The sequence below is a fragment of the Olivibacter sitiensis DSM 17696 genome, assembly GCF_000427965.1.
Lineage (GTDB): Bacteria > Bacteroidota > Bacteroidia > Sphingobacteriales > Sphingobacteriaceae > Olivibacter > Olivibacter sitiensis.
In genome coordinates this window covers 1-50,695 of the sequence record NZ_ATZA01000043.1, presented here as the reverse complement: position 1 = coordinate 50,695, position 50,695 = coordinate 1, and the positions used below count along the sequence as shown (strand labels likewise).

The 50,695-nt window shown below is 46.7% G+C and carries 54 protein-coding genes; 24 read left to right on the top strand and 30 right to left on the bottom strand.

Annotated elements, in window-relative coordinates; all coding sequences use genetic code 11:
* The first annotated feature begins 473 nt into the window (after nucleotides 1-473).
* On the top strand, nucleotides 474-2,060 hold the full coding sequence (nadB, locus tag A37S_RS0118205; protein WP_028298230.1) for an L-aspartate oxidase: 1,587 nt from the start codon (nucleotides 474-476) through the stop codon (nucleotides 2,058-2,060).
* Between the two features lie 118 nt (nucleotides 2,061-2,178).
* A complete protein-coding gene (locus A37S_RS0118200) occupies nucleotides 2,179-2,694 on the top strand; it encodes a gamma carbonic anhydrase family protein (protein WP_028298229.1) in 516 nt (171 codons plus the stop codon).
* 4 nt (nucleotides 2,695-2,698) lie between these two features.
* On the opposite strand, the gene A37S_RS0118195 is transcribed toward A37S_RS0118200, so the two are convergent.
* The 6 genes from A37S_RS0118195 to apaG all read right to left on the bottom strand — a co-directional run bounded on the left by A37S_RS0118195 (nucleotide 2,699) and on the right by apaG (nucleotide 10,249).
* Nucleotides 2,699-4,384, bottom strand: a complete 1,686-nt coding sequence (locus A37S_RS0118195) for an Ig-like domain-containing domain (protein WP_051293280.1) — start codon at nucleotides 4,382-4,384, stop codon at nucleotides 2,699-2,701.
* Nucleotides 4,385-4,464: 80 nt separating this feature from the next.
* A complete protein-coding gene (gene mnmG / locus A37S_RS0118190) occupies nucleotides 4,465-6,324 on the bottom strand; it encodes a tRNA uridine-5-carboxymethylaminomethyl(34) synthesis enzyme MnmG (protein WP_028298227.1) in 1,860 nt (619 codons plus the stop codon).
* A 172-nt stretch (nucleotides 6,325-6,496) separates the two neighbouring features.
* Nucleotides 6,497-6,871: a GNAT family N-acetyltransferase gene (locus tag A37S_RS25220; RefSeq protein ID WP_245586420.1), complete on the bottom strand. Its 375-nt coding sequence runs from the start codon at nucleotides 6,869-6,871 to the stop codon at nucleotides 6,497-6,499.
* A 188-nt stretch (nucleotides 6,872-7,059) separates the two neighbouring features.
* Entirely contained in the window at nucleotides 7,060-8,925 is a 1,866-nt protein-coding gene (locus A37S_RS0118180) for an ABC-F family ATP-binding cassette domain-containing protein (protein ID WP_028298226.1), read from the bottom strand.
* Nucleotides 8,922-9,572: an NAD(P)H-binding protein gene (locus tag A37S_RS0118175; protein WP_036603074.1), complete on the bottom strand. Its 651-nt coding sequence runs from the start codon at nucleotides 9,570-9,572 to the stop codon at nucleotides 8,922-8,924. Before A37S_RS0118175 ends, A37S_RS0118180 begins: the two co-directional genes overlap by 4 nt.
* A 290-nt stretch (nucleotides 9,573-9,862) precedes the next feature.
* A complete protein-coding gene (gene apaG / locus A37S_RS0118170; protein ID WP_028298224.1) occupies nucleotides 9,863-10,249 on the bottom strand; it encodes a Co2+/Mg2+ efflux protein ApaG in 387 nt (128 codons plus the stop codon).
* A gap of 33 nt (nucleotides 10,250-10,282) precedes the next feature.
* Here apaG and A37S_RS0118165 point away from each other — a divergent pair, with 33 nt between their 5' ends.
* Nucleotides 10,283-11,056 (top strand): serine hydrolase, encoded by a 774-nt coding sequence (locus A37S_RS0118165; RefSeq protein ID WP_028298223.1) that lies wholly within the window; start codon nucleotides 10,283-10,285, stop codon nucleotides 11,054-11,056.
* A gap of 172 nt (nucleotides 11,057-11,228) precedes the next feature.
* Here the strand turns inward: A37S_RS0118165 and A37S_RS0118160 are convergent, their stop codons facing one another.
* Complete coding sequence (locus A37S_RS0118160) at nucleotides 11,229-13,343, bottom strand: type IA DNA topoisomerase (protein ID WP_028298222.1); 2,115 nt, start codon at nucleotides 13,341-13,343, stop codon at nucleotides 11,229-11,231.
* Nucleotides 13,344-13,551: 208 nt separating this feature from the next.
* On the opposite strand from A37S_RS0118160, the gene A37S_RS25215 reads away from it, so the two are divergent.
* A complete protein-coding gene (locus A37S_RS25215) occupies nucleotides 13,552-13,971 on the top strand; it encodes a DUF2141 domain-containing protein (RefSeq protein ID WP_051293279.1) in 420 nt (139 codons plus the stop codon).
* Here A37S_RS25215 and A37S_RS0118150 read toward each other — a convergent pair.
* Genes A37S_RS0118150 through A37S_RS25210 form a run of 4 tightly spaced genes read right to left on the bottom strand, consistent with a single transcriptional unit; the run spans nucleotide 13,945 to nucleotide 17,973 of the window.
* The gene (locus A37S_RS0118150; RefSeq protein ID WP_028298221.1) at nucleotides 13,945-15,156 is read right to left on the bottom strand and encodes a lycopene cyclase family protein; all 1,212 of its coding nucleotides are present in this window, start codon (nucleotides 15,154-15,156) and stop codon (nucleotides 13,945-13,947) included. The genes A37S_RS25215 and A37S_RS0118150 overlap by 27 nt on opposite strands.
* Complete coding sequence (locus tag A37S_RS0118145) at nucleotides 15,122-15,610, bottom strand: sterol desaturase family protein (RefSeq protein WP_028298220.1); 489 nt, start codon at nucleotides 15,608-15,610, stop codon at nucleotides 15,122-15,124. The genes A37S_RS0118150 and A37S_RS0118145 overlap by 35 nt, the downstream gene beginning before the upstream one ends.
* A gap of 13 nt (nucleotides 15,611-15,623) precedes the next feature.
* Entirely contained in the window at nucleotides 15,624-16,469 is an 846-nt protein-coding gene (locus A37S_RS0118140) for a phytoene/squalene synthase family protein (RefSeq protein ID WP_028298219.1), read from the bottom strand.
* The gene (locus A37S_RS25210) at nucleotides 16,432-17,973 is read right to left on the bottom strand and encodes a phytoene desaturase family protein (protein WP_051293278.1); all 1,542 of its coding nucleotides are present in this window, start codon (nucleotides 17,971-17,973) and stop codon (nucleotides 16,432-16,434) included. The genes A37S_RS0118140 and A37S_RS25210 overlap by 38 nt, the downstream gene beginning before the upstream one ends.
* Nucleotides 17,974-18,107: 134 nt before the next feature.
* On the opposite strand from A37S_RS25210, the gene A37S_RS0118130 reads away from it, so the two are divergent.
* The 4 genes from A37S_RS0118130 (at nucleotide 18,108) to A37S_RS0118110 (ending at nucleotide 24,453) form a co-directional block, all read left to right on the top strand.
* Nucleotides 18,108-18,782, top strand: coding sequence for a helix-turn-helix domain-containing protein (locus A37S_RS0118130; protein ID WP_157278823.1), 675 nt, complete (start codon nucleotides 18,108-18,110; stop codon nucleotides 18,780-18,782).
* Nucleotides 18,760-20,073, top strand: coding sequence for a cryptochrome/photolyase family protein (locus tag A37S_RS25205; protein WP_342663610.1), 1,314 nt, complete (start codon nucleotides 18,760-18,762; stop codon nucleotides 20,071-20,073). The genes A37S_RS0118130 and A37S_RS25205 overlap by 23 nt, the downstream gene beginning before the upstream one ends.
* A 470-nt stretch (nucleotides 20,074-20,543) precedes the next feature.
* Entirely contained in the window at nucleotides 20,544-23,048 is a 2,505-nt protein-coding gene (locus A37S_RS0118115) for a TonB-dependent receptor (RefSeq protein ID WP_028298217.1), read from the top strand.
* Between the two features lie 1,036 nt (nucleotides 23,049-24,084).
* Entirely contained in the window at nucleotides 24,085-24,453 is a 369-nt protein-coding gene (locus A37S_RS0118110) for a hypothetical protein (protein ID WP_157278821.1), read from the top strand.
* Nucleotides 24,454-24,689: 236 nt separating this feature from the next.
* On the opposite strand, the gene A37S_RS0118105 is transcribed toward A37S_RS0118110, so the two are convergent.
* Nucleotides 24,690-25,295, bottom strand: a complete 606-nt coding sequence (locus tag A37S_RS0118105; RefSeq protein ID WP_028298215.1) for a zeta toxin family protein — start codon at nucleotides 25,293-25,295, stop codon at nucleotides 24,690-24,692.
* A gap of 2 nt (nucleotides 25,296-25,297) precedes the next feature.
* Nucleotides 25,298-25,540 (bottom strand): hypothetical protein, encoded by a 243-nt coding sequence (locus tag A37S_RS0118100; protein ID WP_028298214.1) that lies wholly within the window; start codon nucleotides 25,538-25,540, stop codon nucleotides 25,298-25,300.
* A 288-nt stretch (nucleotides 25,541-25,828) separates the two neighbouring features.
* Here A37S_RS0118100 and A37S_RS0118090 point away from each other — a divergent pair, with 288 nt between their 5' ends.
* The 3 genes from A37S_RS0118090 (at nucleotide 25,829) to A37S_RS25200 (ending at nucleotide 28,709) form a co-directional block, all read left to right on the top strand.
* Nucleotides 25,829-27,985: a S9 family peptidase gene (locus A37S_RS0118090; protein WP_028298212.1), complete on the top strand. Its 2,157-nt coding sequence runs from the start codon at nucleotides 25,829-25,831 to the stop codon at nucleotides 27,983-27,985.
* 160 nt (nucleotides 27,986-28,145) lie between these two features.
* Nucleotides 28,146-28,364, top strand: a complete 219-nt coding sequence (locus tag A37S_RS0118085; protein WP_028298211.1) for a hypothetical protein — start codon at nucleotides 28,146-28,148, stop codon at nucleotides 28,362-28,364.
* A 3-nt stretch (nucleotides 28,365-28,367) separates the two neighbouring features.
* Nucleotides 28,368-28,709: a putative toxin-antitoxin system toxin component, PIN family gene (locus A37S_RS25200; RefSeq protein WP_051293277.1), complete on the top strand. Its 342-nt coding sequence runs from the start codon at nucleotides 28,368-28,370 to the stop codon at nucleotides 28,707-28,709.
* Between the two features lie 187 nt (nucleotides 28,710-28,896).
* Here the strand turns inward: A37S_RS25200 and A37S_RS0118075 are convergent, their stop codons facing one another.
* The 4 genes from A37S_RS0118075 to A37S_RS25195 form a co-directional block, all read right to left on the bottom strand.
* The gene (locus tag A37S_RS0118075; protein WP_157278819.1) at nucleotides 28,897-29,166 is read right to left on the bottom strand and encodes a DUF6266 family protein; all 270 of its coding nucleotides are present in this window, start codon (nucleotides 29,164-29,166) and stop codon (nucleotides 28,897-28,899) included.
* A 248-nt stretch (nucleotides 29,167-29,414) separates the two neighbouring features.
* Complete coding sequence (locus A37S_RS27225) at nucleotides 29,415-29,567, bottom strand: MerR family transcriptional regulator (RefSeq protein ID WP_157278817.1); 153 nt, start codon at nucleotides 29,565-29,567, stop codon at nucleotides 29,415-29,417.
* On the bottom strand, nucleotides 29,560-29,721 hold the full coding sequence (locus A37S_RS27560) for a hypothetical protein (RefSeq protein WP_169719529.1): 162 nt from the start codon (nucleotides 29,719-29,721) through the stop codon (nucleotides 29,560-29,562). The genes A37S_RS27225 and A37S_RS27560 overlap by 8 nt, the downstream gene beginning before the upstream one ends.
* Nucleotides 29,722-29,803: 82 nt before the next feature.
* A complete protein-coding gene (locus tag A37S_RS25195) occupies nucleotides 29,804-30,082 on the bottom strand; it encodes a helix-turn-helix domain-containing protein (RefSeq protein ID WP_051293276.1) in 279 nt (92 codons plus the stop codon).
* Between the two features lie 140 nt (nucleotides 30,083-30,222).
* Between A37S_RS25195 and A37S_RS0118060 the strand changes: the two genes are divergently transcribed.
* A complete protein-coding gene (locus A37S_RS0118060) occupies nucleotides 30,223-30,459 on the top strand; it encodes a hypothetical protein (RefSeq protein WP_028298209.1) in 237 nt (78 codons plus the stop codon).
* On the opposite strand, the gene A37S_RS0118055 is transcribed toward A37S_RS0118060, so the two are convergent.
* The 5 genes from A37S_RS0118055 to A37S_RS27220 are packed head-to-tail and all read right to left on the bottom strand — an operon-like array spanning nucleotide 30,432 to nucleotide 34,173.
* Nucleotides 30,432-31,019, bottom strand: a complete 588-nt coding sequence (locus A37S_RS0118055; RefSeq protein ID WP_028298208.1) for a hypothetical protein — start codon at nucleotides 31,017-31,019, stop codon at nucleotides 30,432-30,434. The two genes, A37S_RS0118060 and A37S_RS0118055, sit on opposite strands and share 28 nt — an antisense overlap.
* A complete protein-coding gene (locus A37S_RS0118050) occupies nucleotides 31,000-31,794 on the bottom strand; it encodes a LytR/AlgR family response regulator transcription factor (RefSeq protein ID WP_028298207.1) in 795 nt (264 codons plus the stop codon). The genes A37S_RS0118055 and A37S_RS0118050 overlap by 20 nt, the downstream gene beginning before the upstream one ends.
* A 40-nt stretch (nucleotides 31,795-31,834) precedes the next feature.
* Nucleotides 31,835-32,884 carry a sensor histidine kinase gene (locus A37S_RS0118045; RefSeq protein WP_028298206.1) on the bottom strand — a complete coding sequence of 350 codons (1,050 nt, stop codon included), beginning with the start codon at nucleotides 32,882-32,884 and terminating at the stop codon, nucleotides 31,835-31,837.
* Between the two features lie 54 nt (nucleotides 32,885-32,938).
* A complete protein-coding gene (locus tag A37S_RS0118040) occupies nucleotides 32,939-33,976 on the bottom strand; it encodes a hypothetical protein (protein ID WP_028298205.1) in 1,038 nt (345 codons plus the stop codon).
* Nucleotides 33,977-34,008: 32 nt separating this feature from the next.
* Nucleotides 34,009-34,173 carry a hypothetical protein gene (locus tag A37S_RS27220; RefSeq protein ID WP_157278815.1) on the bottom strand — a complete coding sequence of 55 codons (165 nt, stop codon included), beginning with the start codon at nucleotides 34,171-34,173 and terminating at the stop codon, nucleotides 34,009-34,011.
* A 163-nt stretch (nucleotides 34,174-34,336) separates the two neighbouring features.
* On the opposite strand from A37S_RS27220, the gene A37S_RS27555 reads away from it, so the two are divergent.
* From A37S_RS27555 to A37S_RS0118010, 5 genes are all read left to right on the top strand, one after another.
* Nucleotides 34,337-34,633, top strand: a complete 297-nt coding sequence (locus A37S_RS27555; RefSeq protein WP_169719528.1) for a hypothetical protein — start codon at nucleotides 34,337-34,339, stop codon at nucleotides 34,631-34,633.
* Complete coding sequence (locus A37S_RS27550; RefSeq protein WP_169719527.1) at nucleotides 34,599-35,090, top strand: Crp/Fnr family transcriptional regulator; 492 nt, start codon at nucleotides 34,599-34,601, stop codon at nucleotides 35,088-35,090. Before A37S_RS27555 ends, A37S_RS27550 begins: the two co-directional genes overlap by 35 nt.
* Before the next feature lie 82 nt (nucleotides 35,091-35,172).
* The gene (locus A37S_RS0118020) at nucleotides 35,173-36,114 is read left to right on the top strand and encodes a hypothetical protein (protein ID WP_157278811.1); all 942 of its coding nucleotides are present in this window, start codon (nucleotides 35,173-35,175) and stop codon (nucleotides 36,112-36,114) included.
* Nucleotides 36,115-36,182: 68 nt separating this feature from the next.
* The gene (locus A37S_RS27215; RefSeq protein ID WP_157278809.1) at nucleotides 36,183-36,389 is read left to right on the top strand and encodes a hypothetical protein; all 207 of its coding nucleotides are present in this window, start codon (nucleotides 36,183-36,185) and stop codon (nucleotides 36,387-36,389) included.
* A gap of 77 nt (nucleotides 36,390-36,466) precedes the next feature.
* Entirely contained in the window at nucleotides 36,467-36,802 is a 336-nt protein-coding gene (locus A37S_RS0118010; RefSeq protein ID WP_028298200.1) for a hypothetical protein, read from the top strand.
* Nucleotides 36,803-36,870: 68 nt separating this feature from the next.
* Here the strand turns inward: A37S_RS0118010 and A37S_RS0118005 are convergent, their stop codons facing one another.
* From A37S_RS0118005 to A37S_RS27210, 4 genes are all read right to left on the bottom strand, one after another.
* Nucleotides 36,871-38,244 (bottom strand): RagB/SusD family nutrient uptake outer membrane protein, encoded by a 1,374-nt coding sequence (locus A37S_RS0118005; RefSeq protein ID WP_028298199.1) that lies wholly within the window; start codon nucleotides 38,242-38,244, stop codon nucleotides 36,871-36,873.
* Between the two features lie 14 nt (nucleotides 38,245-38,258).
* Nucleotides 38,259-41,459 carry a SusC/RagA family TonB-linked outer membrane protein gene (locus A37S_RS25190; protein WP_051293275.1) on the bottom strand — a complete coding sequence of 1,067 codons (3,201 nt, stop codon included), beginning with the start codon at nucleotides 41,457-41,459 and terminating at the stop codon, nucleotides 38,259-38,261.
* Nucleotides 41,460-41,494: 35 nt separating this feature from the next.
* Nucleotides 41,495-42,862: a TlpA family protein disulfide reductase gene (locus tag A37S_RS26410; protein ID WP_051293274.1), complete on the bottom strand. Its 1,368-nt coding sequence runs from the start codon at nucleotides 42,860-42,862 to the stop codon at nucleotides 41,495-41,497.
* 168 nt (nucleotides 42,863-43,030) lie between these two features.
* Complete coding sequence (locus A37S_RS27210) at nucleotides 43,031-43,171, bottom strand: hypothetical protein (RefSeq protein WP_157278807.1); 141 nt, start codon at nucleotides 43,169-43,171, stop codon at nucleotides 43,031-43,033.
* 331 nt (nucleotides 43,172-43,502) lie between these two features.
* Here A37S_RS27210 and A37S_RS0117990 point away from each other — a divergent pair, with 331 nt between their 5' ends.
* Nucleotides 43,503-44,054 carry a hypothetical protein gene (locus A37S_RS0117990; protein ID WP_028298198.1) on the top strand — a complete coding sequence of 184 codons (552 nt, stop codon included), beginning with the start codon at nucleotides 43,503-43,505 and terminating at the stop codon, nucleotides 44,052-44,054.
* Between the two features lie 4 nt (nucleotides 44,055-44,058).
* Here A37S_RS0117990 and A37S_RS27545 read toward each other — a convergent pair whose 3' ends face one another.
* Entirely contained in the window at nucleotides 44,059-44,706 is a 648-nt protein-coding gene (locus tag A37S_RS27545) for a hypothetical protein (RefSeq protein ID WP_028298197.1), read from the bottom strand.
* Nucleotides 44,707-45,301: 595 nt separating this feature from the next.
* Between A37S_RS27545 and A37S_RS0117980 the strand changes: the two genes are divergently transcribed.
* A complete protein-coding gene (locus A37S_RS0117980) occupies nucleotides 45,302-45,517 on the top strand; it encodes a helix-turn-helix domain-containing protein (protein WP_028298196.1) in 216 nt (71 codons plus the stop codon).
* A 19-nt stretch (nucleotides 45,518-45,536) separates the two neighbouring features.
* Entirely contained in the window at nucleotides 45,537-46,148 is a 612-nt protein-coding gene (locus A37S_RS0117975; protein WP_028298195.1) for a transposase, read from the top strand.
* A gap of 370 nt (nucleotides 46,149-46,518) precedes the next feature.
* Here A37S_RS0117975 and A37S_RS0117960 read toward each other — a convergent pair whose 3' ends face one another.
* Nucleotides 46,519-47,412 (bottom strand): Rpn family recombination-promoting nuclease/putative transposase, encoded by an 894-nt coding sequence (locus tag A37S_RS0117960; protein ID WP_028298194.1) that lies wholly within the window; start codon nucleotides 47,410-47,412, stop codon nucleotides 46,519-46,521.
* Nucleotides 47,413-47,491: 79 nt separating this feature from the next.
* Here A37S_RS0117960 and A37S_RS0117955 point away from each other — a divergent pair, with 79 nt between their 5' ends.
* The 3 genes from A37S_RS0117955 to A37S_RS25180 are packed head-to-tail and all read left to right on the top strand — an operon-like array spanning nucleotide 47,492 to nucleotide 48,337.
* Entirely contained in the window at nucleotides 47,492-47,752 is a 261-nt protein-coding gene (locus A37S_RS0117955; protein ID WP_157278805.1) for a DUF6934 family protein, read from the top strand.
* Between the two features lie 29 nt (nucleotides 47,753-47,781).
* Nucleotides 47,782-47,952, top strand: a complete 171-nt coding sequence (locus tag A37S_RS27205) for a hypothetical protein (RefSeq protein WP_157278803.1) — start codon at nucleotides 47,782-47,784, stop codon at nucleotides 47,950-47,952.
* A 52-nt stretch (nucleotides 47,953-48,004) separates the two neighbouring features.
* Nucleotides 48,005-48,337 carry a hypothetical protein gene (locus A37S_RS25180; RefSeq protein ID WP_036603069.1) on the top strand — a complete coding sequence of 111 codons (333 nt, stop codon included), beginning with the start codon at nucleotides 48,005-48,007 and terminating at the stop codon, nucleotides 48,335-48,337.
* A gap of 71 nt (nucleotides 48,338-48,408) precedes the next feature.
* Here A37S_RS25180 and A37S_RS0117940 read toward each other — a convergent pair whose 3' ends face one another.
* The gene (locus A37S_RS0117940; protein ID WP_036603066.1) at nucleotides 48,409-49,338 is read right to left on the bottom strand and encodes an RpnC/YadD family protein; all 930 of its coding nucleotides are present in this window, start codon (nucleotides 49,336-49,338) and stop codon (nucleotides 48,409-48,411) included.
* Between the two features lie 494 nt (nucleotides 49,339-49,832).
* On the opposite strand from A37S_RS0117940, the gene A37S_RS0117930 reads away from it, so the two are divergent.
* Nucleotides 49,833-50,366, top strand: a complete 534-nt coding sequence (locus tag A37S_RS0117930) for a helix-turn-helix domain-containing protein (protein WP_028298190.1) — start codon at nucleotides 49,833-49,835, stop codon at nucleotides 50,364-50,366.
* Between the two features lie 110 nt (nucleotides 50,367-50,476).
* Here A37S_RS0117930 and A37S_RS25175 read toward each other — a convergent pair.
* Nucleotides 50,477-50,695 (bottom strand): transposase (locus A37S_RS25175; protein ID WP_036603064.1); only part of this gene is annotated, 219 nt, incomplete at its 5' end.

Here is a 50,695-nt window from a genome sequence, read left to right as displayed (position 1 = left end):
CAAAAAGGCGTTTTCCACCATTGCTGCACTGATAAGAATCCATTTAATCAGTAATCTTGAGATATATTGGATGGTGCAGAACAGCAGGAGAACTTACAGCAAACAGAAAAAACGAAATAAACCACCTTGTATACAGGTAGAACTGTTCTAAAAAACAGGGGGGGTGGCTTTTTTATCTAATGAAAATATTTACTGATAATCAGTAAGTTAAGTGAGTTTATTGCCTGTTTTTAAGTTTATCCGTTTGGTAGTGTTTTTAAATATATTAATGTTAAGTATTTGTTATGAGAGAAAGGTTGATAAGGTATTTCAAATCGGTTCATAATGAGTTATGAATTGGTTGTAAAATTGGTTTTTGCACCTTTTTGACTTATTTATGCTTTTTATTCCACCTTTATTCTCAAAAAAATCCACATATTTAGCACGGTTTTCCACCACTTTCGTGGTTAGTTTTACATAATTTATTTTTCAATATGCATCATGTGGATTTCTTGGTGGTAGGTTCGGGTATTGCGGGACTTAGTTTTGCGCTAAAAGCTGCTAAACACGGTAAAGTTCTGATAGTTACCAAAGCCAATGAAGATGAGTCCAATACCAAATATGCGCAGGGAGGCGTTGCTGCAGTTGTGGATAAGTCAGACAGCTTTGAACAGCATATAGCTGATACTCTGATAGCTGGCGACGGGCTATGCGATGAAAACATTGTGGAAATCGTAGTGAAGGAAGGTCCCGATCGGATAAGGGAAATCATCGGATATGGAACCCACTTTGACGTGGATAAAAGTGGGGGCTATGATCTGGCCAAGGAAGGTGGGCATTCTGCGCATCGTATCTTGCACTATAAAGATGTGACGGGGTATGAGATAGAACGCTCGCTTTTGGAGCGTATCCACCATGAACCTAATATTACTATATTGACGCATTATTTTGCGGTAGATCTCATTACCCAACATCATTTGGGTGTGTATGTGGATAAGCATAGTAGTAATATAGAATGTTATGGTATTTATGCCTTTAATACCAATACAAATAAAATTGAGAAATTTTTGAGTAAGGTAACGGTAATGGCCTCTGGTGGCGCAGGACATATTTATTCTTCTACGACCAATCCCACTATCGCTACTGGTGATGGCATAGCCATGGTGTATCGCGCTAAGGGTAAGGTGAGGAATATGGAATTTATACAATTTCATCCTACCTCTTTGCACAATCCAGGTGAGTATCCTTCCTTCCTCATATCAGAGGCTTTGCGTGGTTTCGGTGCCGTGTTGCGTAGGCGCAATGGAGAAGAGTTTATGTATGAGTATGACGAGCGGGGATCGCTTGCTCCACGAGATATTGTGGCCAGGGCCATTGATAATGAAATGAAGAAATCGGGTGATGACTTTGTTTATTTAGATATTACTCACAGGAAAAAAGATGAATTGCTTTCACATTTTCCGAATATATATGCAAAGTGTCTATCTATAGGCATAGATCTTACGCATGATTATATACCAGTAACTCCTGCCGCGCATTACCTTTGTGGCGGTATACTTGTAGACGATATGGGTCGAAGTAGCATCAATAGGCTATATGCCTGTGGCGAATGTTCTTCTACTGGATTGCACGGTGCCAATCGTTTGGCTTCCAATTCTTTATTGGAAGCACTGGTATTTGCGCATCGTATTTATGAAGATGCAGTAAGGGTTTTTGACTCGCTGATGGTTCCTGATGACATTCCAGATTGGGACGATACGAACACGGCTTTGCTCAACGAGGATATTTTGGTAACGCACAACTTAAGGGAGACGCAGAAAATCATGTCCGATTATGTGGGCATAGTACGTTCAGACTTCCGGTTGGATAGGGCTTTTAGACGCTTGGGTCTCTTGCATGAAGAGACAGAGGCATTCTATAAGAACACCAAATTGTCTGTTCCCTTATGCGAGTTACGTAATGTGATACAGGTGGCTTATATAGTCATCAAATCTGCAATGCATAGACAAGAGAGTAGAGGCTTGCATTATACAACGGATTATCCCTATCATTACGATAATAAGGTGGACACTATTTTCTAAAGAGTTATGAGCTGTCTATTTTAATTTATAAAATGGGAACTGACTATGTCATAGGATGATTTGAAACTTACTACTTAGAACCAAGAACTTGGAGAATATTAATGGATAGTAATATAATATGGCGCTGATTAAAAAAGTAAGAGGCTTTTATCCCCAATGGGGAGACGGGGTTTTCATAGCCGAAAATGCTACACTTGTGGGGGATGTGGAGATAGGAAATAATTGTTCCATTTGGTTCAATGCAGTGGTACGTGGAGATGTCAATTCCATCAGGATAGGCGATTTCAGTAATATACAGGACAATGTGTGCATACATGCCACTTATGAAAAAACTTCTACTCATATAGGTAGTTATGTGAATGTGGGACACAACGCTATCGTACATGGATGTATGGTGCACGATCATGTACTGATCGGTATGGGAGCCATTGTGATGGATAGAGCGGCCGTACAGCCTTATGTTATTGTAGGTGCTGGTTCCGTGGTGCTGGAAGGAACAATCTGCGAATCGGGCTATCTATATGCGGGTATACCGGCTCGCAAGATCAAACCTATTACGGATGAACAACGCAAAATGCTAGACCAGCTGCCGCATAATTATGTCATGTATGCTAGCTGGTTTGAAGATAAGTAAATAGCTAATTATCTAGCGACAATGTCTTTGGAATGGCTACGGCTTCTTCTTGTTCCCAGTTTGGCCTGATGGTGATGGTTTTGTCCATGAACCATACTTTTTCCGGCTGCACCTTATCATATACGTCTCCGGGATCCCATTGGCCATTACGGTTCCTGTCCTGTACTATTCGCACGATATATTTTCCACCTGGGTATTGCCGGTAATTTATTTTTCTATTTGCGGTAAGGGTATCGCTTGCTATGATGCGTTCTTTCTTGTCGTTCATGAGTTGCACCAGGTATTGGGTACTGCTACTGTCGGGAACGGTGATATTGAGAATGATGTCGCCAAAGTTTTCCGTTTCATCCAGTGTAAAATCGGCTTTTGTTTCTTTGTTCTTTTCATCGAAGAAACCTTGGATGGCTCCTTCCTTTATTTCCAGCACATAGTTTCTCTTAGCTCTCCAGCGGTAAGTGAGTTTTATTTTTCGGTTGTTCGTACCGTCTTTCGTTATCTGAAAATTGGGTCTGGCAATGGAATCTTCTGTGAGGACGATGGCATTGTTGTCTACGGTATTTATTGGAGCGGAAGCTTCTATGGTAATTTGGTTTATACGATCTACCTTTCTTGAATTGAGGTTATTGGTAAGGATCAGGTCCCTTTCATATTTATCGTTTTTGCTTCTCCTGATAATATTGGTATCCAGTGCTTTACCATTTTCTTCGATGACTACTTTGAGGCTGTCGAAATCCATGCGGGACAACCACATACTGGCAGTGTCGCGCTGTCTGTTGAAATTGACTATTTTGTCTTCGTTCAGCTCTTCTGGTACGAGGATGCGAATAGTTGGATTCTGAAGGCTTTTGTTCAGGGCATATAGTATTTTTCCATTTTTCTCTATTTTTCTATCCATCACCCTGAGTTTTTTGGGGATGCCCTTTGATATAAAGAGTGCTATACCCGAAGTGTCTTTGTTGAGATAAATGGTGGTATCTAAAAAACCTATTTCTTCATTAGGACCATTATATATCCTGTCGCTGTTCTCTTCTTTGAGCGCGTAGATGTTGTATTCCTGTTCTTTTAGGTTCTTGAGCTGAAATCTACCTACTGTATCTGTTAAGGTAAATATGTTTGCTTTCTTTTTGCCAAATATGGAGTCTTGCGATTTTGGGATGAGCATCACGGTGACTTCTTTCAATTTTTCCAAGGTATTGGCGTCGGTTACCGTGCCCGATATGTTGAGCGAATCTATTTCGTTTCCAGTGGCAAATACATAACTATAGTTAAGTATGGGATTGCTTTCGTTATAATCCACGAGTCCTTTTCCAAAATTGATGGTATAGGTCGTATTTTCCTCGATGCTATCGGGCAGGGTGATGTGAAGATTTCTTTTCCTCACCTTGAAGATGGGACGTTTGTCCATATCGGGGCTGATACTGATTTCCTTGTAATCATTTTGCAATTTCACAAATTCATCGAAGGTAATCACTATTTCCTTTTCCTTGAAATTGCGAGTGAGATTTTTTGGTCTTTCGTTTACCACGCTTGGTGGAATACTATCTTTTGGCCCGCCGGTAGGCTGTTGTATGCTGGCACAGCGGGTATCTAGGAAAATAGAGAATATAACAGCACCTAAAAACAGCCATTTTAGATTTAAGGCTGTTTTTAGGCTATTTGAGCTATTTTTTTGTTTTTTGGAACTGGGCATCAAAAAATATTTTTTATGCGTTTGTAGCTTATGAAAATAGGTGTCTTTTTTAATTAATTAAAATACTGATTATCAATATTTTAACCTAAATGTACCATTAATACGCTTATGTCTGCAGGAGAAACGCCCGAAATGCGTGACGCTTGTCCCAAAGTGCGCGGTTTCACCTTATTTAGTTTTTCCCTGGCCTCTTTGGACAGAGACACGAGCGTATTATAGTCAAAGGTGGTATTGATTTCCTTATTTTCCATTTTCTGCATTTTGTCCACTATCTCCAGTTCCTTTTCAAAGTAGCTTTCGTACTTCACCTTGATTTCTGCTTGCACTACTGTTTCCTCATCATAATGGGCGAGCAAGTCGTTCAGCGACCTACTCGCTTTTGCCATGTCGTTTATACTGATTTGCGGTCTGCTAAGAACGCTTACCATTTTCACGCTTTGTGACAAAGGGCTGGAGTCTAGTGATTGCAGTATGGGATTCATTTCTTCGCTCTTGATAGAAACGGTTTTCAGGAACTGGATAATGGTATCGGTATCTGCTATCTTTTGTTTTACTTTGGTCAATCGTTCCTCCCCTACCAAACCAAGTTCATAGGCCATGGGCGTAAGCCGTTCGTCTGCATTATCTTGGCGCAGTAGCAAGCGGTGCTCTGCCCGCGAGGTGAACATGCGGTAAGGCTCTTCCGTTCCCTTGGTTACCAGATCGTCTACCAATACGCCTATGTAGGACTCGGATCGTTTCAGTACCAGTTCATGCAGGTCGTTTATGCGCTGATGCGCATTTATTCCAGCAAGGAAACCTTGGCTGGCGGCCTCTTCATAACCGGTGGTACCGTTGATCTGCCCGGCAAAGAATAGGTGTTTTACGAGCTTGGTTTCCAGCGTAAGATCGAGTTGCATCGGTGGAAAATAATCATATTCTATGGCATATCCCGGTCTGAACATCTTGGCTTTTTCAAAGCCCGGTATGCGATGCAGTGCCTTGAGCTGCACATCTTCTGGTAGTGAGGTGGAAAAGCCATTCACATATATCTCGCAAGTGTGAAAACCTTCCGGTTCTACGAATATCTGGTGCCTATCTCTTTCAGCGAAACGGTTTATCTTATCTTCTATGGAAGGGCAGTAACGTGGGCCCAGGCCTTTGATACGTCCGGTGAACATGGGTGATTTTTCAAAGCCTTCGCGCAAGGCATCGTGTACTTCGGTGTTGGTATAGGTAATCCAACAGCATCGTTGCTCTGTAGGTTGTTGTACGTCTGTGTAGGAAAATTTTCCTCTTTTTTGATCTCCCCACTGCTCTTCCATGACAGAATAATCAAGACTTCTTCCATCTACACGTGGGGGGGTACCCGTCTTCATGCGGCCCGATTCAAAGCCCAATGACACCAATTGCTCGGTGAGGCCAGTGGCTGCTTTTTCGCCAGTGCGGCCGCCACCGAAGCGTTTCTCTCCCACATGGATGGTACCATTGAGAAAAGTGCCATTGGTGAGTACCACCGCATCTGCTTTGATGTTCAATCCCAAGGAAGTGACTACTCCCGCTGCTTTTCCGTTTTCCACTATAATTTCTTTCACCGTATCTTGCCAGAAATCGATGTTCGGCATACTTTCCAGTTGCAGCCGCCATTCTTCTGCAAAGCGCATGCGGTCGTTTTGAGTGCGGGGGCTCCACATGGCAGGGCCTTTTGAAAGATTGAGCATTCTAAACTGTATAGTGGTCTTATCGGCAATGATTCCCGTGTAACCGCCCATGGCATCTATTTCGCGCACGATTTGCCCCTTTGCTACACCACCCACTGCCGGATTGCAACTCATTTGGGCAATGGTACCCATGTTCATGGTAATCAATAACACCTTTGAACCTAGATTGGCTGCTGCTGCTGCTGCCTCACATCCGGCATGACCGGCCCCTACTACTATAACGTTATATTTTTCAAACATATCTTGTATGTTCCACGTGAAACGTGTTGTTTTATATTATTTATTTTGATTTGTTAGTACACTATTGATCATTAAGAATTATTACGTTTAGGATCATTTTATGAATGATGTTCCACGTGAAACTTTATCTCGATATCTTCTTTCCACACATCTCTTGATATGGAATATAGCGTTAGATCGATGAATTTATTGTTACTAGTTCGGCTCTTCTTAATATTCCTTCTAGCTTGAAATTTAATCTCCTAGGTATAGCCTCGCTCTTTAGATTGTTTACTGCTACTTTGACCTCTATTCTCTCTAGGTCTAACTGCTGAAAACCAAAAGCGATAATTAATTTACAAGATTTAGTAACGATTCCCTTTCCCTCCGCATCCTTTGCAAGCCAATATCCTATGGAGGCGCTTTTATTCTTGGAATTTAAATGGTGGAGTCCTATTCTGCCAACTGTAATTTCGTTTAAAATGATGACAAAGCTTATTTCCTTTTCTTGTTGATAAAGTAATTTACTTATTCGAACATAATCCCGAAAATCGTCAATAGACTGCATATCCTCTACCTAAGGCAGAAATTCGGCAAGATGAGCTCTATTGTTATTAACTGCCTTATATAAGGCCTTGGTATGTACCGATGATGTTAATTCCAATCTTATATTTTCGTCTACTTTTATGATCATTTACTTGTCGAAAATTCTAATACGGATGGCGAACAACAATAGATGTTTCACGTGGAACAAAATTAGCTATTTGAAAGTTCTTCTAGTTCCAACCACCTTTCGGTTTTTATATCCAACTTTGATTTCAATTCTTCTATTTTTAGTGCCAGTTCAATTATCTTATCCGGATCCGTATGTTCTATGATGTTGCCTTCGGTTTCCTTGATGTTATTTTCCAAATCGGCTATTTCTATAGGTAAATTATCTAATTCCTGTTTTTCCTTAAAACTGATTTTCTTTTTATTCTCTATCGGCGTTTGTTTTACCTCAACCTTTCCTTTTGCACCGATTTTTGCTTCCTTTGCCCTTTCTTGTTCTTCATTCTTGTAATCGGCGTAATTGCCATTGTATATACGGATACTTCCATTACCTTCCATGATAAAAAGTTGTTCCGTTAGCTTGTCCAATAGGTACCTATCGTGCGATACCAATAACAAAACACCATTAAACTTGTCCAAAAATGTTTCCAATACATTCAAAGTATCGATGTCCAAATCGTTCGTTGGCTCATCCAGAATGAGGAAATTGGGGTTTTTCATCAATATGCGCATGAGCTGCAATCTTTTTCGCTCTCCTCCGCTCAACTTGTGTACTAAACCATACTGTTTTTCAGGTGGGAAGAGAAAATGCGTGAGCAATTGTGAAGCGGTAATGGTCTCCCCTCCCGCCATCTGTATGTATTCTGCCACGTTTTTTACGATGTCTATCACCCTATCGTTTGGATTTATCTCCAACCCACCTTGCTTGTAATAACCATATACAGTAGTCTCGCCTACGGTTATGGTGCCTTCATCTGGCGGTATCTCTTGGGTAATCAGATTGAGAAAGGTAGATTTTCCCGTTCCGTTCCTACCTGCTAGGCCAATCCTATCCCCTTTTTTGAATACATAGCTAAAATCTTCGATGATGGGCTTATTTCCGAAAGATTTGGATACATGATCTATTTCAAGGATTTTATTGCCTTGCCTCGACACTTTCATGCTCAACTCCACCTGCTCTTTGCTTCCCGTATTTTTGGTTTTGTCCTCTAGGTCATAGAATGCATCTATTCTCGCTTTTGATTTGGTTCCCCTTGCTTGTGGTTGCCTTCTCATCCATTCCAGTTCCTTGCGCAACAGGTTTTTGTTCTTTTCCAATGCCAGCGCGTCGGCCCCTTCCCTTTCGGCCTTCTTTTCCAAGTAGTAGCTGTAATTGCCGCTGTAATTGAAAAGCTTTCCCTTGTCGAGTTCTTTAATGCCATTGCACACATTGTCAAGAAAATAGCGGTCGTGTGTCACCAGCAATACAGTTTTCTGGCCTGTGGTAAGCAGTTTCTCCAACCATTCTATGGTTTCTATGTCCAAGTGGTTGGTGGGTTCGTCCAGAATATAGATATCTGGATCGTCTATCAGTAGTTTTGCCAGAGACAGCCGTTTCTTTTGGCCGCCGGAAAGGCTTCCTATCTTCTGATTGAGATCGAATATGCCCAGTCTGGAAAGAATGGTCTTTATTTGATCTTCATACTCCCAGGCATCGTTATTGCTGATCTTCTCTATCAGGTCCTGTAAAAGATCCTCATCGGGATGTTCCTCCGTGAGCAGCTTCTCATAAGACCGGATAAGTTGCTGCTGCTCATTGTCTATGGAGTATATAAAATCTTCTATGTTGCTATCGGCATCAAAAACGGGATCTTGTTCCAGATAACCTACCTTTAGGTCCCTTTCCTGCACCACTATGCCTTCCGTAGGCAAAAACTTTCCTGCAAGTATTTTCAGGAGGGTAGATTTTCCAGTACCGTTTATACCTACCAAGGCTATTCGCTCTCCCCTTTGTATGCCAAAGAAGAGGTTTTTGAAAAGCCAACGGTCGTTGAACGAATGGCCAAGATTCTCTGTCGATAATATGCTCACGCTAATTCTTTTATTTGATCTGATAAATAGATATGGTTTCCGTCTATCTTTTGGACGGATTTGTTATACATGGCTTTGGCAATGATTTCGGCCTCGATGCTCTGGTATTTTTTCAGCGGTCCCACGAGTACGGGATTGATAAAATCCATTACCGTAGAGGATACATCTTCTAGCGATCGTTTTTCGTTTCTGTCTCCCGTAATGAGCGATGGTCGGTAGATGTGGATTCCGTTGAAAGGAAGGCCCAATATATCGCGTTCCAGTTCGCCTTTCATCCTGCTGTAGAAAATTCGCGAATGGGCATCTGCTCCCATGGCAGATACCAAGTGAAAATATTGTGCCCCGTTTTCCAAGGCGATGGCAGCCAGCTGCAGGGGATAGTCATGGTCTATCCTATAGTATTCCTCCAGATCGGGTGTCTTACTCTTGGTAGTGCCTATACAGGAAAAAACCACATCGCCTACGAGCGCGTCCGCTACTTCCTTCAGTGTATCGACCGTGGCATGCACCTGTTGCAACTTTTCGTGCTTTGTATCGAGGTCTTTTCTCACTATGGCTATGACTTTATCGTAACTGTCGCTGGCTAGCAGCAAAGGTAAAAGATGACTGCCTACCAATCCGCTTGCTCCTAAAATGATTGCTTTCATGTTCAAGTAGTTATAGAATTTTGGATAAATAAAGGTATTGCAGCATTCTTTGTGCCAAAGGCCACCCAGTAAAAATTAAAAAGTCCAAAACAAAAATAATTGGCTATTGGCAAAGCACTAATAGTTCAATTATTTAATTTGCAAAGGTACACAATTATCTAGTATCGAAGTATAGGTATGGAGGATCGAGAGTGTCAGTAGTCTGTCTTAAGTTTTCAGTTATAAATATACCGAATATGAAATTTATAAAGAATTTTAAACTTATAACCTGATACTTATAACTTACTGATTTAGTTAAGTTTATGGTCTGCCATTAGGCTGAATTTTGGTATCTCTACGGTAATGATGACACCGTCTATTTCGCGCAGCATTTCATAGTAACCCTGCATGCTGCCCATATCGGTCTTGAGGTTGCAGCCCGATACGTAGGAATACGTATCCCCTGGTGCAATGATGGGCTGCACACCTACCACTCCATCGCCTTCCACCTCGCGATGGGTACTGTTCGAATCAAAAATGAACCAATGCCTCCTCAACAACTGCACGCTATAATCATTATTGTTTTCTATGGTAATCTTGTAGGCAAACATGAAATGATCGTTGTCCGGTTGCGAATATTCGGGTTGGTATATCGCTTCTACGGCTATCTTAACGCCTTCTGTTATCTTGGAGACCATGGTAGAATGTGTTTATTACTGTGCAAGATAAGGATGATTGGCAAAAAAAAGAAATTTTTTGGATTCTGTCAGGATACAATACCGCTCGATAAGACAAACGAATTCTTGTCCGGACTGAAAAAGCAAGTAGGCAACATTACCCAGGAGGAGTTTGTGGCCTTCCAACAGGGGACGTACGCTTCGTACAAAACGACGTTTGAAAGGGCGGTACTTATCCTAAACCTTTCGCTCGATGACCAAAATCAAATCAACGGACTTTTTCTCAAACCATTTGAAGAAAAGCGTAATGCAGCGGGAAATACCGTAAACGCATTGGGAAATATACCACAAGAGCAGGCGCAACTTATTTTTGACCGCACAGGCACCTTTTCCGACAAAACGCAGCTTTCCATAGCGGTCATTGAAAATGGAGCCGTAAAGTACTATGGCATCATCAAGGAAAACGATAGCCTCAAGACCATCGACAATAAGGACAGCGTTTTTGAGATCGGCTCCATTACCAAGGTGTTTACCGCTACGCTGCTGGCCGATGCCGTGCTCGAGCAAAAAATAAAACTGGATGACAACATCAATACCTTTTATGATTTCCCTTTTAAAGATGATATAGCTATCTCCTTCGTAGGCTTGGCCAACCACGCCTCTGGCCTTCCCAGATTGCCCTCGAACCTGGGCCTAGGTTGGCATATCCTTAAGGCAGAATGGGGAAAGGACATTTATTGGCACAACGGAGGCACGGGCGGATACTCCTCTTCCATGGCGATGGATACTATAAACAGCACCGGAATCGTCATTCTTTCCAATGTATAGGCATTCCACCCTGATATGGCCAATATCGACAAGCTTTGTTTTGACCTGATGAAAAGCATTGACTAAAAAGCAATAAGCAGATAAAGGAGAAATTCTTGTGCTATCCAATCCTGCTGCAGAGGCATACTCTGGGCTTTGTTTCTGCCATCAGCGAAGGTGGGAAACTTGTCCGTTAAGGCGCTATATCAATGTCGAACCGCTCATTGATGATCAGTTTGCCTGCGGTGATATGCTCCTTGCCAGGCACCTGTAGTCCCTTTAGCTTAGTGGTCTTGCCCTTGGTCAGTAGATCCGCCACTTGTTTTTCCGTCAGCTTTTTGCCAAACAGTTCAAACGGCACTTTGAAGCCGCATACCTTGAAGTTGGCACATCCATATGCGGCATTCCCTTTTTTCATGAGCTGCTTCTTGCATTTGGGACAAGGTAGTTCTTCTATGCTGATGGATTGCTTGGGTGTCGTTGGGGTGTTAGTCTTCTCTGCTTTTGGAGAAGACGATTCCTCCACAACGGCAATCACCTTGTAATTGGCGGTTTTCACTTCGTGGGTAAGGTCAACCACCATTTGTATCAGTTCCTGTTTGAAGGTATCCAAGGCATATTCGCCCTTTTCGATGAGCCGCAGTTTGCGTTCCCATATGCCCGTCAGCTCGGGGCTTTTCAATAGTTGCGTTTGTATGGTATCTATCAGGTCGATACCGGTTTGGGTGGCGTGGATGTTCTTCTTACGCTTTTCAATGTACTTTCGGCGAAACAGCGTCTCAATGATATTTGCCCTGGTGGAAGGCCTGCCTATGCCATTATCTTTCAACAACTCCCGCATCTCTTCATCATCTACCTGCTTTCCGGCTGTTTCCATGGCCCTTAGCAAGCTTGCTTCGGTATAAGGCTTGGGCGGGGTCGTTTTGCCGTGGTGTATTCGGGGCGTATGGGGGCCATTTTCCCCTACCGTGAAATGGGGCAAGATCTTTTCCTCTTCCTCTCCCTCCTTCCTGGCCACCGCGTCCTGGGCATATACTTCTTTCCACCCGGGCTCTAGGATCTGCTTGCCCGTGGCTTTGAAGCCTACTTGTCCCACCTTACCCAGCACGGTGGTGTTGGCTATTTTACACTCGGGGTAGAAAACGGCAATGAACCGCCTTGCTACAAGGTCATAGATGCGTTTCTCCTGCAGGGAAATGCCTCCGGGATACATGCCTGTGGGGATGATGGCGTGGTGGTCTGTCACTTTTTTGTCGTCAAAGACCGCCTTCAGCTTGGGAATGGGCTTTGCCAATACTGGAGCGATGAGCTCTTTATAAGGCTCCATATCCCGAAGGATATCGGCCACCTTGGGATGGAGGTCTTCCGAGAGGTAGGTGGTGTCTACCCTTGGGTAGGTTACCAATTTTTTCTCATAGAGATTTTGGATATATTTTAGGGTATCATCGGCAGAGAAAGCATATTTTTTATTGGCCTCTACCTGCAGGGCCGTAAGATCGAATAGGCGGGGATTACCTTCTTTGCCTTCCTTGCGCTCGAAAGCGGTAATCTCAAAGGGGTGCTCCTGCAAATAGGCCAGGCCCTTCTCTGCCCTTTCCAGTACCTTGATTCGATCTATAGTGGAAGTAAATTCCGTTTCGCGGTAAAGGGTTTTCAGCTCCCAGTATTCCTCGACCACAAAGGCGTTGATTTCTTTCTGCCTTTGTACGATCATGGCCAGGGTGGGCGTCTGTACCCTTCCGATGGACAGGACGGTCTTTCCCTGGGCAAATTTTTTGGTAAACAAGCGTGTCGCGTTCATCCCCAGCAGCCAGTCGCCGATGGCTCGGGCACTGCCAGCGGCATAGAGATTGTCATATTGATGGGCCTCTTTCAGTTTCTGGAACCCTTCCCTGATGGCCTGTTCGGTGAGGGAGGAGATCCAAAGCCTTTTTACGGGCACCGTGCATTTTGCCTTCAGCAATACCCAGCGTTGTATCAACTCCCCTTCCTGGCCGGCGTCCCCACAGTTGATGACCTCTTCGGACTGCTGCACCAGCTCTTCGATGACTTTGAACTGCCTCAGCACACCAGCATTGTCTATCAGTTTGATTCCGAAGCTAGGCGGGATCATGGGCAGGTTTTCCAACCGCCAGTATTTCCATTGCTCGGAATAGTCATGCGGTTCTTTCAAGGTGCAGAAATGCCCGAAGGTCCAGGTAACCTGATAGCCGTTGCCCTCGTAATAGCCGTTTTTGCGTTGTTTTGCTCCGATAATATCGGCGATGTCTTTGGCAACACTTGGCTTTTCGGCAATGCAAACTTTCATGAACAATCAATAGATAGTAGGACGGCAAAGGTCGGATAAATTGAGCGTTTTGGGTATAGAACCCGTTTATTTTATTGAGAAAAATGGGTCTGCTTTGATGAGAATTCTATAGTTTTGGCTGATGACAGCTTTGGATGTGTTCTTATCTCAAGGATAAAAAAGCCTCATAGACAGAGAAAACCCGCCATTGAGAACAAATTCTTTTCTGATGAAATACGTATTGATAATACTGGCCTCTATCCCTTTTTGCAACTGCGTGGTACAAGCCCAGGTGAAGGTGTCGGTGAGTAATATAGACCAGCGGAAAGGGAATATATACCTGGCGTTGTACGATAGTGAGCAGGACTATATGAAGCCCGAAAAAGCCTTTCGGAAAAAAATAGTGGCGGTATCTGGGCTTTCGGAAACGACGATAGCCGTAGAAAGTATACCTAGTGGTCGATATGCCATACTTTTATTCCTAGACGAAAATGGCAATGGTGTGCTGGATAAGAACATGTGGGGTATACCGAAGGAAAAATATGGCTTTTCGGGCGATAAGCGACCTTTGATGCGGGCTCCCAGCTTTGAGGAGGCATCGGTATACGTAGAGGAAGTGGCCTCACCGATCCACATTTCGCTTAGATAGCTTGCAAGGGCTTTTTAGGAGTTCCTGGATGGCCTGTTTAGAAAACAACCCGATGGGCAGGCTCTTGAAAATGGATAACTCGGTGCCTATGGTCGACTGGTTGTCGAGGAAACGCAGTACATCTTGCACTTTGTTGTTTTGGAACAAACGGAAGAGCAGCCCCGCACCTTTCTCGGGGTACTTTTCCATGATGGCTAGCATGATGCGATCGTAAAAGTCGAATCTTGTGGGTACCTCCTCCTTGTAGGCTCTGGGCATTTTGCCTGCATTGATATCTTGGATTATTTTTTCCGTATGTCGGCAAACAAATGAAAAGGTATAGCCCGTGGAGGGCTTGCTACAGCCACCTGCGGTACCAATGGGGACAATGCCCCGATGTGGCTGGGTAAATTGATAGTCCGTCATAGGGATGATGCCTTTTTCCCTTGCAATTGCGGTCATTTCCGCCTCGGGAAACTTTTCCTGGATATAGCGCTCCAGCGCCTGTTCCAATTGGTGCTCGGGAAGGATGCTTGGCGTAAAGAGCGTATATTCCACCAAGGCGGTGTGGGCAGAAGTAGGCAATAAATAGCAGAAGGCTACCGCTTGCGACTGCGGCACGGTAAAATCCATCAAAAGGGCGGTACTCGGGTCAAAAATGGCTTGTTTCGCTTGCACGAAATGACCTACGAATTGTTGATATAGCGTATGCCCCGCACGGTGCTGTAGTGCTTGTGGCTCGAAGCGGCTATCGAAAACGCTATGGGCACGGAAGGTGCTGTCTGCCGTTTTGATCACTTGCTCATTGCCAATGGTGGTGATGCTGCATACGCTTGCCTCTTCGGCATGCACATGGCCATGCTTCCGAATGATGGACCAGGCGTATTCGCGAAACCTATTGGACGAGATCAGGTTATAGCTGTAGGGCAGCAAGTTCTTTTTCAGTGTTTTGTCTCCAAGGGCAAAAGCCACGTTGGTCCAGCTTTTCTCCGCCAAATGATCCCATTTTGAAGTGCCGGCTTGCCAGAAACACCAAGTGCGCGGGGCATATCCATCAAAGGAACTATCTAGCAAGAGGATCTTTTTTTGGGCAGTAGGCTTGTTCTCCAGTAGGGCGACAGCCAGCATCAATCCGGCAAGGCCGGTACCGATTATGGCAAAATCAAAAGGCTCATTTGCCTGTATTTTTTTGTTGCAGCTGTTCATCTCTTTCAATTTTGTCGCGGTATTTCTTTTCGACAAATAAGAAGCCAAAAGATTCACCGTTTTCCTTTCCCAAATGCTTGTGATGCATCTTGTGCGCCCAGCGCAGCTGCTTTACATACCTGCTTCGCGTACGCGTAAACCACCTGACGCGTTGGTGCACGATGATGTCGTGTACGAAGAAGTAGGCAATGCCGTACAATAGGATGCCTAGCCCGATGCAATAGAGCCAAGGATTGGACCAGAGCTTGCCGAGTAGGAAGCTGCCTATACTGGGAATGGAGAATATGATGGCAAACCAATCGTTCTTTTCCAGTTTGCCCTCGTGTGGCTGGTGGTGGTCGCGGTGCAAAAACCATAGCAATCCGTGCATGATGTAGCGATGTGTAGCCCAGGCCACCCATTCCATGGCAAAGAACACAGCTATTACAACCAAGACATAAGCGATATATGTCATAATGTAAACCAATTTAGGTAAAATGAAGTTTGCGCATGATGGTGAGTCGCAACACCAGCAGCAGCTTTTGCATATTGGGTACGCGCACCCTCCTTTTCATCACCACCTCGGGCGGCAAGCTTCTTATCTTTTGAAAGAGGCAGAGGTAATAGCGGTAGGCCACATAGACGCCAAAGCGCGCCTTGGGTGGCAGGCCCTCGATACCCCTTAAGGCCGCCTTGAAATCCCGTAAGATATCGTCTTCGATGGATTTTTTGTCCGCAGCACTAAAGCGGTTAAAATCTACGTTTGGGAAATACTGCCTGTCTAGGCTTTCCATATCGTCCCGAATGTCGCGCAAAAAGTTCACTTTCTGAAAAGCCGACCCCAAGGCCGTAGCCGCAGGTGCCAGCTGTTTGACCAAAGCCTCGTTGCCCTCGCAAAATACCTGTAGGCACATCAGGCCTACTACCTCTGCCGAGCCATAGATGTAGTCTTTCAGCTCCTGTTCATTTTTCCATTCCTTTTTTTCCAGATCGGTAAACATGCTTCTGAAAAAAGCACTGATCAAGGCTTTTTGGATGCGGTATTGACATACCACCAGTTGGAAGCTTTGGAGAATGGGATTCAGGCTGATGCCCTGTGCGATGGCCGTGAACGTATCCTCTTCAAATTTTTCCAGCAGCGCTCGCTTGTCGAAGTCGTGAAAAGTGTCCACAATCTCGTCTGCCAGTCGCACAAAACCATAGATGCCCATTATGGGATCGCGCAGATCGGGATGCAGCAATTGGATGGCAGACGAAAAGGAAGTGCTGTATTTTCTCGTGACGCTATGGCTGCAGCTAAAGCTCGCTTGGCTGAACAGAAAAAGGGTATTCATGTTTTTCTTTGGTTGAATGAGTGGAAAAATCGAGTTTCTGTTGTGCATATTTGAGCACTTGTTCGGCTACCATCTTGCCAGACAGGAATGCAGGCGGTAGCCCAGGCCCCGGAACGGTCAGCTGCCCACAGAAAAATAGGTTTTCCACCTTGCGGCTATGCATCCTAGGTTTGCCAAAGGCTGTTTGCATGAGCGTATTGGCCAGCCCGTAGGCATTGCCTTTGAAAGCATGATAATCTTGCTGAAAATCACTGATGGCATAATCTTTTTGGAAAACGATGTGGTTTTTGATGTCTGTTTTCGTTCGCTCTTCCAGCCTCTTCAATACCATGTCTAGGTACTCTCGCCTCATGGCAGCAGTGTCTCCGTCCAATCCCGCGGCAACTGGTATCAGCACAAAGAGATTCTCACAGCCTTCGGGAGCCACGCTGGGATCGGTAACCGATGGGGCACAGACATAAAAGAGCGGATTTTTCGGCCACTCAGGATCTTGATATAGGGCCTTGCCGTGCCCTTCAAAGGAAGTGTCGAAAAAGAGCGAATGGTGCTGCAAGGGCAAGCGTTTATCAATACCTAAGAAATACAGTAAGCAAGATGGAGCCATCTCCCTGCTTTCCCAATAGCGATTGTCGTATTGGCGGTAATCTTCTGGCAATAGCGATTCGATGCCATGGTAGTCGCCCGCACCGATAACGATATCCGTTGCCAGCCTTTCGTTGTTGAATCGTACTGCCCTGGCCTTTTTGTCTTCCATATCAATGCCCGCTACGTCTGCACCGAAACGGAACTTGACTCCCAGGGCCTTCGCCAGCTTATAGACCGCCTTTACGATTTCGTGCATGCCCCCCAGTGGATACCAGGTTCCTAGCCTCGTATCGGCATAGTTCATCAGGCTGTACATGGCTGGTATACGGTGGGGCATTGCGCCCAGGAAAATGACGGGAAACTGCATGATCTTTCTTATGAGGGGATGGCTGAAATACCGGTTCACATGTTGCTCCATGTTGCGGAAGGGCTGCAGCTTGTGCAATAGCGAAAGGATGTCGCCAGACATAAACTCCGACAGATGCAAGGCGGGCTTACTGGCAAATCGATGCATGCCTACGGCGTATTTTGCAGCGGCATCGTGCATATAGGCCTGCAACCTTTCACGGCTTCCGGTCTCCAATGTTTCAAATAAACGCCCCAGTTCTTCCATACTGGACGGAATGTCCCATTCTTCGTTTTCGAAAAACACCGTGTAAGACGGGCTTAGCCTGACTAGCTTGTAATAGTCGGAAGTCTTTTTGCCAAAATCGGCAAAGAAGCTTTCGAAAACATCGGGCATCCAGTACCAACTCGGACCCATATCGAACACAAAGCCTTTTTCGCTAAATTGCCTTGCTCTGCCCCCAGGAGTCGCATTTTTTTCCACTACACTTACCTCAAACCCACATTTTCGTAAATAGCAGGAGGCAACCAATCCAGCTAATCCAGCGCCAATTATGGTAACATGTGAATGCATATTAATATGTTTTTGTACAAATATAGATTATTTTAGTATGTTTCAATAACAATATTGGTATTTTTTAATACTAATTATTTGGTAACTTTGCATATTCCCATTTTAAATACGTGTATATGTACGGCTATGCATTTTTGAAAAGCTTGATTTTGGAGTTGGAATCTTTTGAGTCCGAGTACGGCGGGGGGGCAGTTGACATGCCTTCTTTCTCGCGTTGGCTTATGGAGCGTCATGCACAAAACGCCAGTACCACAGCGCAATTGGCAGACAGGCTGCAATGGAATGGCAAGAACCGTGGGGGGCAGCCCCACTATACCGCATCCTCTTTACTGACCCATCTGGGACGCTATAAGATGAACTATGTGCGCATGGCGCTTGAAGGAACGCCCTTCGATACCTATGATGAATTTGCCTTTGTACTCAGCCTGGTTTTTGCGGGCTCCTATACCCAATCCCAATTGATAGAAAAACATGTGCAACTGAAACCGACGGGCATGGAGATCATCCGCCGTTTGTTGCGCAAGAACCTGATCGTTCAGGAGGTTTCGCAAGATGACAAGCGCAGCAAGAAGCTTTCCGTGACCGATATGGGCAGGGCAGCTTTTTACAAGACCCTCTCTCGCATCAATGCGGTAAACGATATGGTGATGTCGCCCTTGAACCGACAAGAGCAGCTCCAGCTTTTGGAGCTGCTGCAAAAGCTGGACAAGCCCCATCGCGAGGTCTTTGAGCACGAGAAGAAGTTGGGCTTGCCGGAGTTGATGGCAAAATTCAATATCCGTGTACATGAGCGCGACGAAGATCACTAACATGACCATGCCGCTGACTATCTTTTGGTTTCGCCGGGATCTCCGGTTCAGCGACAATGCTGGACTGTACCATGCCCTGCGTGCTGGACTGCCCGTACTGCCTGTTTTTGTTTTCGATACTTACATCCTAGATGAGCTGCACGACAAAAGCGATGCCCGTGTGTCCTTTATCTACAAGGCATTGGCTAGGCTGCAGGCGGAGCTTCGGTCTTTCGGCAGCAGCCTTCTGGTAAAGAGGGGAAAGCCCGAAGAGGTCTTTGAAACCTTGATGCAGGCATACGAGGTCAAGCATATCTTCACCAATCGCGACTATGAGCCCTATGCCTTGAAAAGGGACGAGAAAATTGCCCATATGGCCCGTCGGCAAGGCATCGGCTTTCATGCTTTCAAGGATCAAGTGATCTTTGATGGGGAGGAGGTGCATAAGGATGATGGCAGTTGCTACACCGTGTTCACCCCCTATTACCGTAAATGGATGGCCAGTTTAAGTCCTTTTTACCTGCAGGCCTATCCAAACGAGCGCTATGCCAAGCAGTTGTTGCAATGGGAAGCGACCCTACCCGCTCTGAACGATATTGGCTTCCGAGAGACCACCCTTGCCCTGCCTCCCTATGCCATTCCCGCAAAAACCGTTCGGGAATATGAAAAAAACCGTGATTTCCCTTTTTTGGAACAGGGTACCTCGCGACTGGGCGTCCACTTGCGCTTTGGCACCATTAGCATCCGACGCCTGGCAAGCTATGCACAGCAGCACAGTGCGGTGTACCTCAAAGAGCTGGTATGGCGCGAATTTTATCAGATGATCTTGCAATGCTTCGCTCAGGTAGGGGAAAACAGGTCATTCAAGGAGGAGTACGATGCCATAGCTTGGCGCAACAAGGAATCGGAGTTTGCATGTTGGAAGGCGGGTAAAACGGGCTTCCCCCTGGTAGATGCCGGCATGCGCGAATTGGCCGAGACGGGCTTTATGCACAATCGTGTGCGGATGATCACGGCTTCCTTCTTGACCAAGAACCTTTTGATAGACTGGCGATGGGGCGAGGGCTGGTTTGCCGAGAAGCTGCTGGACTATGATTTTGCCTCCAATAATGGAGGTTGGCAATGGGCCGCGGGTTGCGGTTGTGATGCCGCGCCCTATTTCCGTATTTTCAATCCGCTGGCACAGGCAAAGAAGTTCGATCCCGACGAAATATATATCCGCAAGTGGGTTGCCCGAGTACGGCACTTCGGCATATCTAGGACCCATAGTGGACCTCAAGGAATCGCGCGAGCGTTGCCTTGCGGTTTATAGAAGGGCTTTGGTAAGGTAACTGTTTGCACCCAATGGGAAGGGGTGTACAACATATTCCCATTTTTTTTATTTCTCGCAAAGCCGCGGAGGCGCAGAGAAAGGTACTTTGCGTCTCTGCGTCTTTGCGTGCCATTTTTTAAGATGCAAAGGCTTACCATTCGCGAGCAAGAGTGAATTATTGCCCACCCAACGGGAAAGAACCATTAGGTTAATAGGCAAATTGTTGTTACATTTGCCGCACATCGCAATAGGGGTGCCTTGTTTGTCCAGCAATGGATCGACACAAATCAAGGCTGAGATTATACCCATCGAGAGCGGATGATTTCGCTTTCGAACACCTGATCCGGGTAATGCCGGCGTAGGGAGGGAGTGCCGCACTAGCGGACAAAAAAATACAGTAAACAGTAAGTTAATTTGGCTTTTGCTACCCCTGCAATCGTCTTTGTTTAACGTGTAAAAACAAAGGTATTGTGAACAGGAAAATCGTTTTGAGCATTTGGGTATTGTTTTGCCCATTTGTCCTATGGGCGCAACATGCGCTCACCGTGAAAGTGGTGGATGAAGAAACCAAGGTAGCCCTCTCCGGGGCCTCCGTATACCTGGGCGCTGCCGCGTCGGGCGTGCAGGCAGATAGGCAAGGGCAAGCCACCTTTCGGCAATTGAAGGGAGGAAGCTATTTGCTCAGGGTAAGCTATGTGGGCTATCAGGCCGTGCAGCAAGAGTTGACCATCGACGCCAACAAGGAGGTATTGATTGCGCTGAAGCGCAGGCCCTTTCTGGCCGATGAGGTGGTCGTAAGCGCCACCCGGGCCAATCAAAACTCGGCCACTACGTTTAAGAACCTCAATAAAGAGGACCTGGCCAAGAACAACCTGGGGCAAGACCTGCCCTACCTCCTAGACCAGACCCCCGCCGTGGTGACCTACTCGGATGCAGGGGCAGGAGTAGGCTATACGGGCATCCGCATACGTGGTAGCGATCCCACGCGGGTCAACGTTACCATCAACGGCATTCCCTACAATGACTCGGAGAGCATGGGAACCTTTTGGGTGAATATGCCCGACTTTGCTTCCTCGGTAGACAATATACAGATACAGCGCGGTGTGGGCACCTCTACCAATGGAGCAGGAGCCTTTGGCGCCAGTATCAATGTGCAGACCAATAGCCGCATCGATACGGCTTATGCCGAGCTGGACAATACCTTTGGCTCTTTCAACACCTGGAAGAATACCGTGCGCATCGGTACGGGGCTCATCAACGATAAATTTACCTTCGATGGTCGTCTCTCCCGCATCAGCTCGGATGGCTTTATAGATCGGGGAGCATCCGACCTCAAGTCCTTTTACCTCAGTGGTGCATGGTATGGCAAGAACAGCTTGCTGCGTGCCAACGTCTTCTCGGGCAAGGAAAAAACCTACCAGGCATGGAACGGCATTCCAGAGGAAAAGCTCTTTGGCACGGCCCAAGATGTGGAAGGTTATATCGCGGACAACTGGCTCGAAGGGCGCGATGCCGACAATATACGTAACGCCAATCCGCGTACCTACAACTCTTTCCTGTACAAGGACCAGAACGACAACTACCAACAAGACCATTATCAATTGCTATTCTCCAATAACAGCGTAGACAGGTTGGTGCTGAATGCGGCCTTGCACTATACGCGCGGGCGTGGCTATTATGAGGAGTACAGACCAGGGGAATCCTATGGATCTTATGATTTAGACAATGTGGTACTGCCCGACACCACCTTTACGAGGACGGACCTGGTGCGGCAGCGCTGGCTGGACAATCATTTCTATGGCCTCACCTATTCGGCCGAGTACCGCGCTACCGATGCGCTGAACCTCACCTTGGGCGGGGCCTACAACGAATACCTGGGCGATCACTACGGCGATATCGTTTGGTCGCGCAATCCGCTTTTTGCCCAAGGCGAACACTACGATTTTGATGCCGACGGCTCCTTCGACACCAAGCACCGCTATTATTTCAACGATGCCAAGAAAACGGATTTCAATGTCTTTGGAAAAGGGGAATGGCGGATGGGCGCGGCATCTTTCTTTGCCGACCTGCAGTATCGCCGGGTGGGCTATTCCTTTTTGGGCTATGATCGCAACCTGAACAATGTGCAGCAGGATGCCAACATGAGCTTCTTCAATCCCAAATTTGGCGTGAGCTATCAATTGGAAAATGCCGGGCAACTCTATGCTTCCTATGCCATAGGCAATAAGGAGCCCGTGCGCAATGACTTCGAGAACTCTACACCCGATAGCAGGCCCAAGGCAGAGCACCTGCAAAATATAGAGCTGGGCTACCGCCTGGGCAGAAGGCAATTCAATGCCGGCATCAATGCTTATGGCATGTTCTACCGCGACCAGCTCATACTCACCGGGCAGGTAAACGATGTGGGCGCACAAACGCGCATGAACGTGCCCGATAGCTACCGCGTGGGACTGGAGGCCGATGCCAAATGGCAGCCGATAGCCCAATTCTCCTGGGCGGTGACGGGTGCCTGGAGCCGCAACAAGGTGAAAGACTTCTATGAGTACATTACCGTCTATGACGAGAATTGGGATCCAGTGGGGCAGGTGGAGAACCACTTTGAAAACACCAACATTGCGCTCTCGCCTAGTTTTGTCGGGAGCAGTGAGCTGGCCTATAGGCCTTTTGGAAAGGCCGAGGTGGCCTTTATCTCCAAATACGTATCGCGCCAGTACCTGGACAATACATCCGACAAGGACAGGAGCTTGGACGCTTTCTTCGTGAACAACCTGCGCTTGGGCTATGCCTTTTCGGTCAGAGGAGTGAAAAACATTGGCATCAATTTGCTGATCAACAACCTCTTCAACGAGAAGTATGAGCCCAATGGCTATACTTACAGTTCCGTATTTGAGGGCGACCCCACGGTGTACACGTCCAACTTCTACTATCCGCAGGCCGGGACCAACTTCTTGCTGGGGCTGAACCTCAAGTTTTAGTAGTACGCTTACTGTCCCCCTCTGGAGAGCCTGTCCCGTCAAAACGGGAGGGGCGCGGTGGATCGAGCGTTGGCAGGGGGAGGCAGTAATCATAAATATCAAGTAAGAATTGCCAGTAGATAGGTAGCACGCCATGCTGTCCCCCTCTTCAAGGGGGGTGCGATGGAATAAGAGCATTGGGAGGGGGAGGCAGTAAACGCAACAAGGATTATTTATTAGTTTTTTTATGCTTCAATTCCTCCCCCTACCCCCTCCAGAGGGGATAGAGACCTGCAAAGGTAGTGCGCCATACTGTCCCCCTCTTCGAGGGGGGCGCGGTGGAATAAGAGCAAAGGCAGGGGGAGGCAGTAAACGCAACAAGGATTATTGATTATTTTTTTTATGCTTCAATTCCTCCCCCTACCCCCTCCAGAGGGGGATAGCGACCTGCAAAGGTAGCACGCCATGCTGTCCCCCTCTTCAAGGGGGGTGCGATGGAATAAGAGCATTGGGAGGGGGAGGCAGTAAACGCAACAAGGATTATTGATTATTTTTTTTATGCTTCAATTCCTCCCCCTACCCCCTCCAGAGGGGGATAGCGACCTGCAAAGGTAGTACGCCATACCTATCCCCCTCTTCGAGGGGGGCGTGTTGGGACTGAGCGCTGGGAGGGGAGGTCGTAACAAGTCTCCATCCGATTCCGCAGACTAGGGATAGTCTATATAGCACGCCATACCGTCTCAATACTGGCTCAAGTTTGAGCGAGGGGAACTGCGAAGGCCTAACTTGGGCCTAAAGATAAGAAGAAGCTTGAAGCTTCCCAGATAAGGCAAGCAGCAAGCTTGCCAATATTTAGTGGCACAAGCTAGCCTATCTGCACGTGGCCTTCCCCTAAGCTTGCGCCAGTTCCAGGTGAGGGGGAGGTCCTATATACAAAAACTATTGCCCTTCACTCATCTAAACTTGCCTTTCACTCATTCTTTCAAAAGCGGTAGCAATACAAGCGTATCTTTAGTCCATTAACGTTCTAATGGTAGTAATCTCAAATTATAACAGCATGAAAAATTCATTGATTAGCAAAAGCCTGGTCGTATTGGTATGGATGACGGTAAGCTTTGCCGCATGTAAAAAATCATCCGAGGAAGAAACGGGCACGATCTCCTTGGTTGGCACCAGTTGGACGCGTACCATCAACACTACAGACTATGAAAGGTACCGCTTTGTGGACAATAACAATGTAGTAATAGAGATGGTGTTGAGTAACATTCCGATAGATTTTGAGGCAACTTATCGGGTAGAGGGTGCTACCGTGTACATATCCGGTACGATAGCGGGCATACCCAGCAATTTGACAGGTACCATCTCTGGAAACCGGTTGACTCTTTCTGACGGTGGACAGGCCACGGGCGTTTTTATTAAGGATTAAAAGGCGTGAGCGCACCGAGTTGTTCTGGATACTGGCTCAAGTTTGAGCGAGGGGAACTGCGAAGGCCTAACTTGGGCCTAAAGATAAGAAGAAGCTTGAAGCTTCCCAGATAGGCAAGCTGCAAGCTTGCCAATATTTAGTGGTACAAGCTAGCCTATCCGCGCGTGGCGTTCCTCTAAGCTTGCGCCAGTTCCGTGGATACATGACATCGAAAACTTACCATGCCCGGAAATACGCTAACTATCTCGCTTTAGAAGAGAGGCCTTAAGCTCCTGTTGTAATATCTTGCCCCATTTTGTAGCCGGTCTTTCCAATACTATCTTTTTGTTCAGTAAACGAAGAAGGGGATTGACGGCATCTTGAATTGACTCTAGAACCAACACAAAATCAAACTGATCAATGATGGAGAAAAGAGTTTTTTTACTATACTCAAAGTTATATGCAATACTAAAGCTATCTACGGCATGTCCCTGCTCCTTTATGCGTTGGGTTACACGTTTTTGAGATTCTTCTATACTGCCAAGAGCAATAAAGATGAGGGAAGTGACGTACTCATGTTCCTTGAATTTGTTTACCGTTTCAAGAATTTTATTGTCTCTTAAATTGCTTTCGATAGTAAAATCTAAGCGCTCTCCCAAAGCTTTGTTTATGAAATTATCTAAGGTATAATCCAAAGCATGATACAGATTTTCATCAGGAAGATCGGGCATTTGCTCTTCCAATTTCTTGAATTCTTTATCTGGATCAAAGATAATGGCGTTAGGACGGGAAAGATAATTAGATAAGCTGCTTTTCCCTGCCCCATTTGGACCTGCGACAAGCGTAAAGTTCTTCGGTTTCAAAATTAGTCAGCAGTGTTAGACCTTCTGGTCTTTATTTCTTCAAAAGCGGGTCGCAACCTTATGTCTAGCTCTTGCTTCGATAGGGTAGCCAAAGGGCCATTATGTTCACTTTGTCCGGACGGTGTTAGCTGATGAGAGACGGGCACAGAATCTTCAATAATATAATCGATGCCAAAGCGATCCAAGATTTCCTCAAGTATCTTTACGTCCTTTTGATTCGATATAGTGGCTGTTATTGTAGTCATATTTTCAGTTTGTTAACCAGCACATTACAAACTTAGGTAAATTGCTTTTTATATGCAAATTACTGGATACTGGCCCAAGTTTGAGCGAGGGGAACGGCAATGGCCTAACTTGGGCCTAAAGATAAGAAGAAGCTTGAAGCTTCCCAGACAAGGCAAGCTTCAAGCTTGCCAATATTTAGTGGCACAAGCTAGCCTATCCGCAGGTGGCCTTCCCCTAAGCTTGCGCCAGTCTACCTCATGGCAATTATATCCATTTAAATTGCTATTTTTGGGTTTCAGTTTTTTAGCATGAACAAAACAGCCCCAATCATGATCATACTCCCTTTGCTGGCAGGCTGCGGCCAGGATTCCAAAAAAGAGACCAAGCCCTATGTTTGGCCCCAGGTGGAAGCGCCAAAGGCAGAACAGCTATCCCATGAGCGTACCATACACGGCGATACGGTGGCAGACCCCTACTATTGGATGATAGACTATTTCAAGAAAGGACCCAATAGCGACCGGGTAGTGGCCTACCTGAATGCCGAAAATGCCTACCTGGATACCATGATGGCCGCTACAAAGCCTTTTCAGGAAAGCTTGTTTTCCGAGCTCAAGGCGAGGATCAAGGAGCAGGACGAGTCCGTGCCCTATTTCAAGAATGGCTATTACTATTATTCGCGTACGGAAGATGGCAAGCAGTACTACAAGTTCTGCAGGAAGAAAGGCAGCCTCGAAGCGGCTGAGGAAATCCTGCTGGACGTAGATCAGTTGGCGGAAGGCCACCCCTACTATGCGGCTACGGGCTTCAGCATCAGTCCGGACAACAAATGGATGAGCTACGGCGTAGATACCGTGTCGCGCAGGCAATACACCATCCATATAAAAAACCTGGAGACGGGCGAGCTGCTTAGCGAAACCATTCCCGGCACCACGGGCGGCGTAGCCTGGGCCAATGACAACAAGACCTTTTTCTATACCAAGAACAACGCAGAGACCCTGCTTACCGAAAAGATCATGAAGCACCAACTGGGCGATGGCAGTGGCAGCGACAGGGAGGTCTATGTAGAAAAGGACAACACCAATTACATTGGCGTGGGACGTTCCAAGTCGGGCAGGTTTATCTTCATCTATTCGGGAGCTACGACCTCTTCCGAGGCCCGATTCCTGGACGCCGATCGTCCCGATGGCGAATTTGTGGTGTTTCAACCACGGATGAAGGATGTGCTGTACGATGTAACGGCCCTGGACGATAAGTTTTTGATCGTCACCAACAAGGATGCACTCAATTTCAAATTGATGGAGTGCCCTCTGGACAAAACGGAGCTGGCACACTGGAAGGAAGTGATCCCCCATAGGCAAGACGTGCTTCTGGAGGGCGTGGAGGAATTTAGGGATTTCTTAGTGGTGTCCGAACGTAAGAATGGCCTCACCCAGCTCAACGTGCGAAACCTCCAATCGGGCGAGGCGCATTACCTCGAGTTTGGCGAGCCTGCCTACGATGCCTATGCCAGCGCCAATCCGGAGTATGATACCAAAACCCTGCGTTACAACTACACTTCGCTTACCACGCCGTCTTCTACCTACGACTATGATATGTCTACCCATAAAAAGGAGCTGAAGAAGCAACAGGAGGTATTGGGCGGTTACGAGCCTACGGACTATGTGACCGAACGGCTGTATGCTACGGCCACGGACGGCACCAAGGTGCCCATATCTTTGGTCTATAAGAAGAAGGGGTTCAAGAAGGACGGCTCAGCGCCGCTGTTGCTATACGGCTATGGTTCTTATGGCGCGTCTATGGATGCCGCTTTCAGCAGCACGCGCCTCAGCTTGCTCAACAGGGGCTTTGTGTATGCTATAGCCCACATACGTGGCGGGCAGGAGATGGGCAGGCAATGGTACGAGGATGGCAAGCTGATGAAGAAAAAGAACACCTTTCAGGACTTTATCGACTGCGGCAAGTACCTTATAGCGGAAAAATATGCGGCCCAAGGGCACCTATACGCCCAGGGCGGCAGTGCGGGCGGCCTCTTGATGGGCGCCGTGGTCAATATGGAGCCGAGCCTCTGGCATGGTGTGATCGCGCAGGTACCCTTTGTGGACGTGGTCAATACCATGCTGGACGAAAGCATCCCACTCACTACCAATGAATACGATGAATGGGGCAATCCCAACGACAAGGCTGCCTATGAGTACATGAAGAGCTATTCGCCTTATGAGAACGTGGAGGCCAAGGACTATCCGAATATCTTGGTCACCACGGGCCTGCACGATAGCCAGGTGCAGTATTTCGAGCCGGCCAAATGGGTGGCCAAGCTTCGCGCCATGAAAACGGACAATAATGTGCTGCTCCTGAAAACGGATATGGACTATGGGCACGGAGGCGCTTCGGGCAGGTTCGATTACCTGAAGGATATCGCCCTCAACTATGCTTTCCTCTTTGCCTTGGAAGGAATAGATGAGTGATAAAGGAGTGCCCTACGGGGGCTGAAGGAGCGTGGCCTAAAGGCTAAGCATATGCTCTGGCGTAGAAAAAGATAAAGTACTATCGTTATGACTATCAATAGGTTTTGAGGGGTTGCAGGTTTCATTGGCTTTTGCTATATTTGTTTATAATATTTTGCATATGGCGCAGGTAGGAAAGTTGACAAATGCCCAGATGGAGCTATTAAAGCTGTTTAAATACGAGCTTCCCGAGAAACAGTTGGTGGAGATAAAAAACATATTGGCCAAATATTTTGCCGATACAGCCAGTGACGAGATGGATAGGCTGTGGGAAGAGAATGGGTGGAGCAATGAGACGATGGAAGAGTGGGCAGGAGAGCATATGCGAAAAAAAAGCTAAGGTATGCGGGTTGTACTTGACACCAACGTGTTGCTCGTGTCTATAGCCCGAAAGTCAATCTACCGTCCTATTTTTGATGCCTTGTTGGAAGGTAGGTTCGAGCTTGTTATCAGTAATGAAATCCTGTCAGAATATGTGGAAATTATTGGGCAAAGAGCAAATCCTATTGTAGCCTCCAATATAGCCGAAATGCTACTGAGCCTAAAGAACCTGCACAAAGTAGATGTATATTTTGAATGGCGTCTCATTGAAGGTGATGAGGATGACAATAAATACGTAGACGCAGCTGTCACTGGAGGCGTGGACTGCATAGTATCTAATGACGCCCACTTTAAAGTGCTCTGAGCCGTAAGCTTTCCTAAGGTGCGGGTCTATAACATTGATAAGTTTTTGGACATGTTGACCTGACGTTATCCCCCCAGCAATTAGGTCTCAATTACGCCTTTCTCTTTGCCATGGAAGGCATAGATGAGTGATAAAGGAGATTCGTGTGCCCGTCCGGCAACACGAACCTCCTAGATATCTTCCCTCCTTAGGGGAGGAAATCTTCTTCCTTGTCCTGCTTGGCCACAGTGCTAACGGCCTCAGAACCTCCTCCCACGAAAATGCCGTCGCTTATGCGTACCAGCGCATAGTCGAGCGTAAAATCAGGGTAGGTGCCTATGAGCGCGCGGGCCATGTTGTCCTTGAAAGCCATGTTCATGGCGGTGGCGCTCTCGGTGCGCTTCTGCCCGAAACCGATGCGGACAAAGGCGGTGATAGGCAGCAAAAAGCGCATCATCATGCGTGACGATACAAACATAGCGGGCAAAAAAGGGCATTCCTAGGCTCGTGAGCGGGTTGACGGGAAGGTGACGGGGCACTATCGGCATATTGACGGGAGGCTGACGGGGCATGGACAAAGGCCCAGCAAGTTTGCCAGAAGGAGCAGCGTGTATCGGGGCTTTATCGGCGCACCATCGGCAACATATCGGGAAGGAGTAAGACAGCGGCCGTTATAGCGACGCAGAAAAACGGCTAGCGAGAGCCACTCGTCCCCTTGTTGCTAGGTCATTGGCCGTCGAGGTTGCGGTATACCTTTCTCAGATTTTCCACGTCCTCATTGCGAAAGAGTTTTTTCCCGTTCTCCATCTTGGCCACCCGTATGAGGCCCTTGCGCTGGCAGCGCAGGAGTGTACTTTCGCTAATGCCTACCCTATCCATGGTATATAGTTCGTTCTTCTTCTTTTTGCTTGATAAAATGGCATATGTGGTGCATGTCGGCCTTCAGCCCCTTCACCTCGTGGTACAGCACGCGAAACCAGTGTGTACACTGGGGGCACGCAGCCTGAGGGCTTGTACGTAGATTGGGTATCATGGTATGTCAGGTTGGGTGGGTCCGTGTAAAAGAAGGTGTGCGGCTACAGCATAGGCCTGGCAATAGGCGTTGGTGGGCTCGCCTACGGCTCGTTGGTAAATTCCTTTAGGGCCTGGTTGAGCTCTTCCGTAAAAAAATCCTTAAAGTCGATGTTCAGGCTTACCAGGACGTGCAGCAGCGTACTGAGGAGCATATCGTCTCCCGATTCGTAGCGTCCCCATTGCGGCCGGGCTATATCGGCTATATTGGCAATGGTCTCGAAATTGGTATATCCTCTCTCCTTCCGTACCTGCCTGATCCGCTTGCCAATTAAGTCTAATAACTTCGCATAAACAACATCCCGGTTTTTTCTTTTAGACATATAGCAAAATAAAGGGATAATAAGAATAAGTAACACCCCTTTTGAATAGACAGTTTTAGAATAGACTTCTTTAATAATGTCTACTTTAAAGTATATTTTGCTATCTTTAGGTCATCATACCGACTATTGTACACACAGAAATGGCCACATCATCCATCTATGCGCAATTGCATGCCCCTATAGAGACACTGGGCTTTAGCCAAGGCTTCGTAAAGCAGTGCCGAAAGCGCCATTACCGGCACTTGCAGGATATCGTTGACAAAGGGCGTGAAAGGCTGCTGGCCGATCCTGATATCGACCTGCCCTGGTTCAGTGAACTAACCGAGTATTTAAGCGAACATTTCCTCCTTCATTTATTGGACAGTAAAACAAAATAGTGATTTATCCTTTGGTTCATTTTGATGAGCAACTGCTTTACCTGCCTTAAGGTCTCGGCATCCAGCTGGCTATATTTCTTGCGCAAGCTCTCATAGGAGAGGGGCTCTTGCCTATGCGTGCGCAGGTGCAGGCTCACAAACTGCAGCAGGGGCTTCAACGGTCTGTCGCCCAGCAGCTGCAGGTCCTTTGCCAGTCGCAGCACGAGGAGTATTTCGCGGGCAGATAGCTGCAAGGCACAATGCGCTCCCTGCGCGCTGAACTCGCTGTCAAACCGGGCTAGCCACCGGCCGTAGAAGGATACCTGATCTTTGCAGAAGAGGGCAAATACCTCCTCGTCCAGAGGCAATCCGTCCATGGCCCGTTGCAGGCGCGCACGCCCCTGCAGCTCGTGCAGTTGCTGTTGGCGCAGCGCATCCAGGCGCTCCAGGAGGCGGTAGGCATCGGTGTTCAGGCTATCTAGCAGCTGCGCGCAGCTTGCGGGGGTGGTTCCGCTGCTTTCGGCTTTCTGCCATATCTGCCACAGCTGGTGCAGGCATTGGTTAATGGTTTGCCTTTTCATGTTTCAGTCGTTCTAGTTCCCGTTGCGCCATTAGCTCCTGCACCTGGTGGTGATAGGTCCTGCCCACGGGCACCACCGGGGGCTTGTCCGCGGTGCCGCGCAGGGTGATGCCGCTGTCCACGTTGTACTTTTTGATGCGGTTTTTGGATACGATAAAGCTTTTGTGCACGCGCACGAAGTGTGCGGCCGGCAGCAGGCGCTCCAGCTGGCCTATGGGGTAGTCTACCAGCTCCTTGCCGTCCGTATAGCATACCTGTGCTATTTTCTCCTTTGCCTCCACGTATTCGATATCCACCAGCTTCAGGCTTATCCATTTCTTTTTGCCGGGCAGGCGGAGGCTGCACTCCTCGTTTACGTCTAGCGGGGAGAAATGGCCCTCTCGCCAGTGCCTATAGCCGCGCAGGGTGAGTGCCCGGTCTACCGCCCGGTCAAATGCCTGCTGCGCTATGGGCTTTTGCAGGTAGTAGGCTACCTCCAGTTCATAGAGCTGTGGGCCATAGTGGTCGTAGGCCGTGCAGCATATCACCTGTACCTTGCTGTCCAGCAACCTGATGAGGTCTATGCCGTGCAAGCCCGCCATCTGCAGGTCGGCAAAGAGCAGCGTGACGCCATATTCTTCCACCATGGCGGGTACCTTGCGCGGGTCTGTGGTGGTGTTTACCAGCGACAGCTCTGCCCGTTGGCTTATGTAGTGGCACAACAGGTCTATGGGGCGCTGCTCGTCGTCTACCACGAGGCATTTGAGCGGCGGGATGGGTGTGTGTCTTGTTTCCATAATATTGTTCGGTCTTAAAAGAATAAATCGATTGTATAACTCATTGATAAATGGTCACCGAGACGCGATATATATCTGGGTGACCGTCGTGCACTTGCAGCTCATACCTGTCCGGAAAAACCATTTCGAGGCGGTAGGCCGTGTTTTTGAGCCCCAGTCCGGTGGATGAGGTGCTTTGCCTGCCGTGGTCTATCCAGTTGCTGCACCGAAACACTATTTTCTCATCGTACAGGTACAGGCAAATGTCTATGGGCTTTTCTGGATTTCGGCTGATGCCGTACTTGAAGGCGTTCTCTACCAAGGTGATAAACAGGCCCGGAGGGAGCTTCTGCCCGCAGGCCTCGCCCTTTATCGCAAGGTTGGCGTAGCAGGCCTCAAAACGGGCACTCTCCAGCTCCAGGTACCTTTTCAGGGCGTCTATCTCTTTTTCTACCACTACCTTGCGTACGCGGTTGCTTGCGTGGTATACGTTATAGCGCAGCAGCCCGGCCAGGCGTTCCAGCATGTAGGCTACGGACGGCATTTTCGTGCGGCATTGCTGTTGTATGCTGGTGAGCACGTTGTACAGGAAGTGCGGATTTATCTGTGCCGCCAGAAAGGCCAGCTCGCTCTCGCGGGCCAGCAATGTCTGTTCGTGTTTCAGCTTTTCTTCCTTCGCCTTCAGCAGGGCGTTCATCTTGGATTTGACGCGCAGTACCAGTGCCGCGGCAGCTAGCAGTACCATCAGGTAGGGGTTTGCCATGCGCCAGTAGAAATCGGCGTCGGGCACGTCCAGCGGGCTTCTTGCCAAGGATAGGCCCATGCGGGGCATCCACCTATAGATCCAGGCAAAGACCAGCTGTGCCAGTGGCCAGAAGAGCATGCCCACGAGCGGTGGTGCCAGCCAGGGACGCGCGCTCAGGAAAAACAGGTACATGGGTACCGTGCACAGGTTGAAGGCCCCTATGAGCAGCAGCAAGACCAGCAACTGGGCCGATAGCCTTGTCTGTGGGTAGTGATGGTAGTTCATCCAGGTCATGAGTAAGAGAAAACATAGCCATAAGGCAGCCTGTATCTTCAGGGTTTCCCTGATAAAAAATCGTTTAGGCATAAGCTTGGGGTTCTTAATGAACCCCAAGTTACGAAAATATGCCCAATGATGCCCTCACGAGGTGTACCAGGCCTGGTAAAGAGCGTCAAAATCGGCCCTGCTAAGGCGGAAAGAGCGATAGTCTGCCTTGCGCAGCAAAAAGCAGGCATCCCGTACGCGGTATATGCCGTGCGTGGCGGCATCGGTGAGGCCCTCTGCAGTGGCGCTGTACCAGCGCTCGCCCCCGATGAGGGGGCCGTCCCGCATCAGCCGGTGCAGCTGGGGCCAGTTTGTCCACTGCTCGGGCCAGTGCAGCAGGTAGGGTACCAGCAGGTCGTACAGCTTGCCCATGGCAGCGCCGGTGTAGGCTCTCCTGTCCATGCCGGGGGGCGGACAGATGGCGGGTGCGGCGAGGAGCTCCACGGCCCAGCCCCGGCGCAGGGCCACGAAGGGGTAAAGCGGCCGCTGCAGCCAGTGCGACAGATGAGCGGCGCCGCGTGGCACGGCTATGTGCTGGCCCAGAAAAGGCAGCTGCTCCAGGGAGCCTTGCCCTTCCAGCCCCTCCATGCCGTCTACGTAGAGCAGCAGGTGATAGCCCTCTTCCGTCAGCTGCTTCACCCGGCGCAGGGACCTGTTTTCGCTGGCGTTCAGCAGCAGGAAGCGACCGGCCCGCTCGGCCTCCCGCAGCTGCTCCTGCAGGGTGGGGTACAGGTGTTGCCACTGGGCCGTCACCTCGCCGCCCACCAGCAGCACGTAGGGTATGCGCGCCTTCACCAGCAGGTAGTTTATGAGCTGGTAGGCACCGAAGTGGTAGGTACATATGATGCCGGGCTCCTGCCTTATGCGCCGCTCATAGGGTTCCCATCCTTTTATCTCCAATGGGTAGGTATCTGCAAAGAACTGGGCATCCAGCCCGTTGAGCCACTGGTGAAAACGGAGGCGACCGTACATGGGCAAGTGCTGCGCATAGGGAAGCAGCGGCAGAAAATGGTGTATATTGGCACTGAAGAAGGTGAAGCTGTTGAGCCATTGTTCCTCCTGTAGCGGCCGGCCCGCCTCCATGTGCCGGGCCAGCTGTTCGTACTGCTTTTTGTAGCTATCCAGTCCTGTCATGCTGTTGCGTTTTAGGTCCTTGCAAAAAAGCGCTATCCAATACCGGGCAGTATGATGTCGCAGTTGCCAATGAGCGCCAGCTTGGTGCCCAGGGTCCATGCTACCTGTACGAATGAATAGGCCGTGCCACGAGAGGCCTTTTTGATGATTTGGCTGATTTCTTTTTTGCCCTTTTGGGCTTTTGTCAACTTTTCCATTTTTTTAAGAGATTTAAGTAAAACAAAAATTGGGTACCCAAAAAATGAAGATCTTGTCCCAAATCTAGCAGCTGCCCGCCATTTGCAAGAAAAAAAAAGAACAAACGGCAGCCTCCGTGATATGAATGGCGGTCTCCGGGATTTTTGTATTTCCGTATGCCGCATGTCACCCCCCCATAGCCTGGCCCGTACCCCTGCCAGCGCGTTTTTCCGCAAGGGCTTTGCGGTGGGTGCTTCGGGTATGTCACCCCTGTCACTTGACAGCCTTGATGCTATCGCATTCTTTTGGCCAGGATCGGTTTCACTTACTACTATCGGCCATGCCCCGAAAAACAAGCCCCATACAGCAAGTCCTCTCCTACTGGCGGCAGTACTGCCCCGGGCTGGGCGCACGGCATGTGCAGTGGCTAGGGCAACAGGCACGGGTGCTGGAGGTGAGACGGGGCAAGGTACTCTTTGAGCCCGGCGACAAGCGGGACCTGCTCTACTTTGTGTGCCGGGGCCTGCTGGCCGTGCAGTGGTGGGACGAGCAGGCACGGCGCCGCATCGAGCTGTTGCTGCCGCCCCGGCACAATGTGGCCACGCGGCCCAACCTCTATGCCCGCGGGCAGTTGCATGGCGAGGTAGTGGCCCTGCGGCGCAGCACCGTGGTGGCGCTGCCCGTCCCCGCCCTGCGGGCGCTGAAGGAGCACAGCCTGGAGGCCAGCACGCTGGTGCACGTGCTGGAAAACAAAAGGCTGAAGCAGTACCGCCACAAGGAGGCCTTGTTCCTATTGGCCGATGGGGAGGAGCGCTACAAAGCCTTTCTGCGGAACGAATACATGAAAGAGCTGCGGCAGCTCACCTCCCAGCAGGAGCATGCCGACTACCTCAACCTCTCGCGCCGTACTATCGCTAGGGCCATCAAGAGGTTTTAAAGTACATAAAAAAAGAAAATCCCTATATTGCGGCATCAATCTGATGCGATTAGCCCCGATGGCCACACGAAGTAAAAAAGAGATGGATTTAAAAAACCTGGCGCTGTGGGTTTTGGCCGTGGCCGCTGTCCCTGCGCTTCTTGTGCTATGGTATCTAACGGTACAATTTCATGGCAAGGTATTCCCCTATTACATGTTTGCGGTACTGCTGGGCATGCTGGTGCAGAAAGGCATTGTCATCAGGCAGTGGAAAGAGATAGCCCTCAATGCGCTACTGGCCCTCCTGTTCAGCATGCTGGTCTTTGCACCAGGCAAGCGCGAGTATCAGTACAACCTGGAGCCCCATCTCAAGCTTTGGCCCTTTTTTTTCTGCTTGATGCTGGTGATCGTTACCTTGGCGCGCTACAGCAAGCTGTATACCGTGCGGCTGGGCGAGGGCATCACCCTATTGCAGTCCATGGCCATCCTCTACTGGCTTACGGCGCACGGGGCCACTTGGAGGGGAAACGCATTTGTAGGCGGCTTGGCCATATTGGCCCTTTGTTTTGCCTGCTATGCGCTGTACCATGGCTTCAGCTATCGTGCGCATACACCATCATCCCGCTTTCTGCTTAGCCTGGGCAGTTCGCTCATCATGTTGTGCTTTGCCATCGATTATGTGCTGCGCGTCCGTGCTTATGGCGATATCGATCTGCAGGGCGGCTGGGGGGATGTCCTGTTCGTGGGCCTGCAGTATTTCCTGCTGGGGGTATCTGCCCTGCAGCTGGCACAGAACGCCTATATGGTCCTTGGCTTTTTGCCTGCCAAAAACGAAGGGCGCAACTATAAAAGACGTATCCACCAGCTGCGCCAGGATCACATTGCGCGGTATGACAGGGCGCAGATAGAGGTGCGACAGGCCCTGATAGCGGTGCTGTTCTGTGCACTCATTTTTGGCGCGAACGCTTATTTTCAGTTTTTCCCGCCCACCGTGGCCATCTGGCTGGTATTTTTTTGCACGCCCTACCTGGTCAGATTTTTCTAGGCACTCAATTACCCCCCTACTTTTCTTTTATTGAATCAGTCGTTTAAAGTAATTGAAACTTGCGCCATATGGCACAGGTACGGGTGCTTTTTCTTTCCCTCCTTTGTGGTATGGAAGTCCGCACCATATATCGTCCGTTTGTCCCTACTGCCGGAGGCCTGAAGGGCTTGCGCTGGTTTGCTCCTTTGCTGGACAGGGCAAGGATTTTGGGCAGGCGCAAGTTTGCACCCTTTTCGCCCAAGCGGTGCGCGGGTGCTATTCCTGTGTGCCGCTAAAGGAGCCTGCTCTGCCAATGGCAGGTCGGCCAAAAGACTAACTATAAAATATTCTTTAACATACAAAAATTGAAAAGATGAAGACAATCAAATCAAAATTACTGGTACTCGTCCTCTTATTGATAGGGGGAATAGTAATGTCGTTTACATTAGTGAACAAAGAAAAACAGGAAGTGAAAACAGAAGCTAAGGTGGCCACACTATGGCATTATGTAGGTGATGCCAATCCTGGAGTATTTTCCGATGCGACTAATTGGGCACTCGGAGGCGGTTCAGCAACGTGCGGGCCAACGGGGGACTTGCCCTGCGAAATTACTGTTAATGCCACCGATGAAAGCCAACTTACTACTTACTTATCGGGAATGAGTAACTCTCAAATTTTAAATATTAATCCCAATTCAAGGAGGGATTAATAGGAATAAAAATAAAGGCGAGCAAAGGCTAACAGCTCTGGTTAGCCTTTGTTTTTTTAATTTGACCCTTATCTTGAATTTTGCTGTATTCTACCTATTTCGATTACGTTTTCCGAAATGGCAATGGCATATCGCAAATCATTTGGGGGTAATGTAATGGTTTGGCCATTTACCATTCTTGAAAGAGGAATATCATGGCCATCCCTGTTCAAGCGTTTAATATCAGGCCAACGCAATCCTCGCATGACCAATTCTTTCCTACGCTCTCCTAATATTATTTGCAATGCCTCCTGGTTATCAGTAAAAGAATAGGGAGTATAGTCATTTATTTTCAGTCGTTTTATCATAAGCTGATTTAACGCCTTGGAAGCATTAGAAAGATTTCCTAAGCGGGCATCACATTCCGCAATTGTCAAAAGCATTTCTGCAGGGGTTAAGCTGTTCATCAGGGCAAAATATCCGACATGGGTGCCTTTAAAAGAATAACTATCGTCCGCATTTTGCCTAAAATAAATTACTTTTCTCAAATCCCCTTCTGCATACAGGTTGTAGAGCGTTGGTTCAATTCTCGCGATAGCCTGCCGTAAAGGATGTGCAGTCAATAAGGTTGACCATAAAATTATTTCCTCACTAGCATAATTGGTTGCAGGTATTGGAAAATCAGTATTTGGCTCTAATTCATTAAAGTCTATTACCTGTGCATTGGTAAATCGAAGTGCATCCTGCGCATTCTGCGATGCTTTCCCATACTCCCCCATGTATAAATAAGTTCTTGCCAATAATCCATGGGCTGCTGCTATTGTGGGAAGCGCTTTGTTCGATGGTTCATTGGGTAAAAGTGGGATAGCTTGTGTTAAGTCATTGATAATCAAATCATAGGTCTGCTGTACAGACGACCTTATAGACGGAATGTTCATATCGGGGTCTAAACGCAATACCATACCTAAGTCGGCATCGGCAGTTTGTCTATTATAAGCAGGTGCCCATACCTGTACGCCATCCATAAAGCGGGCGGCTCTAAAGACCAATGCCTGTCCTTTTATATTATCCGCTTTGGCTCCGGTCAGGTTGTTGTCTTCAAGCCCTTTTAGAATGGAGTTACAAGTGTTTATAGCTCGATAGCAATTATACCATTCATCACCAGCAGAAGAATATGGGCGCGTTACATAGTCCGGTTGCCATGTGTACAGTCTCCTGTCACTTTCATAGGTTAAGGAGTTAAAATCAGCATCCATAAGATAATAATCGTCAGAACTTACCTCTCCGGCTGAAACAAAATCATTACTAAGGTATGCGTAATTATAGAGCATGGACTGGAAATCTTCAACTGTAGTGGGAACAGAAAGACTTTTGTCGGATTTTTCTTCGAGAAATTTTTCACATCCTGAAAACAGGACTAAGAGTAATACCAACAGGGTTGTTATTTGAATATTTCTTTTCATTGTTGTTATGTCTTTTAAAATGTTGTTCTAAAACCTATTGCATAATTCGTTGGGGTGACGATATTGTAAGTGCCTAAATTGAAATCGGGGTCAATATCTTGCTTATTAGCTCTCCACAATAAACCAAGGTTACTTGCATTGAAATATATCTGTAATCCTTTGATGCCTCCCTTAAAACTTTTAGGCATATTCAGGTCATAGGCGAGATTGACATATTGAAGCCGGATATGGTTGCCTTTTTCCACCAAAACGCTTGAACCATTGTAAAAGGCATCCCGCTGTGAGTTGGTCGTATATGGATTTACCGGAACATCGGTATGTGTTTCGTCTCCAGGTTGTTGCCAACGAAGTGCGTAATCCGAGTGGTCGACCCAACCGTTAAACAGGTTGGTATAGTTAATGGAACTGCGCCTGAACCAATAGCCGAACTTAAATGAAATACCAACCTGAAGACTGATGTTTTTGTAAGATATTGCATTGATAAGCGAACCAAATTGAGTCGGGATAGCAGAGCCAAAATACTCCAAGTCTTCTACTTGAGTGCCGACACCCGTTATCGTGGTATAGGCCTTGCTTACTTCTCTATCCAGATAACCCTGTGCTTCTCCAGTATTAGGGTCTAATCCGGCCCATTTGTAAGCGTAGATAGCATAGACGGGTCTGCCCTTGATACCCGATATAGGTACGTCATTTATGGCAATGTATTGGCTTGCAAGTGTTCGTCCAATTAGGTATTCCAATACCTGGTCTTTGTAAAAGCTAAAATTTAATATCGTTTGCCATTTGATGGTACGTTCTATGTTCAGGCTTTTCAATTCTATATCCATACCATTGCCTTTCATGCTCGCTACATTTCTTAATATTTCGGGATCTACTCCGGTTGTGTAGTCAATTGGAGCCACGCCAAACAGGTTTTCACCCTTTTTTTGATAATATTCTATCGAGCCGGAAATGCGGCCGTTTTGTGTGCGAAAATCAATTGCTAGGTTCAACATCTTTGAGGTTTCCCATTTTAGGCTTGGATTATAATAATTGTTAATTCCCGCCACCATATTCCCTGTTAAAAAAGAAGGGCTTGAATAATAAGAGATGGTGTTAACGGCTACCATAGCAGGGTCTATATTGCCACTGAAACCATAAGTTGCCCGAAGATTGAGATATGGTAGAAAATTAACATCGTAGAATTGTTCGTTTGATACTTTCCAAGCAAAGCCTGCTGACCAAAATGGGTTCCATTGGTCGTTGGTATTCAAGCCGAAAAGATTACTGGCATCACGGCGGGCGCTTGCCGAAAGTACATACCTGTTATCAAAGGTATAGGCAGCGTTGGCGAATTGGGAAAGAAACCGTGTCGCGGTTTCGCTTAAAGATTGATTGCGTTGTATAAAGGCACTCCCACTAATGAAATTTAGGTAAGTCCTTGTATAATCTACGCTTCCGGTAGTCAGGTTGTTCGGGTTGTAACCGTAGAAGCGTTCCTGATGCCCGCTTGAATTAGTGGAACGCATTTCTGCTCCAGCTATGGCCGTTATGTTATGCTTATCATAAGTATGGTCAAAATTCAATTGTCCCCTCAGGTTATTGGCATTCAGTGTATTGTTGGACTTATCCAATATGCCACCTCTTGGAACAATGAACTCTACATTCCCGTCTACGATTTGAGAGAAACGATTGATATAGTCCCTTGCCACGTAACTATTCTCGTCTGCCAAACCTGTATTTGTTCCCAATTGTCTTTCGTATTGATAATTTACGGTTGCACTTAAGCCTTTTATGATTTGATAATCGAGGACTGCGGTTGCCAATATATCGGAAACATTACTATTTGATATTTGGTGCTGCCAATCCGTAAGGGGGTAATAATTCCAATCGAGTAACATTCCATCACCTGCCGTTTCAATATAACTTTGGTTATAATCCCTTGCTACGGGCAGGGCATTCCCGTTGGCATCCGCCATCTGCATATAAGGCACAAAAATGCCTGACCCTTTCATGAATACGTTGTTATACCCATAGCGTCCTGACTGATTTTGGCTTTGGGTATAATACAGGCTCGTAGTAAGGGAAAGCTGTTTATTGGGATGGTATGCGTTCTGAAAACGAAGATTAATCCGTTGGTAAGTGGCGCCCAAATTATCTTTGTTGTGGTCATATCCCAACGCAGATGTCCATGAGAACTTTTCTACCCCGCCTTGCGCATTTATAAAATACTGTTGATTGACCGATGGCGTGTACATATATTGGTTGAATTGGTCTCTCGCATCCACCGTTCTCCATTGGTTAATCTGTTGCTGTGCCTGCTCTTGGGTTAATTCACCATTGCGAACCTTATTTAAAAGGTCAACCACCGGACTAAGTACCGGACGGTTTGCAGAATTGATTTGACTGTTGTAAAAATTGCGGTTAAACAATTCCTGTTCAACATCAATAAAATCACTTGACGGCATTTGACGAATATAGCCGAGGTCGGGTTTGGCTCCAATGGAAACATTGGAGTTAAAATCCAACGTAATCGGCTGATTAAAACGTCCCGTTTTGGTCGTAATTACGATAACCCCATTTGCCGCTCTTGCTCCCCAAATGCTGGAGGCGGATGCGTCTTTGAGGATGGTAATGTTCTCTACAATGTTGGGGTTTATATTGGTAATATCACCGTCATACGGAAAATTATCTACCACAATCAATGGGTCTTTTGGGCCGCTTATTGTACTTAATCCACGTACCATCATTTGTGGAGCGCCCGCCCGACCATTGTCCATGACCATACTATTTGCAATAGCTGGCAATCTGGAAAGGATGTCCGTACCCACCTGTTGGTTAAACAGTTCATTGCTTACCGTAGAAAATGAACCTGTTGCCCGCTCTGCGGGTATTGTTTGATACCCTGTGGATACGACTTGTACTTCTTCGAGCAATCGGGATGATGCGTTGAGAACAATATTTAAGGCGTCAGTTTGCGGAAGCTGAACCGTTATCGAAGTTGATTCATAACCTACATGGTTAACAATCAACACAGTCGTATTTGCCGTGGTTTGGATGGTAAACTCTCCCTTGCCATTGGTAATTACGGTTGTGTTTATTCCTTGCAGGGAGACACTGGCTCCCTCAATGGGCAAGTTGTCACCAAAGGATAGTATCTTGCCTACGATATGCTGCTGCGCATATAAACAACTGGAAATGGTAAAGGAAGCAATTAGAAGTATAATAGTTTTCATGCATTCATTAGTTGGATAGTAAAAAATGGAAGGAATTATTTGTCGGTTAAGACGAACATGAAGAGGTTTCTTTTGACGGGTATTAGGTCAAGGTCGTACCTGTTCAGTTCTTTTTTCAGGCTTGCCAAATCTGTAAACCCCGATATTTCAATATCAACATTGCCGGAGTAACCTGTTTCGTCAATAATCGGTAACTCAATAGGTGTATCGTCATTAAGCCTAATAAGCATATAACCTATCGGACAATTGCTAAGAATAGAGGGTGTTTGCGGGAAAGTATTTTTTATTTTTCCACCCTTGCTCTTGATTTTGTCTTTGGTAGAAGTTCTTATGAGGACAAGGCAATCTACCATACGTTTTTCAATAGTACCTATGTAGTCCGAATAGCGGTTAAGGTCTTCCAACATATAATAGTATAGGCTGTCTACTTTGTCTTCGGGTACAATCAATTCGTAGTTGTACAGGTTATATTTTTCAAATGTGCCGTCAGGCTTGTGTATCAAGTTGAGCAAAGTGGGCTCCTTTACTTCTATGATAGTATGTTTTAAGTTGAACTTTTCCCCGTTCCTGCCAAACAAATCATACAGTACGGGGTAATAAATGTCCATCATAGGTAGATTGGTCACTTGCCTGCCTTGTATTTTTCCATCTTGAGTCTTTTTAAAGCCACCTCCTGATGGAAGTCCCGGATAATATCCCTTAGCGAAAATGGAATAGGATTTCAATACCAAGCCCTCACCAAAATGGTCAGAGATAAACAAGGGCCTATCGCGGTCAATATCCACTTTTGCAACGAAGCGGGGCATTTGGCCATCCAAAATAGCCTGAACATTTGCTTGGCTAACATCTTCTCCTTGCGTGGTATTAAGCACTTTGCCTCTTGGATCTATCCATACAATATGCGGTAGGGTTTTGTGCGGGAAATATGCAGTGAGAACACGGTCGTTAATCACCGAGTTCACGTAGGTATGTTCTTTCCCCACGCCTGTTTTAAAGAACTTGGTTATTTTGTCGGTGTCCTCTGGTGTTACGGCAAGTACTTTTACCTTGTCGCCAAACTCGTTTTGCAAAGCATGGAGTTTTGCGAAATTCCTGATACAAGGCACACACCACGTAGCCCAAAAATCCAAGATGACCAGCTTGCCCCTGTAGTCGTTGAGCGTGATGGTATCCTTGCCATCGGGATGGTTTACCACCTGTAATGGTAGGTGCCATAGAGCCTCGGGTATGGCATCGCCTATTTTTAGTTGTTGGATGTTGGTTGGTAGTTGGGCAGATTGGGCGAAAACCGTCCCATTGGCTAGGCACAGCATGGTAAAAAACCACACCAACAATGTTGGTATTTTGGCCTTGTAAAACGTATATTTGGGGCATAGGAATGCCAATAGGTATAAAACCTTCATTTTTTTGGGTTAATGGATTGATGATTAAATGATGAATAGGCCACCTGTGTAGAGACGCAATACATTGCGTCTCGTACCGCGTAGCGGTGGAATTACGTGCATTCGATGCCGTTTACGGCATCCGAAAGACGCATATCAATGCGTCTACGCACATGTACTGGTATGGCGTTATTCCGGGGCGGTGATGATTCGGATAATCGGGTCTTGACAGGATAGTCTATTGCCTCTCGCAGGCAATAGACTATCCTGACGTCCCTTTTGGGCGTGTGGTGTCGTTTTGGGCTTGGGGTTGAATAATCTCGTTTTCATTGCAATTCAGTTTGAAAACGAGTCCTTGAATGGGGTTCAGGTATACGGTACTCTATATTTTAGGGTAGCCCCCTACCTTCCACTGTCAACGAGGCACGGCTAAGAGCCCAGACGCAGCTTCCAGTAGGGGGCTACCCCGTATTCTTGCAAAGATACAAAAATTCCGGGGAAGCAATTTCCCTACGGTTCCGCGTCATTTGAAAATTAGCCGTTTTCGTTGACGGAACTCGTTAGTTACAAATCGAGAATAATTATCTCATAATTAACATAAAGCAAATATATAAACACTTTTCAAATTAACAAAACAAAAATATAAAAAGTGTATCGTTAGATGAACTGGCAAAAGAACTTAGCACAAACTTTAACTGATAGCGGCTACTCGGATATCGAAATTTATGCCTGGACTAATATCTCGGTAACAGCGTTAAGCAACATGAGGAACGAAAAGCACAAACATCTAACCTGCGAACAGTTCTTGTTGCTTAAGCTATTATTAAACAAGAACCATAAAGAACTTTTAGAAAAAATATTCGGAAAAAGATACTTCGACAACATCAAAAAAATTGAATACAAGCCTCATCTTACTCAGTTAGGAGAGATTCTAAAAAAAAGATACAAATTTGAAGTAATGCCTAAAAAAGAGCTAGTTCAAGCAAGTAAAATAAAATCAAGCAGAATAGATTATGTAGTAGAAACGCAAGACAGTGCAATACATATAGATGAAATGACAACTTTGGAATTGGCTTTCGGAGAGGAAGTAGGTACTTTATGTGATATTCGCTTTAAGAATCTTGAATTGAATAGTAAAAACACTTACGAAAGATTACTAACGGAGAAACGGGTTGAAAATGCGAAGAGTAACGAAAGACGTAAACCAAAATAAATCCTTACAAATTTGATATCACAATTTGTGATATCAAAAAGTAAAGCAAATTAGAAATCCGAAAATGGCATAGGGATGAGTTAATTCTAGCGCTTGACTTGTATTTCAGCTCCTCCCCAACTGGCGTGCGCATGTCGCTTGTACCTTTCGTCACTATATCAAAATCCAAAATGATCAGCTTGCCCCGGTAGTCTTCAAGGTAATGGTATCCTTTCCGCCAGTTGGCGGATGGTTCACCACCTGTAATGGCAGGTTCCACAGAATTTCGGGTATGGCATCGCCTATTTTTAGTTGTTGGTTGTTTGTTCTTTGCTTGACAATTCTTGGCCGCGGCGCAGACTCCCGAGTTCTCGGGAGTCTGCGCCGCGGCCGGACACACAAACAAGGTTGTTAGTATCAAGACATAAGATGCTAGTATCAAGACAGACCCTCCAGTAGACCTATGAGCGAAGGCCGTGAGGAACGGGGTGAGTTTTACGTTGTGCGTAGAGACGTAAGATCTTACGTCTGTACATTGCAAGGCACGGTTTAAATGGAGCAAAAGGCCAATAGCCAATTGTTGTTGGGCCGTCCGCCTTTGGCAGATTGCCCATATATATAGCGTCTGAAATAAGGCAAATAGTTGTCCCCTGACGCTTGTAAAAAGCTTCATTTCTGTAACGATTTAGATTATTCATTTAAAAATTGAATTACTAGGAAAAATCGTTCAGCTGTCGGGGCCCCATTTGCTGAAGGATGGATAAGGCCAAAAGCTAATAGCTCGTCATTTCGAGCGAAACAAAGTGCAGTCGAGAAATCTCAAATAGCACCATATATACCAGCTTTTGGCTTTCCTCCTACTCGGGGGCGGAAATAAGGTTGCGTAAGAATTGTTTTTTGGTTTGGTTGTTCATTTGCTCGCTTATTGGCGAGCCTCAGGAAAGGAAATGTGCTCTGCTATAGACAAGGGCTCCACTCCCCATCCCCAAGTGTCTGACGTTTGAACGATGGATCACGGCAGAGCCCAATACCTATAGCAAAGCACAAAGATAGCACTTTACCCTAGATATGGGCATATATTACCACCGTCTCGAGTTCAAAATAATTGTCAGACTTGGGTCGAGACTCTTTAATTTCTAACTTATTACTTACTGAAATTTACTGTTTCATATGCATTTCGTTTAGCATTGAAGCAAATATAGAGATTATTTTATTTATTGTCAATATTGACAATAAATATTTTAATAAAAGCTGCGACATTTCTTCTCATGAAAGAAGAATTTGCCAAACAATACATCACGATAGGTAAAAACATCAGGAAATTTCGCGAAGAAAGGGAGTGGAGTCAAGAAGATGTGGCCAACAGGTGTTCCGTTAATGCCGCCAAAATAAGCAAGATGGAAAACGCCCGTGTAGACTACATGCTATCTTCCCTGTTGGAAGTGTGCAAGGCGCTAGGGAAAGACCTAGAGGAGGTGGTGTAGTGGTGTGAAACAAACAAAGATGAAACGCAAACTGAACAGGCGCAGCATCCGGTTGAAAGGATATGATTATTCCCAGGCGGGATTGTATTTTGTCACTATATGCGTACAGAATAGGCGGTGTCTGTTTGGCGATGTGGTGGATGGGGAAATGGTATTGAACGATGCGGGAAATGTGGCACACGGATGTTGGGCGGAAATCCCCGAACATTTCCCAAACGTGGTGTTGCACGAATACGTCATCATGCCGAATCACCTGCATGGAATCATCGAATTGACCGGACCCGTAGGGGCGAAATATTTTTCGCCCAAATATTTTTCGCCCGAAAATATGAAATCAATTGATTCCATACGTCCAACGGATACGTCCAATGGTGATTATGTGGCGGACGATGATTTTGGGGCAAATGTTGATTCGCCCCTACGGTCGCCGGCCAACACCATCGGGTCGGTGATACGGGGATTCAAAATCGGGGTAACCAAATGGGTGCGCCAAAACACGGACATATACCACCTGTGGCAACGCAATTATTTCGAACACATCATACGCAGCCAATCATCCTACCACCGCATCGCCCAATACATCGTGGACAACCCATTGAAATGGCAGGAAGACAATTTTTTTGTGCCGTAATGTGTAATAGATGTGCCGCAAAACAGCAGCAAGCAGATGTACCGTTTGACAGAAAAGGGGCGGGAATTGTTGAAGAAGGTTGGGGATGTGAGTTATTATTGGAATAGGTAAAACAGGGATGGGCTCTATCGCTTGACAAAATTGGGCATTGACAAAATCGAAACCTATGAGCTTGCGCTCATTGAAATGGCAGCGGATAAAGAATCTGGGGAGTTGTTTAAGGTGTTTTTAAGGGTAGTGGGGTTGAAAAAGGGAAAGTGATGGAGATTATTAACAGGAGCAATCCAAGCTACCCTTGACGTTAGTACAAATAGGAACGCCTTTTCGCTATCCACGAAAAGGCGTTCCTATAAAAATATGTTGTGGTGGGCTATTTGAGTTTTTCCACTTCCTCAATGGTCAAACCCGTGGCCTTGGCAATATCGGCAATAGCCACTCCAAGGTTCTTGAACTCCAAGGCTATCTTGCGTTTCTCGGTCAAAATTTCAGCTTCTGCCCTGGCACGTTCTTCCTTAACAGCCTCGCTAACTGCATAGTCCAACACGGCCTTGTTATCCCATTTCTGTTTTAAACTGGTATCGTACATGTCTTTTTCCTCCTTTGTCAGTTTGCTGTATTCAGCTATGTCAAACAATTTCTCGAATATGGGCTTCCGTAGATAGAGCGGTATCCTGTCCAGCTTGCCCATGTTCTTCAATACGAAGAGCCAGCCGTCCAGATAAGACTCCAACTCGGATTCCTCCTTTACAAAGTTAACCAATTCCAGATAAATAAAACCAAGGTCATAGTAAAAAACTTTTCCGGTATCCCTGTTGCATAGGCAGATATCGTGCAGGTACCGTCCCTCGCTATCGTCATCTGGCATGGGGAAGCCGTCCATCAGCACGATGACGTATACCTCGCTGATACCGTAGCCCCATTCCCTGCGCCTGCCCTTGGGTGCTTGGTCTGTTATGAGCTTGCTACCGTAGTAGAGCGTCCGCTTGATGAAGTTGACCTGTGCGCTGCGCTGCACTTCTATAATGAACTTTTCGCCATTGCTCGCCGTGCAGGTAAGGTCGAATATGACGCCGCCGATTTCCTCGGTATCGCCCACGTGCTCGTTTTTGTTGTAGGTCAACTTGACTATCTCTTTACGGCCACGGAAAATCGCGTTAAGGAAAGCTATAAGTAATTTCCGATTGGGCTCCGTGCCGAACACCCTTTTAAATCCGAAGTCGGTGGTCAAGTCGATATATCTGCTCTTGGTAGCTTGCTTTGCCATACGGTCAATGATTAGATTGTCAGCCAAATATACATGTTTCGAGACGATAATACTAATATTTTTAGATAAAATTCAGGAATTGTCGATAAGTAATATCAAGACAAAAAAAGGTTTTGGCCATGGTGGCAAAAACCGTGGTGGATTTCATAGAGCAGCACCCCCAAGCAATAGTGACGGAAAGGGCAGTACGCCTGCGCGTACACGCCTATATCAAATGGGCATCACTACGCACTTGGATGAGGTAGCTGAAATCGTGAACGTTTATGGCTTCCATAAAGGTGAATGGAAAAGATTTGAGAAGAACATAAACTTTGAAGCGTTTATTGTGATGCGTAAATAATTGATTACTTTTATTTTGAAGGAGGTTTTATGAGCCACAAAAAAGAAAAACAGGAAAAAGACATCATCGTGGCCGACATGAGGGACCATGGCAACGACCCCTATTTCATAAACAAGGCTCGCCAGTCCAAGGCTTTTTTGGACAAACATGGCTTTCCAAAAGAACTGTTGAAAGAACGCAAAAGCCGTTTGGGCATTTAACCTGTTGCGTATTATGTTGGAAACATAATAGGGATTTACTACAGATATCGTAGTGAATCAGAAACAAAAATCACTTCATGCATACACCGAAAAATCGCTTTCGAAAAACATCAGGGAAGACACTTCCGAAACTGGAAAGCTCGTATCCTCGCTAGAGGGTTTCAATCTTGACATTCTTTCATACCGAACCGGAATAAAAAGGGATAGGCTCTATCGCTTGACAAAATTGGGCATTGACAAAATCGAAACCTATGAGCTTGCGCTCATTGAAATGGCAGCGGATAAAGAATCTGGGGAATTGTTTAAGGTGCTTTTTAAGGGTAGTGGGGTTGAAAAAGGGAAAGTGATGGAGATTATTAACAGGAGCAATCCAAGCTACCCTTAACGTTAATACAAATAGGAACGCCTTTTCGCTATCCACGAAAAGGCGTTCCTATAAAAATATGTTGTGGTGGGCTATTTCTTTTTGTCCAAGTCGGAGCGGACTTTTTGGACGAAGTCAATGGAGACTTCGGCAATGCCGGCGGCTGCCTCGTCATCCAAGCCCAATTGCTGGATTAGATTGGCTACTATATTGCGTTTCTCGGCCTCGGCCTTGGCACGTTCTTTTTCCGAGCCCTCTTTCTTGGCCCTGTCCAATAAATATTCCGTGATTCCCATTGGATCCTCCTTTCCTAGTTTTTCCTTAATTTCAGTTTCAAAGATAGCGAACATTTCCTTTTTTTCAAAACGCACGAAATAAGTTAGAAAGGCGTATAGGGCATGTCTCTTCTCCCTGTCCATCTTCCTGCGCATCATCTGGTCGTACAGGTCGTGCTTCATGGCCTTTAGCTCGTTGTCGTCCGCGCCCCTGCGCTTCAATGCCAGCAGGGCCGTAAGCACGCATACGGCAAAGGGGTTGGGGTTGGCACGTAGGGCGGCCTCGTCCTGCCCGATAATCTTGTAGGTATCGAACCTGTATATTAGCTGCGTATTGAGAAAGCCCTCCACGTGCTCCGTGGGATGGTAGCTGCGGTTGCCATCGGCCAGTATGGCTATGGCGGTGATGGGCACCTTGTACTTGTCCCTCACCAGGTAGTAATACCGGAACATGCGTTCCTCCAGGTCATTCTTTCCCTTTTGCGACTGTACCTCGATGTGCGCCAATATGAACTGCTCCGTGCCGTCCCTTAGGTATACCTTTACAAGCTTGTCCACGAAGCGCACGCCCTTGTTGTTGCCCTCCTCGGGCGGGAACAGGGTATCAAACTCCTTGTCCAGATATACAAATCCCTTGGAAAAGTCGAAGATTTCCCCTGCATTGGGGTAAAAGAACAGGAGGAACTCCCTGAAGACGGTTTCCAATATGGATTTCCAAAGTGCGTCGTCCCGTTTTGGCGCGGCCATTATAATTATCGGTTTGGTATAGCACAAAGATAACCATTCCAGCCGATTATGCCTATACTGCCTATGTTATATAACCGATTCAACCCTACCGGCAGCAGAGGTATGGAGGCTGTACCACGGAAGCATCGTTGCACTTCATAATGATCGCCCATAACATACTTAGCCTCTTCAAGAAAGTGATTATCAATGAGAAAATCAAACGGCGGCTTTCCACATTAAGGCATAAAATGCTGGCTATACCAACGTACTTTAAAGAAGATGGAAATAAACTTATCTTCAATATGGCACTGCAAATGAACCGAAGAGGCTGGATTGCCTCTTTGTGGACAAGATTGGATCAATATCGGTTAAGGCCAGGATGATTCTAATGAATAATTTGGGTTTAATTCATTTCTCTATTTAGTGATGCTAAAGTAAATATTTTAATCCATATATCCAAATCAAGGTAGTTAGTTAACACCCTTATTAAATATAGGAATTGTGTTTGTTTGACGATGCAAGAAGAATCATCCGAAAATAAACCAAAGAAAAAGAGGCATAGAATTCCTGGTGCAACGGAAGAGTTAGGAAAGCGTTTGCAAGAGCGTCGGGAAGAATTACAGCTGTCGACTAACGACGTGGAGTCAATGACAGGTTTTTCAAAATCAACAATTATTGATATGGAGCAAGTTAAGAGCACCGATATCAACTATTACCTAGAATACGCAAAAACACTCGATTATCCCCTTCCTGATTTATTTAACATATCCATTGGAATTGGACCTCTTTTCCCTTTGCCTCCTGAAAGACAGGATCGATTGCAATTGACAAAAAGCATTAGGGAACTGCATTTAGAAGAAGATTTTTTTCGCACGGAAAAAGGAACTAGTAAGGTTATAGAAAGACTCGAAGAGAAAGGCCTAATATCAAAGAAAGACGATGATTTGAGTTCCAAAGTATCCTCTGTTCTATTGGGTATGGTCGGGAATTCTTTAGAGGTGTCGACTAAAAAAGGAAGAAATAACATGTACATCAAATCAAAAAGATAAAAAAATTGAAGAGACTGATGGTGGTCGTCTCCTTTATCCTGGGGAGTGTAAAACAAACTGTGTCAATGGCTCAATTACCGCCCCGCGGGGCGGTAATTGAGCCATTTTTCTTATTGCAAATCTAAGACCATTCTTCCCGGAAACCAAATCGCTAATTTCTGTGCCGTTGTTCCCCAATTGGCCAGTGGCATCGTCCATTTCTTCTTAATGTTTTTATGTGCTAAATAGATCAGTTTCAATAACGCCATATCTGAGGTGAAGGCACCTTTAGTTTTTGTGACCTTACGGACTTGGCGATGGAACCCCTCGATCGTATTGGTGGTGTAGAT

Coding starts and splice junctions, on each gene's coding strand:
- A37S_RS0117940 (WP_036603066.1), bottom strand. CDS start 49,338: ATGGCCGCGCCAAAACGGGACGACGCACTTTGGAAATCCATATTGGAA.
- apaG (WP_028298224.1), bottom strand. CDS start 10,249: ATGGTCTCCAAGATAACAGAAGGCGTTAAGATAGCCGTAGAAGCGATA.
- A37S_RS25220 (WP_245586420.1), bottom strand. CDS start 6,871: ATGCAGTCTATTGACGATTTTCGGGATTATGTTCGAATAAGTAAATTA.
- A37S_RS0118055 (WP_028298208.1), bottom strand. CDS start 31,019: ATGAAAAGGCAAACCATTAACCAATGCCTGCACCAGCTGTGGCAGATA.
- A37S_RS0118150 (WP_028298221.1), bottom strand. CDS start 15,156: ATGAACAGCTGCAACAAAAAAATACAGGCAAATGAGCCTTTTGATTTT.
- A37S_RS0118100 (WP_028298214.1), bottom strand. CDS start 25,540: ATGACTACAATAACAGCCACTATATCGAATCAAAAGGACGTAAAGATA.
- A37S_RS0117980 (WP_028298196.1), top strand. CDS start 45,302: ATGAAAGAAGAATTTGCCAAACAATACATCACGATAGGTAAAAACATC.
- A37S_RS0118090 (WP_028298212.1), top strand. CDS start 25,829: ATGAACAAAACAGCCCCAATCATGATCATACTCCCTTTGCTGGCAGGC.
- A37S_RS27220 (WP_157278815.1), bottom strand. CDS start 34,173: ATGGAAAAGTTGACAAAAGCCCAAAAGGGCAAAAAAGAAATCAGCCAA.
- A37S_RS27225 (WP_157278817.1), bottom strand. CDS start 29,567: ATGGATAGGGTAGGCATTAGCGAAAGTACACTCCTGCGCTGCCAGCGC.
- A37S_RS0118110 (WP_157278821.1), top strand. CDS start 24,085: ATGAAAAATTCATTGATTAGCAAAAGCCTGGTCGTATTGGTATGGATG.
- A37S_RS25200 (WP_051293277.1), top strand. CDS start 28,368: ATGCGGGTTGTACTTGACACCAACGTGTTGCTCGTGTCTATAGCCCGA.
- A37S_RS0118060 (WP_028298209.1), top strand. CDS start 30,223: ATGGCCACATCATCCATCTATGCGCAATTGCATGCCCCTATAGAGACA.
- A37S_RS0117960 (WP_028298194.1), bottom strand. CDS start 47,412: ATGGCAAAGCAAGCTACCAAGAGCAGATATATCGACTTGACCACCGAC.
- A37S_RS0118075 (WP_157278819.1), bottom strand. CDS start 29,166: ATGTTTGTATCGTCACGCATGATGATGCGCTTTTTGCTGCCTATCACC.
- A37S_RS0117990 (WP_028298198.1), top strand. CDS start 43,503: ATGAACTGGCAAAAGAACTTAGCACAAACTTTAACTGATAGCGGCTAC.
- A37S_RS25195 (WP_051293276.1), bottom strand. CDS start 30,082: ATGTCTAAAAGAAAAAACCGGGATGTTGTTTATGCGAAGTTATTAGAC.
- A37S_RS27555 (WP_169719528.1), top strand. CDS start 34,337: ATGTCACCCCCCCATAGCCTGGCCCGTACCCCTGCCAGCGCGTTTTTC.
- A37S_RS0117975 (WP_028298195.1), top strand. CDS start 45,537: ATGAAACGCAAACTGAACAGGCGCAGCATCCGGTTGAAAGGATATGAT.
- nadB (WP_028298230.1), top strand. CDS start 474: ATGCATCATGTGGATTTCTTGGTGGTAGGTTCGGGTATTGCGGGACTT.
- A37S_RS27205 (WP_157278803.1), top strand. CDS start 47,782: ATGAGCCACAAAAAAGAAAAACAGGAAAAAGACATCATCGTGGCCGAC.
- A37S_RS27215 (WP_157278809.1), top strand. CDS start 36,183: ATGGCACAGGTACGGGTGCTTTTTCTTTCCCTCCTTTGTGGTATGGAA.
- A37S_RS25190 (WP_051293275.1), bottom strand. CDS start 41,459: ATGAAAACTATTATACTTCTAATTGCTTCCTTTACCATTTCCAGTTGT.
- A37S_RS0118020 (WP_157278811.1), top strand. CDS start 35,173: ATGGATTTAAAAAACCTGGCGCTGTGGGTTTTGGCCGTGGCCGCTGTC.
- A37S_RS0118195 (WP_051293280.1), bottom strand. CDS start 4,384: ATGCCCAGTTCCAAAAAACAAAAAAATAGCTCAAATAGCCTAAAAACA.
- A37S_RS0118200 (WP_028298229.1), top strand. CDS start 2,179: ATGGCGCTGATTAAAAAAGTAAGAGGCTTTTATCCCCAATGGGGAGAC.
- A37S_RS0117930 (WP_028298190.1), top strand. CDS start 49,833: ATGCAAGAAGAATCATCCGAAAATAAACCAAAGAAAAAGAGGCATAGA.
- A37S_RS26410 (WP_051293274.1), bottom strand. CDS start 42,862: ATGAAGGTTTTATACCTATTGGCATTCCTATGCCCCAAATATACGTTT.
- A37S_RS0118175 (WP_036603074.1), bottom strand. CDS start 9,572: ATGAAAGCAATCATTTTAGGAGCAAGCGGATTGGTAGGCAGTCATCTT.
- A37S_RS0118140 (WP_028298219.1), bottom strand. CDS start 16,469: ATGAATACCCTTTTTCTGTTCAGCCAAGCGAGCTTTAGCTGCAGCCAT.
- A37S_RS0118045 (WP_028298206.1), bottom strand. CDS start 32,884: ATGCCTAAACGATTTTTTATCAGGGAAACCCTGAAGATACAGGCTGCC.
- A37S_RS25205 (WP_342663610.1), top strand. CDS start 18,760: ATGAGCGCGACGAAGATCACTAACATGACCATGCCGCTGACTATCTTT.
- A37S_RS27560 (WP_169719529.1), bottom strand. CDS start 29,721: ATGATACCCAATCTACGTACAAGCCCTCAGGCTGCGTGCCCCCAGTGT.
- A37S_RS25215 (WP_051293279.1), top strand. CDS start 13,552: ATGAAATACGTATTGATAATACTGGCCTCTATCCCTTTTTGCAACTGC.
- A37S_RS0118005 (WP_028298199.1), bottom strand. CDS start 38,244: ATGAAAAGAAATATTCAAATAACAACCCTGTTGGTATTACTCTTAGTC.
- A37S_RS0118160 (WP_028298222.1), bottom strand. CDS start 13,343: ATGAAAGTTTGCATTGCCGAAAAGCCAAGTGTTGCCAAAGACATCGCC.
- A37S_RS27210 (WP_157278807.1), bottom strand. CDS start 43,171: ATGAAAACGAGATTATTCAACCCCAAGCCCAAAACGACACCACACGCC.
- A37S_RS0118040 (WP_028298205.1), bottom strand. CDS start 33,976: ATGACAGGACTGGATAGCTACAAAAAGCAGTACGAACAGCTGGCCCGG.
- A37S_RS0118050 (WP_028298207.1), bottom strand. CDS start 31,794: ATGGAAACAAGACACACACCCATCCCGCCGCTCAAATGCCTCGTGGTA.
- A37S_RS27545 (WP_028298197.1), bottom strand. CDS start 44,706: ATGAAGCTTTTTACAAGCGTCAGGGGACAACTATTTGCCTTATTTCAG.
- A37S_RS25210 (WP_051293278.1), bottom strand. CDS start 17,973: ATGCATTCACATGTTACCATAATTGGCGCTGGATTAGCTGGATTGGTT.
- A37S_RS0118165 (WP_028298223.1), top strand. CDS start 10,283: ATGATTGGCAAAAAAAAGAAATTTTTTGGATTCTGTCAGGATACAATA.
- A37S_RS0118145 (WP_028298220.1), bottom strand. CDS start 15,610: ATGACATATATCGCTTATGTCTTGGTTGTAATAGCTGTGTTCTTTGCC.
- A37S_RS0118010 (WP_028298200.1), top strand. CDS start 36,467: ATGAAGACAATCAAATCAAAATTACTGGTACTCGTCCTCTTATTGATA.
- A37S_RS0118085 (WP_028298211.1), top strand. CDS start 28,146: ATGGCGCAGGTAGGAAAGTTGACAAATGCCCAGATGGAGCTATTAAAG.
- mnmG (WP_028298227.1), bottom strand. CDS start 6,324: ATGTTTGAAAAATATAACGTTATAGTAGTAGGGGCCGGTCATGCCGGA.